The sequence below is a fragment of the Streptomyces sp. AK02-01A genome (assembly GCF_033795305.1).
Lineage (GTDB): Bacteria > Actinomycetota > Actinomycetes > Streptomycetales > Streptomycetaceae > Streptomyces.
Map to the genome: position 1 here is coordinate 1 of NZ_JARBAE010000024.1, position 55991 is coordinate 55991.

60 protein-coding genes are annotated in these 55991 nt (G+C 69.4%); 31 read left to right on the top strand and 29 right to left on the bottom strand.

What is annotated here, in order from left to right:
• Positions 1–144: 144 nt before the first annotated feature.
• From PV679_RS21680 to PV679_RS21690, 3 genes are all read right to left on the bottom strand, one after another.
• Positions 145–831 carry a sortase domain-bontaining protein gene (locus PV679_RS21680; protein ID WP_319682004.1) on the bottom strand — a complete coding sequence of 229 codons (687 nt, stop codon included), beginning with the start codon at positions 829–831 and terminating at the stop codon, positions 145–147.
• Positions 832–833: 2 nt separating this feature from the next.
• On the bottom strand, positions 834–1469 hold the full coding sequence (locus PV679_RS21685; RefSeq protein WP_319682005.1) for a hypothetical protein: 636 nt from the start codon (positions 1467–1469) through the stop codon (positions 834–836).
• A gap of 133 nt (positions 1470–1602) precedes the next feature.
• Positions 1603–3201: an FAD-binding oxidoreductase gene (locus PV679_RS21690; protein ID WP_319682006.1), complete on the bottom strand. Its 1599-nt coding sequence runs from the start codon at positions 3199–3201 to the stop codon at positions 1603–1605.
• 564 nt (positions 3202–3765) lie between these two features.
• Between PV679_RS21690 and PV679_RS21695 the strand changes: the two genes are divergently transcribed.
• Positions 3766–4593: a hypothetical protein gene (locus PV679_RS21695; RefSeq protein WP_319682007.1), complete on the top strand. Its 828-nt coding sequence runs from the start codon at positions 3766–3768 to the stop codon at positions 4591–4593.
• Between the two features lie 248 nt (positions 4594–4841).
• Positions 4842–5048 carry a hypothetical protein gene (locus tag PV679_RS21700; RefSeq protein ID WP_319682008.1) on the top strand — a complete coding sequence of 69 codons (207 nt, stop codon included), beginning with the start codon at positions 4842–4844 and terminating at the stop codon, positions 5046–5048.
• A gap of 64 nt (positions 5049–5112) precedes the next feature.
• Here the strand turns inward: PV679_RS21700 and PV679_RS21705 are convergent, their stop codons facing one another.
• The gene (locus PV679_RS21705; RefSeq protein WP_319682009.1) at positions 5113–5466 is read right to left on the bottom strand and encodes a metal-sensitive transcriptional regulator; all 354 of its coding nucleotides are present in this window, start codon (positions 5464–5466) and stop codon (positions 5113–5115) included.
• A gap of 199 nt (positions 5467–5665) precedes the next feature.
• Here PV679_RS21705 and PV679_RS21710 point away from each other — a divergent pair, with 199 nt between their 5' ends.
• Positions 5666–6286 carry a DUF47 domain-containing protein gene (locus PV679_RS21710; protein WP_319682010.1) on the top strand — a complete coding sequence of 207 codons (621 nt, stop codon included), beginning with the start codon at positions 5666–5668 and terminating at the stop codon, positions 6284–6286.
• Between the two features lie 5 nt (positions 6287–6291).
• The gene (locus PV679_RS21715) at positions 6292–7290 is read left to right on the top strand and encodes an inorganic phosphate transporter (protein ID WP_319682011.1); all 999 of its coding nucleotides are present in this window, start codon (positions 6292–6294) and stop codon (positions 7288–7290) included.
• Positions 7291–7572: 282 nt separating this feature from the next.
• On the opposite strand, the gene pstB is transcribed toward PV679_RS21715, so the two are convergent.
• The 8 genes from pstB to mshD form a co-directional block, all read right to left on the bottom strand.
• On the bottom strand, positions 7573–8349 hold the full coding sequence (gene pstB / locus PV679_RS21720; protein ID WP_319682012.1) for a phosphate ABC transporter ATP-binding protein PstB: 777 nt from the start codon (positions 8347–8349) through the stop codon (positions 7573–7575).
• A 53-nt stretch (positions 8350–8402) separates the two neighbouring features.
• Complete coding sequence (pstA, locus tag PV679_RS21725) at positions 8403–9482, bottom strand: phosphate ABC transporter permease PstA (protein WP_319682013.1); 1080 nt, start codon at positions 9480–9482, stop codon at positions 8403–8405.
• Complete coding sequence (gene pstC, locus PV679_RS21730) at positions 9479–10468, bottom strand: phosphate ABC transporter permease subunit PstC (protein WP_319682014.1); 990 nt, start codon at positions 10466–10468, stop codon at positions 9479–9481. The genes pstA and pstC overlap by 4 nt, the downstream gene beginning before the upstream one ends.
• A gap of 113 nt (positions 10469–10581) precedes the next feature.
• Positions 10582–11715 carry a phosphate ABC transporter substrate-binding protein PstS gene (gene pstS, locus PV679_RS21735; RefSeq protein ID WP_319682015.1) on the bottom strand — a complete coding sequence of 378 codons (1134 nt, stop codon included), beginning with the start codon at positions 11713–11715 and terminating at the stop codon, positions 10582–10584.
• A 566-nt stretch (positions 11716–12281) separates the two neighbouring features.
• Positions 12282–12743, bottom strand: a complete 462-nt coding sequence (locus PV679_RS21740; protein WP_319682016.1) for an NUDIX hydrolase — start codon at positions 12741–12743, stop codon at positions 12282–12284.
• Positions 12740–13756: a CHAD domain-containing protein gene (locus PV679_RS21745; RefSeq protein WP_319682017.1), complete on the bottom strand. Its 1017-nt coding sequence runs from the start codon at positions 13754–13756 to the stop codon at positions 12740–12742. The genes PV679_RS21740 and PV679_RS21745 overlap by 4 nt, the downstream gene beginning before the upstream one ends.
• Positions 13743–15971 (bottom strand): RNA degradosome polyphosphate kinase, encoded by a 2229-nt coding sequence (locus tag PV679_RS21750; protein ID WP_319682018.1) that lies wholly within the window; start codon positions 15969–15971, stop codon positions 13743–13745. The genes PV679_RS21745 and PV679_RS21750 overlap by 14 nt, the downstream gene beginning before the upstream one ends.
• A gap of 305 nt (positions 15972–16276) precedes the next feature.
• Positions 16277–17197, bottom strand: a complete 921-nt coding sequence (mshD, locus tag PV679_RS21755; protein WP_319682019.1) for a mycothiol synthase — start codon at positions 17195–17197, stop codon at positions 16277–16279.
• Between the two features lie 234 nt (positions 17198–17431).
• On the opposite strand from mshD, the gene PV679_RS21760 reads away from it, so the two are divergent.
• From PV679_RS21760 to PV679_RS21770, 3 genes are all read left to right on the top strand, one after another.
• A complete protein-coding gene (locus PV679_RS21760) occupies positions 17432–19246 on the top strand; it encodes a bifunctional metallophosphatase/5'-nucleotidase (protein WP_319682020.1) in 1815 nt (604 codons plus the stop codon).
• 963 nt (positions 19247–20209) lie between these two features.
• Positions 20210–20956 carry an IPT/TIG domain-containing protein gene (locus tag PV679_RS21765; protein WP_319682021.1) on the top strand — a complete coding sequence of 249 codons (747 nt, stop codon included), beginning with the start codon at positions 20210–20212 and terminating at the stop codon, positions 20954–20956.
• Between the two features lie 214 nt (positions 20957–21170).
• Positions 21171–22415 (top strand): IPT/TIG domain-containing protein, encoded by a 1245-nt coding sequence (locus tag PV679_RS21770; protein WP_319682022.1) that lies wholly within the window; start codon positions 21171–21173, stop codon positions 22413–22415.
• 175 nt (positions 22416–22590) lie between these two features.
• Here the strand turns inward: PV679_RS21770 and PV679_RS21775 are convergent, their stop codons facing one another.
• The 4 genes from PV679_RS21775 to PV679_RS21790 form a co-directional block, all read right to left on the bottom strand.
• Positions 22591–23832 carry an ice-binding family protein gene (locus PV679_RS21775; RefSeq protein ID WP_319682023.1) on the bottom strand — a complete coding sequence of 414 codons (1242 nt, stop codon included), beginning with the start codon at positions 23830–23832 and terminating at the stop codon, positions 22591–22593.
• A 570-nt stretch (positions 23833–24402) separates the two neighbouring features.
• Positions 24403–25107, bottom strand: coding sequence for a hypothetical protein (locus PV679_RS21780; protein ID WP_319682024.1), 705 nt, complete (start codon positions 25105–25107; stop codon positions 24403–24405).
• On the bottom strand, positions 25104–25628 hold the full coding sequence (locus PV679_RS21785) for a SigE family RNA polymerase sigma factor (RefSeq protein WP_319682025.1): 525 nt from the start codon (positions 25626–25628) through the stop codon (positions 25104–25106). Before PV679_RS21785 ends, PV679_RS21780 begins: the two co-directional genes overlap by 4 nt.
• Positions 25629–25714: 86 nt before the next feature.
• A complete protein-coding gene (locus PV679_RS21790; protein WP_319682026.1) occupies positions 25715–26278 on the bottom strand; it encodes a hypothetical protein in 564 nt (187 codons plus the stop codon).
• A gap of 250 nt (positions 26279–26528) precedes the next feature.
• Between PV679_RS21790 and PV679_RS21795 the strand changes: the two genes are divergently transcribed.
• Positions 26529–26729 (top strand): DUF397 domain-containing protein, encoded by a 201-nt coding sequence (locus PV679_RS21795; RefSeq protein WP_319682027.1) that lies wholly within the window; start codon positions 26529–26531, stop codon positions 26727–26729.
• A 193-nt stretch (positions 26730–26922) separates the two neighbouring features.
• Here the strand turns inward: PV679_RS21795 and PV679_RS21800 are convergent, their stop codons facing one another.
• The gene (locus tag PV679_RS21800) at positions 26923–27294 is read right to left on the bottom strand and encodes a hypothetical protein (protein WP_319682028.1); all 372 of its coding nucleotides are present in this window, start codon (positions 27292–27294) and stop codon (positions 26923–26925) included.
• 66 nt (positions 27295–27360) lie between these two features.
• Here PV679_RS21800 and PV679_RS21805 point away from each other — a divergent pair, with 66 nt between their 5' ends.
• Complete coding sequence (locus PV679_RS21805; RefSeq protein ID WP_319682029.1) at positions 27361–27540, top strand: hypothetical protein; 180 nt, start codon at positions 27361–27363, stop codon at positions 27538–27540.
• A gap of 88 nt (positions 27541–27628) precedes the next feature.
• Here the strand turns inward: PV679_RS21805 and PV679_RS21810 are convergent, their stop codons facing one another.
• Positions 27629–27961, bottom strand: a complete 333-nt coding sequence (locus tag PV679_RS21810) for a PCC domain-containing protein (protein ID WP_319682030.1) — start codon at positions 27959–27961, stop codon at positions 27629–27631.
• A gap of 577 nt (positions 27962–28538) precedes the next feature.
• Positions 28539–28988, bottom strand: a complete 450-nt coding sequence (locus tag PV679_RS21815) for an ATP-binding protein (protein ID WP_319682031.1) — start codon at positions 28986–28988, stop codon at positions 28539–28541.
• Between the two features lie 245 nt (positions 28989–29233).
• Between PV679_RS21815 and PV679_RS21820 the strand changes: the two genes are divergently transcribed.
• From PV679_RS21820 to PV679_RS21835, 4 genes are all read left to right on the top strand, one after another.
• Complete coding sequence (locus PV679_RS21820; RefSeq protein WP_319682032.1) at positions 29234–30082, top strand: helix-turn-helix transcriptional regulator; 849 nt, start codon at positions 29234–29236, stop codon at positions 30080–30082.
• Positions 30083–30092: 10 nt separating this feature from the next.
• Positions 30093–30293 carry a DUF397 domain-containing protein gene (locus tag PV679_RS21825; RefSeq protein ID WP_319682033.1) on the top strand — a complete coding sequence of 67 codons (201 nt, stop codon included), beginning with the start codon at positions 30093–30095 and terminating at the stop codon, positions 30291–30293.
• A gap of 287 nt (positions 30294–30580) precedes the next feature.
• Positions 30581–31012, top strand: a complete 432-nt coding sequence (locus PV679_RS21830) for a hypothetical protein (RefSeq protein WP_319682034.1) — start codon at positions 30581–30583, stop codon at positions 31010–31012.
• A gap of 49 nt (positions 31013–31061) precedes the next feature.
• Positions 31062–31949 (top strand): phosphatidylinositol-specific phospholipase C, encoded by an 888-nt coding sequence (locus tag PV679_RS21835; RefSeq protein WP_319682035.1) that lies wholly within the window; start codon positions 31062–31064, stop codon positions 31947–31949.
• A 146-nt stretch (positions 31950–32095) separates the two neighbouring features.
• Here PV679_RS21835 and PV679_RS21840 read toward each other — a convergent pair whose 3' ends face one another.
• Positions 32096–32533, bottom strand: a complete 438-nt coding sequence (locus PV679_RS21840; protein WP_319682036.1) for a helix-turn-helix domain-containing protein — start codon at positions 32531–32533, stop codon at positions 32096–32098.
• Positions 32534–32683: 150 nt separating this feature from the next.
• Between PV679_RS21840 and PV679_RS21845 the strand changes: the two genes are divergently transcribed.
• On the top strand, positions 32684–33337 hold the full coding sequence (locus PV679_RS21845) for an FMN-dependent NADH-azoreductase (RefSeq protein WP_319682037.1): 654 nt from the start codon (positions 32684–32686) through the stop codon (positions 33335–33337).
• Between the two features lie 25 nt (positions 33338–33362).
• Here the strand turns inward: PV679_RS21845 and PV679_RS21850 are convergent, their stop codons facing one another.
• From PV679_RS21850 to PV679_RS21870, 5 genes are all read right to left on the bottom strand, one after another.
• Positions 33363–34772 carry a sensor histidine kinase gene (locus PV679_RS21850; RefSeq protein ID WP_416069774.1) on the bottom strand — a complete coding sequence of 470 codons (1410 nt, stop codon included), beginning with the start codon at positions 34770–34772 and terminating at the stop codon, positions 33363–33365.
• Positions 34772–35536 carry a response regulator transcription factor gene (locus PV679_RS21855; protein ID WP_319682039.1) on the bottom strand — a complete coding sequence of 255 codons (765 nt, stop codon included), beginning with the start codon at positions 35534–35536 and terminating at the stop codon, positions 34772–34774. Before PV679_RS21855 ends, PV679_RS21850 begins: the two co-directional genes overlap by 1 nt.
• Positions 35537–35715: 179 nt before the next feature.
• Entirely contained in the window at positions 35716–36768 is a 1053-nt protein-coding gene (locus PV679_RS21860; RefSeq protein ID WP_319682040.1) for a S1C family serine protease, read from the bottom strand.
• Between the two features lie 170 nt (positions 36769–36938).
• A complete protein-coding gene (locus tag PV679_RS21865) occupies positions 36939–37961 on the bottom strand; it encodes a LacI family DNA-binding transcriptional regulator (protein ID WP_319682041.1) in 1023 nt (340 codons plus the stop codon).
• A gap of 24 nt (positions 37962–37985) precedes the next feature.
• On the bottom strand, positions 37986–38816 hold the full coding sequence (locus PV679_RS21870; RefSeq protein WP_319682042.1) for a response regulator transcription factor: 831 nt from the start codon (positions 38814–38816) through the stop codon (positions 37986–37988).
• A 332-nt stretch (positions 38817–39148) separates the two neighbouring features.
• Here PV679_RS21870 and PV679_RS21875 point away from each other — a divergent pair, with 332 nt between their 5' ends.
• From PV679_RS21875 to PV679_RS21905, 7 genes are all read left to right on the top strand, one after another.
• Entirely contained in the window at positions 39149–40021 is an 873-nt protein-coding gene (locus PV679_RS21875) for an alpha/beta hydrolase (RefSeq protein ID WP_319682043.1), read from the top strand.
• 103 nt (positions 40022–40124) lie between these two features.
• Positions 40125–40379, top strand: coding sequence for a MoaD/ThiS family protein (locus PV679_RS21880; protein WP_319682044.1), 255 nt, complete (start codon positions 40125–40127; stop codon positions 40377–40379).
• Positions 40380–40389: 10 nt separating this feature from the next.
• Positions 40390–41670, top strand: a complete 1281-nt coding sequence (locus tag PV679_RS21885) for a hypothetical protein (protein WP_319682045.1) — start codon at positions 40390–40392, stop codon at positions 41668–41670.
• A 134-nt stretch (positions 41671–41804) separates the two neighbouring features.
• A complete protein-coding gene (locus PV679_RS21890; RefSeq protein WP_319682046.1) occupies positions 41805–42554 on the top strand; it encodes a DUF2993 domain-containing protein in 750 nt (249 codons plus the stop codon).
• Positions 42555–43074: 520 nt separating this feature from the next.
• A complete protein-coding gene (locus tag PV679_RS21895; RefSeq protein WP_319682047.1) occupies positions 43075–43914 on the top strand; it encodes a sulfurtransferase in 840 nt (279 codons plus the stop codon).
• Positions 43915–43943: 29 nt separating this feature from the next.
• Positions 43944–44231 carry a DUF1416 domain-containing protein gene (locus PV679_RS21900; protein WP_014047432.1) on the top strand — a complete coding sequence of 96 codons (288 nt, stop codon included), beginning with the start codon at positions 43944–43946 and terminating at the stop codon, positions 44229–44231.
• 166 nt (positions 44232–44397) lie between these two features.
• Positions 44398–44688 (top strand): DUF3099 domain-containing protein, encoded by a 291-nt coding sequence (locus PV679_RS21905; RefSeq protein ID WP_319682048.1) that lies wholly within the window; start codon positions 44398–44400, stop codon positions 44686–44688.
• A gap of 104 nt (positions 44689–44792) precedes the next feature.
• Here the strand turns inward: PV679_RS21905 and PV679_RS21910 are convergent, their stop codons facing one another.
• Entirely contained in the window at positions 44793–45161 is a 369-nt protein-coding gene (locus PV679_RS21910) for a DsrE family protein (RefSeq protein WP_319682049.1), read from the bottom strand.
• 107 nt (positions 45162–45268) lie between these two features.
• Between PV679_RS21910 and PV679_RS21915 the strand changes: the two genes are divergently transcribed.
• From PV679_RS21915 to PV679_RS21940, 6 genes are all read left to right on the top strand, one after another.
• The gene (locus PV679_RS21915) at positions 45269–46075 is read left to right on the top strand and encodes a hypothetical protein (protein WP_319682050.1); all 807 of its coding nucleotides are present in this window, start codon (positions 45269–45271) and stop codon (positions 46073–46075) included.
• Complete coding sequence (locus tag PV679_RS21920; protein ID WP_319682051.1) at positions 46072–46992, top strand: hypothetical protein; 921 nt, start codon at positions 46072–46074, stop codon at positions 46990–46992. The genes PV679_RS21915 and PV679_RS21920 overlap by 4 nt, the downstream gene beginning before the upstream one ends.
• Complete coding sequence (locus PV679_RS21925) at positions 46989–47972, top strand: hypothetical protein (protein WP_319682052.1); 984 nt, start codon at positions 46989–46991, stop codon at positions 47970–47972. Before PV679_RS21920 ends, PV679_RS21925 begins: the two co-directional genes overlap by 4 nt.
• A 271-nt stretch (positions 47973–48243) precedes the next feature.
• Positions 48244–48816: an FABP family protein gene (locus PV679_RS21930; RefSeq protein WP_319682053.1), complete on the top strand. Its 573-nt coding sequence runs from the start codon at positions 48244–48246 to the stop codon at positions 48814–48816.
• A 120-nt stretch (positions 48817–48936) separates the two neighbouring features.
• Positions 48937–49374 carry a Fur family transcriptional regulator gene (locus PV679_RS21935; protein WP_319682054.1) on the top strand — a complete coding sequence of 146 codons (438 nt, stop codon included), beginning with the start codon at positions 48937–48939 and terminating at the stop codon, positions 49372–49374.
• Between the two features lie 10 nt (positions 49375–49384).
• A complete protein-coding gene (locus tag PV679_RS21940) occupies positions 49385–50350 on the top strand; it encodes a glycine cleavage T C-terminal barrel domain-containing protein (RefSeq protein ID WP_319682055.1) in 966 nt (321 codons plus the stop codon).
• 90 nt (positions 50351–50440) lie between these two features.
• Here PV679_RS21940 and dtd read toward each other — a convergent pair whose 3' ends face one another.
• Positions 50441–50878, bottom strand: a complete 438-nt coding sequence (gene dtd, locus PV679_RS21945) for a D-aminoacyl-tRNA deacylase (RefSeq protein ID WP_319682056.1) — start codon at positions 50876–50878, stop codon at positions 50441–50443.
• Between the two features lie 166 nt (positions 50879–51044).
• Here dtd and PV679_RS21950 point away from each other — a divergent pair, with 166 nt between their 5' ends.
• The 4 genes from PV679_RS21950 to PV679_RS21965 all read left to right on the top strand — a co-directional run bounded on the left by PV679_RS21950 (position 51045) and on the right by PV679_RS21965 (position 54955).
• Positions 51045–51725: an ABC transporter substrate-binding protein gene (locus PV679_RS21950; RefSeq protein ID WP_319682057.1), complete on the top strand. Its 681-nt coding sequence runs from the start codon at positions 51045–51047 to the stop codon at positions 51723–51725.
• 61 nt (positions 51726–51786) lie between these two features.
• Positions 51787–52743, top strand: a complete 957-nt coding sequence (locus PV679_RS21955) for an asparaginase (protein ID WP_319682110.1) — start codon at positions 51787–51789, stop codon at positions 52741–52743.
• A 71-nt stretch (positions 52744–52814) separates the two neighbouring features.
• Complete coding sequence (locus tag PV679_RS21960; protein WP_319682058.1) at positions 52815–54056, top strand: GNAT family N-acetyltransferase; 1242 nt, start codon at positions 52815–52817, stop codon at positions 54054–54056.
• A gap of 239 nt (positions 54057–54295) precedes the next feature.
• The gene (locus tag PV679_RS21965) at positions 54296–54955 is read left to right on the top strand and encodes a TetR family transcriptional regulator (RefSeq protein WP_319682059.1); all 660 of its coding nucleotides are present in this window, start codon (positions 54296–54298) and stop codon (positions 54953–54955) included.
• 61 nt (positions 54956–55016) lie between these two features.
• Here PV679_RS21965 and PV679_RS21970 read toward each other — a convergent pair whose 3' ends face one another.
• A complete protein-coding gene (locus PV679_RS21970; RefSeq protein ID WP_319682060.1) occupies positions 55017–55433 on the bottom strand; it encodes a VOC family protein in 417 nt (138 codons plus the stop codon).
• A gap of 10 nt (positions 55434–55443) precedes the next feature.
• Positions 55444–55863 carry a helix-turn-helix transcriptional regulator gene (locus PV679_RS21975; RefSeq protein ID WP_319682061.1) on the bottom strand — a complete coding sequence of 140 codons (420 nt, stop codon included), beginning with the start codon at positions 55861–55863 and terminating at the stop codon, positions 55444–55446.
• Between the last annotated feature and the right edge of the window lie 128 nt (positions 55864–55991).

Consider the following 55991-nt stretch of genomic DNA (forward strand, 5'->3'; position numbering starts at 1 on the left):
CGAGTACGTCCAGTACACGGATGATCCTCCGCCTTGGGATCGCACGCACCAGACGTCGCAGGCCCCGCCCTCCGGGCGGACGGCGCCATGTGTCAGACAGGGCCTGGGCCGCTCCCAGATCCAGCCCGATGCAAACGAAAGACGCTAGCCCGTAACCGCCTGGTCGCGGTCAGGCTGCGGGATCGCGACGGCGCTGACGACGACATTCGAGTCCCAGTGGCCTCGCTCGTCGATCAGGCCGCCGCAGGTGATCAGCCGTAGCTGCGGAGTGGACACCGGACCGTAGACCCTTTCCGTCGGGAAGGCCTTGGTCGGATACGTGTCGACGGCCGTCACCAGGAACGGAAGCTGTCTGCCGTCTCCCAGCTCCGTCAGGACCCGGTCGCCCGGGTGCAGCCGGCCCAGTTTGGCGAAGACCGCGTTGCGGATGCCGGGCCGGCCGGGCCTGATCTCGGTGCTGTTCGGGTTGGTGGGAGCGTCCCGGTGGCCGACCAGTACGGCCGGGCCGCGCTCGCCGGGGCGCGGACCCAGGGCGTACCAGCCGACCTTCATCGCGTTGCGGAAACCGGGAGCGTCCAGTGCGCCCTTCTGATCGAGCCCGAGCGCCATGACGTCCGCGTCGATGCCGAGCCTCGGGATGCGCAGCCGTGCGGGTGCGGTGGGCGGGTCCGTGACATGGACGGCGCGGGGTTCGGCGGCGGTCGCCGGAGGTGCGGACCGCCGCGGGAACGCGTGCAGCAGTACGGCGGCCACCAGGCCGAGGGCCGCCACCGTCAGGAGCGCTCTGATCGCCCGGTCCGCCGTGACCACGAGTCCCGCCGTTCTGGCCATGGTCAGTGCCGGCCACCCGTGGCGCGGCGCTGGAGGCGGCGTACCACGAGGATCGTGCCGGCCGCTGCCGACGCTGTGACGCTGATGACGAGAGCGAGTTCGGTCGCTCCGGAGGGCTCCGACGAATCGGTGGCGTTCATGTGGTCGGCGCCTCCTCGCGCCGCGCCGGACGGAGTGATCTGCAAGGTGCCCGCGGACGGCAGGCCGGCGCCGGTCTCGCCGGTGCCGTTCGTCGCTGTCGCGGTGACGGTCGCGGTGGCCGTCGCGACCACGCCGTTCATCGTCGATGTCGCGGTCACGGTCGCCGTGACCACGTCGGGCGCGGCAGGCGCTCTTGTCCCTGATGCCATCGCGTCGGCCGAGGCCCGCGCGGAGGCGGACGCCAGCGCGGACGCGGTGCCACCGGCGGAGTCGGAGGCGCTCGCGGCAGGCGTCGGCTGTGCCTTCGCGGGCGACAGCGGTTCGCCGTTCCGGCCGGCCGGTGCGCGGTCCGCCGAGGTGCTGACGGGCGTCAGCCGGTTCGGCCCGGCCGGCTTGTCCACCGACGTGGCGGCGGTGGAGGCGAGCGTGAGCAGAACGGCGGCCGTGCTGAGCGCCGCGGCTATCCGGGGTCCGTTTCGATGGATGGGTCCGTGCATGTGTCCGTGCATGGTCCGTCCTCGCGAGTCGGGTGTGTCCCCCTCTTATTCCTATGTACAGAGGATCGCCGGGCGGCCCGTACGGCCACTTCGGTGGGCCGTTCGAGCTACGGGCCGGCCGGGAACGCGAGGGTCAGAGCGCCTGCGGGAAGTCGAACAGGCGCTCGGGGTCGTACTGCCTCTTCAGCCGGGTCAGCCGGTCCGCGGCGGCGCCGTAGTACGCCGTGCGCCAGTCCGTCAGCGTCGGATCGATGTAGTTCTGGTAGGCCGCGCCCGACGCGTGCCGGCGCATCGCGCCATGGGTGCTTTTCAGCCATGCCTGCTGGGTTTGGCCCTGGGTTCCGGGCTGCCAGGAGGCGATGTACTGCGTCAGTATCCGCGAGCGCCGGTGGACGAAGGACGTGGCGAGCGGATCCACCCGGTTGATCGCCCCGCCGAGCGCGGTGAGCGCGATGGAACCGCTGCCTCCGCCTTGGGAGGACGGGATCCGGGTGAAGTCCTCGGTGGCGGAGACCAGGGCGCGCAGACCGGCGGGCGAGAGGTCGCGGTCGAAGAAGTCCGAGGCCGCGGAGTACGTCTCACGCTGGAGGGCGCCCTGTTCACCGCGGCCCGGAGTGGTGCCGGGCAGCCGGCACTGTTCGGCGGTGAAGCCCGAGCAGCCCGCGTACACCAGCATCGCCTCCTCGTATCCGCGCGGCCGCAGCGCCACGGAGCTCGCCGGACCGGGACCGCCGGGACCGTCGGCGAGGCGGTCGAGGGCGTTCTTGAGGTCGGACTCGCTGCCGAGGGTGAAGGCGGAGAGGGAGACGGTGGGCGTGGCCCCGCCCGGACCGGCCGAGAGATGGAGGGACGACCAGATCTCGTCGGGCTGGTCCGGGCCCCACTTCTGCCAGGCGGCGAGCAGGGTCTCGGCCTTCGACCAGGGCCAGTTCACAAAGGCGGAGACGGTCGCGGGCGCGGGATGCGTGCGGAAGCGGAGTTCGGTGACGACACCGAAGTTGCCGTTTCCCGCGCCGCGCAGCGCCCAGAAGAGGTCCGTGTTCTGCTCGGCGTCGGCGGTCAGCCGTTTGCCGTCGGCCGTGATGAGAGTGGCGGAGGTGAGGCTGTCGCAGGTGAGACCGTAGGCACGGGAGGCGACGCCGTGTCCGCCGCCGAGAGTGAGGCCGGACACACCGACGGTGGGACAGGATCCGGCGGGGATCGTACGACCGCGGTCCGCGAGAGTCCGGTAGACGTCGGAGAGCCTGGCGCCGGCGCCGACGGTGCCGTCGGAGGCGGCGTGGTCGAGCGAGTCGAGTTTCGATATGTCGATGACCAGACGGCCGTTGCCGCTGGACCAGCCCGCGTAGGAGTGGCCGCCGCTGCGGATGGAGACCGGCGTCCGGTGGGTACGGGCGAAGGCCAGGCACTCCTTGATGTCGTCCTCGCCGGAGACATAGGCGACCGCCGCGGGCTTCAGGCTGTCGAAGCGGGTGTTGTAGAGCAGCCGGGCCGTCTCGTACGCGGCGTCGTCCGGCCGTACGAGATCTCCGTCGAGCCCCTTCGCGAGCGCGCTCCAACTGGGCGCTCCGGCGGAGGCGCTCGCCGTCGGAGCGCCGCTGGAGGCCGTGGCGCCGCGACGGGTGGGAGCAGGTCCGCCCTTTCCGTTGTCCGTGGCACCGCCGGAACAGGCGGTCGCGGCGGCGGCTGTGACGGCGGCCGCCGCGGCGGTGAGCAGTGTGCGCCGTTCCATGTGGCGACCTCCTGAGGGACGACCCGGTGACGCGCGGGCGCCGTCTCCGATGAGGAAGAGGTCGCGGACGCACGGATTTCCGTGGTGCGGGTGGTGCGGGTGGTGCGGATGATGCGGGTGGTGCTTGTGCACTCCCTCGCGTCTACCCGGGAACCGTAGGCAGCACCGGGCCAGGCTCATGCCAAGGCTTCGTCAGCTCTTCGTCATGTCTTGGGCAAGGCTTGGACATGGCTTCACCAGGTCCGCGTCAGTGCGGCGGCGCGTGGGAGGCCGCGTCCGTACGGGCGAGGTCGCGTGATCTGCGGGCGGGTCCCGACCAGCCGCAGGTGCAGCGGGCCAGACAGAAAGAACCACGTTCGACGGTGGAAGTGGTGTGGGACAAAGCGGGAGGAGGCGACGCGGCGGCGGGGGGACCAGAGATCTCTGACTCGCTCACAGGTCCACCGTACCGGCGTGGCGGCGCGCCGTGATCGAGACCGGCGTGACGGGCTGCGCGGGCCGTCGTTATGCGGGACGGGTGGGGCTTCGGACAAGCGGCGGTCGGGCGTTGGGGGTTGGCAGGCGATGGTGGTGCGGCAGCACAGACACAGGGGCGCGGCGCTCGCCGTCGTGGCCGTGGCGGGGGTCGTGGCCGCGGCCGCCGGATGCTCCGGAGGCGTCGGTGCCATGGCCGACGCCCGGTCCGGCGGCGATCCCGGAGCGGTGCGGAAGGCGGCCGACGTGTTGCTCGCCGAAGGGAGTTCGAAGGCCCGTACGTCCATGGAGATGGCCGCGGGCGGGACCCGGGTCACCATCCGGGGCGAAGGCGGATACGACTTCGGCAAGCGGATGGGACAGCTCAGGGTCGTCCTGCCCAAGGATCCCGCGGGTGCGAGCGAGCACCGTCCGATCACCGAACTGCTGTCGCCCGCGGCGCTGTACATGAAGAACCGAGGGGCCGGAGTGCCCGCCGACAAATGGGTCAGGATCGATTCGACCTCGCTGGAGGACGGGAATCTGGTCACCGGCGGAGCGACCGATCCGCTGACCGCCGCCGAACTGCTGCGTGGCGCCCGGAATGTGATGTTTGTCGGAGAGCAGGATCTGGCCGGTGTCCGGGTGTGGCACTACCGGGGAGTGACGACCATCGGTCGGGCCGCGAAGGCCGCGCCGCCGTACGCGCGCGGCGCGCTGGCGGCGGCGGCGCGCGGATTCGCCGAGGACACCGTGCCGTTCGACGCCTATCTGGACGAGGCCGGCCGGTTGCGCAAGGTCAGGCACCAGTTCAGCTATGTCAACCAGGGGCGTACCGTCGCTGTGGCGTCGACGACACTGCTGTACGCGTTCGGTGCACCGGTCGTGATCACACTGCCGCCGCGCGACGACATCTTCGCCGGCCGGCTCAAGACGTGACGAGCTCAAGACGTGACGAGCTCAAGATGTGGCGAGATTGAGGCGTGACGAGATCAAGGCGTGACGAGATCGAGGCGTGGCGAGATCAAGACGTGACCCGGCGGGCCTGGAGGGATCAAGGCGGGACCCGGCAAGATCAAATCAAGCCGTAAGCCAGGAGGACCAAGGCGGAAATGGTCCGGACGTGCCATGCGCGGTGTGTATCACGCTCCCTACGCTAGGAAGCCGACACTGGCAGGAAGAGGTGATTGCACGTGGCTCCGTTGCGTACGCCGACCGTTCAGGACCACGTGGCCCTGGCCGAGATCGAGTTGTGCGGCGATCTGATGATCGCCGCGTCCGCCGCGGACGGCGAGCGGCTCAGTCCGGACCGGATCGATGAAGTGCTGAACGTCACGGCCGAGCGTCCCGCTCCGGCCCGGCTCCCTCGACGGACGGGCTGCTGCCGGGAATGACGGTGCCCCGGTCCGTACCGGAAGCCGGCCCGTGCCATGAGCCCGGGCCGTCGTCCCGGACGTGTCAGGTGCGGAGCAGACGGGCGATCGCCTTGGTCGCTTCCTCCACCTTCGCGTCGATTTCGTCACCGCCCTTGACCGCCGCGTCGGCGACGCAGTGGCGGAGGTGCTCCTCCAGGAGCTGGAGCGCGAAGGACTGAAGGGCCTTGGTGGAGGCGGAGACCTGGGTCAGTATGTCGATGCAGTAGACGTCCTCGTCGACCATCCGCTGGAGCCCGCGGATCTGGCCCTCGATCCGGCGCAGCCGCTTGAGGTGCTCGTCCTTCTGCTTGTGGTAGCCGTGGATTCCCCGGTCGTGATCAGTCATGACGGAGGGCGCCTCGCTTGTCGCCGCGCCGGCCGTCTCCGTGGTCGTCATCGCGTCCTCCTGCTGTGCTGCCCGAAGCGGGGTCATATACCCGGCATGGGTATATCGTACCCCTCTGTGATTCATGGAGCAGAGGCTCTGTGCTCACCACCTTGCCCTATGGGCGACACTGGGGACTTGCCGGTTACCGTGGCCGGATGGTGCACCTAGCATCAGCCTGACCGAAACCTATGTACCCCGAGGACCACCCGTGCGATTTCGTCTGACCCCCAGGGAGACGAGCTTCTATGACATGTTCGCCGCATCCGCGGACAACATCGTCACGGGCTCCAAGCTCCTGATGGAACTGCTCGGGGCGGATTCCTCCGCCAGGGCCGAGATCGCGGAGCGGATGCGGGCAGCGGAGCACGCAGGTGACGACGCCACGCACGCGATCTTCCATCAGCTCAACTCCTCCTTCATCACGCCCTTCGACCGCGAGGACATCTACAACCTCGCCTCCTCGCTCGACGACATCATGGACTTCATGGAGGAGGCGGTCGATCTGGTCGTCCTCTACAACGTCGAGGAGCTGCCCAAGGGTGTCGAGCAGCAGATCGAGGTGCTGGCCAGGGCGGCCGAGCTGACCGCGGAGGCCATGCCGCACCTGCGCACGATGGACAACCTCACCGAGTACTGGATCGAGGTCAACCGGCTGGAGAACCAGGCCGACCAGATCCACCGCAAACTGCTGGCCCATCTTTTCAACGGCAAGTACGACGCGATGGAGGTGCTCAAGCTCAAGCAGATCGTCGATGTGCTTGAAGAGGCCGCCGACGCGTTCGAGCACGTCGCGAATACGGTGGAGACCATCGCGGTCAAGGAGTCCTGAACCTCGTGGACACCTTCGCACTTGTCGTGACCATTGGTGTCGCGCTCGGCTTCACGTACACCAACGGCTTTCACGACTCCGCGAACGCCATCGCGACCTCGGTCTCCACCCGGGCACTGACGCCCCGGGCCGCTCTGGCGATGGCGGCGGTGATGAATCTCGCGGGCGCGTTCCTGGGACAGGGCGTCGCCAAGACCGTCAGTGAGGGACTGATCGCCACGCCGACCGGGGGGCGCGGGATGGGTATCCTCTTCGCCGCGCTGGTCGGTGCGATCGTCTGGAATCTGGTCACCTGGTACTACGGTCTTCCGTCCTCCTCGTCCCACGCGCTGTTCGGCGGGATGGTGGGCGCGGCGCTCGCCGGCGGGACCGATGTGATCTGGTCCGGAGTGCTGGAGAAGATCGTCATTCCGATGTTCGTCTCACCGGTCGTCGGTCTGATCGTCGGCTATCTGGTGATGGTGGCGATCATGTGGATATTCAGGAAGTCCAACCCGCACAAGGCCAAGCGCGGTTTCCGGATAGCCCAGACCGTCTCGGCGGCGGGAATGGCACTCGGCCATGGCCTCCAGGACGCGCAGAAGACGATGGGTGTGGTGGTGCTGGCGCTGGTCATCGCCGATGTGGAGGACTCCAGCGACGCGATCCCGGTCTGGGTGAAGATCGTCTGCGCGCTGATGCTGTCCCTCGGTACGTACGCGGGCGGCTGGCGCATTATGCGGACGCTGGGCCGCAAGATCATTGAGCTGGACCCGCCGCAGGGCTTCGCGGCGGAGACGACCGGCGCGTCGATCATGTTCGGCTCGGCGTTCCTGTTCCACGCGCCGATCTCGACGACGCATGTCATTACCTCGGCGATCATGGGCGCCGGAGCGACCAAGCGGGTCAACGCGGTGCGATGGGGCGTCGCGAAGAACATCATCCTCGGCTGGTTCATCACGATGCCGGCCGCCGCGCTGGTCGCCGCGCTGAGTTTCTGGATCGTGAATCTGGCCTTCGGCTGACCGGCCGGCCGGAGGTCTCCGGCGAGCCTGGACGGGACCGTGAAGACGACCGGTCTCCAGCGCACTCGGACCAGCCGTACTCATCACACGTACCGCGCCGGCTGAGCCGTGCCCGTACGCGTATCCGCGCCGGACGCGAAAAGCCGGACGCCAAGAGTCCGGACGCGAAAAGCCGGAAAAAAATGGGCCCGCCCCCTGGGAGAGGGGGCGGGCCCATCGCCTTGCGGTGGCACCGCCATGCAGCACCGCAGGACGGCTCGGTCGGCCGAGGGCCTTCGCGGTTTAGCCGAAGCGGCCGGAGATGTAGTCCTCGGTCGCCTGGACGGACGGGTTGGCGAAGATCCGCTCGGTCTCGTCGATCTCGATGAGCTTGCCGGGCTGGCCGACGGCGGAGAGGTTGAAGAAGGCCGTACGGTCCGAGACGCGCGCCGCCTGCTGCATGTTGTGCGTCACGATGACGATCGTGAACCGTTCCTTCAGCTCGCCGATCAGATCCTCGATGGCGAGGGTGGAGATCGGGTCGAGCGCCGAGCACGGCTCGTCCATCAGCAGCACATCCGGCTCGACCGCGATGGCGCGGGCGATGCACAGGCGCTGCTGCTGGCCGCCGGAGAGACCGGAACCGGGCTTGTTCAGGCGGTCCTTGACCTCGTTCCAGAGGTTGGCGCCCTTGAGGGACTTCTCGACGACGTCCGACAGCTCGCTCTTGCGGACCTTGCCGTTGAGCCGCAGGCCCGCCGCGACATTGTCGAAGATCGACATGGTCGGGAAGGGATTGGGACGCTGGAAGACCATGCCGACCGTACGGCGCACGGCGACCGGGTCGACGTTGGAGCCGTAGAGGTTCTCGTCGTCCAGGAGGACCTTGCCCTCCACGCGGCCACCGGGAGTGACCTCGTGCATACGGTTGAGCGTGCGGAGGAAGGTGGACTTGCCGCAGCCGGACGGGCCGATGAAGGCGGTCACGGAGCGGGGCTCCACGGTCATCGAGATGTCGTCGATCGCCCGGTGGGAGCCGTAGTAGGCGGAGAGTCCGCTGACGTCGATTCGCTTGGCCATCTGAATCACTGCTTCTTTCGTGGCCCCGCGCGGCGGAGCCGGATATCGAGGCCTCAGCGGCCGGTCTTCGGGGCCTTCCAGCGGGCGATGCCGCGGGCTACGAGATTGAGGATCATGACGAAGGCGATCAGCACCAGAGCGGCGGCCCAGGCGCGGTCGATCGACGCCACTTCGCCGGTCTTGTACTGCTCGAAGATGTAGAAGGGAAGCGACGACTGAGGACCGCTGAAGGGGTTCCCGTTGATGAACGGGCCGCCGAAGACCAGCAGGATGATCGGCGCGGTCTCACCGGCGACACGCGCGACGGCGAGCATCACACCGGTCGTGATACCGCCGATCGCGGTCGGCAGGACCACCTTGAGAATCATGCGCCACTTCGGTACACCCAGCGCGAGTGCGGCCTCGCGCAGCTCGTTCGGTACGAGCTTCAGCATCTCTTCGGTGGAGCGGACCACGACCGGGATCATCAGGATCGTCAGAGCGAGCGAGCCCATCAGACCGGATCCCTCGATCGAGGCGAGCAGCATGATCGACAGGATGAACAGACCGGCGACGATGGACGGGATACCGGTCATGACGTCCACGAAGAACGTCACGGCCCTGGCCAGCGCGCCCTTGCCGTACTCCACCAGATAGACGGCGGTCAGCAGCCCGATCGGTACGGAGATGACGGTGGCGATACCGACCTGCTCCAGCGTGCCGACCAGCGCGTGGTAGACACCGCCGCCCGGCTGTGTGCTCAGGACACTGGCCATCGAGTGGCTCAGGAAGTACGGGTCGAGAACCTTCACACCGCGACTGATGGTGGTGAAGAGCAGCGAGAACAGCGGGATGACCGCGAGGACGAAACACACCCAGACGATGCTGGTGGCGAGGCGGTCCTTGGCCTGTCGTTTGTTCTCGACCACCGAGGTGACGATGTACGAGACGGCGACGAAGGCGATGACGGCGATCAGGCCCCACTGGACCTTGGACTCCAGACCGGCGGCGGCACCGATGCCCACGCCGAGAAGGATGCCCACGGCGGCGAAGCCGGCCGGGGCCCAGCTCGGCAGGCTGCGCTGGCTGAGGCTTTCCTTCCCGCCCACGGGCGGCACCGGAGCCGGCTTGTTCTGTATGGCTGCGTGGCTCATGCGTTGGCCCCCGAGTACTCCTTGCGGCGCGCGATGATCAGGCGGGCCGCGCCGTTCACCAGCAGGGTGAGGACGAAGAGCACCAGACCGGAGGCGATCAGGGCGTCGCGCCCGAGCTCATTGGCCTCGTCGAACTTCGCCGCGATGTTCTGGGCGAACGTGCCGCCGCCCGGGTCGAGCAGATGGAGCGAGATCAGATAGTTCGGCGAGAGGACCGTGGCGACGGCCATCGTCTCGCCGAGCGCGCGGCCGAGTCCCAGCATCGACGCGGAGATGACACCGGAGCGGCCGAAAGGCAGGACGGACAGCCGGATGACTTCCCAGCGGGTGGCGCCCAGCGCGAGGGCCGCCTCCTCGTTCATCCGCGGGACCTGGAGGAAGACCTCACGGCTGACGCTGGTCACGATCGGCAGGATCATGATCGCCAGCAGGATGCCGACGGTCAGCATGTTGCGGGCCACGCCGGGCTGCGTCTGGTCGAAGATGTACGTCCACGAGAAGTAGTGGTCGAGCCAGAGGTTCAGGCCGTCGAGATACGGCACCAGGACGACGGCGCCCCAGATGCCGTAGATGATGCTCGGCACGGCCGCCAGCAGATCCACGACATAGGCGATGGGCGCGGCCAGTCGCCGCGGCGCGTAGTGCGAGATGAACAGCGCGATACCGACGGCGATCGGGACCGCGATGATCATCGCGATGACCGAGCTGACGAGCGTGCCGACGAGCAGAACCGCGATGCCGAAGACAGGCGGCGTCGCGGCAGGGTTCCAGTCGAAGGTGGTGAGGAAGTTGCCTTCGTCCTTGGAGATGGCGATGGCGGTGCGGTAGGTCAGGAACCCCGCGATCAACGCCATGATGACGAGCAGCAGAATGCCCGAGCCCCTGGAGAGGCCCGAGAAGATCTTGTCGCCCGCGCGGCCTGTGGAGCCCGACGGGCGGCGGACAGGCGGGGCGGGAGGATGGTCGATCGGTGTCGTGGAAGCCATGGTCTTTCCGGTCTGTGTGAGGGAGCGGAGACTCCCCTGGCGGCGGTGCACCGGATGGGTGGACGGCCGCCGGCCCGGAGGATCACGCCGGGCCGGCGGCCGTCACTGAGGGACTACGAGAGGGAGGCGACCGTCTCGCGGACCTTGGCGTTGATCTCGGCCGGGATCGGCGCGTAGCCGGCCTCGGAGAGAACCTTCTGGCCCTCGTCGCTGGACGTGTAGGTCAGGAAGGACTTGACCGTGGCGAGCGTCTCGGGCTTGTTGCCCGTGTCGCAGGCGATCTCGTACGTCACCAGGACGATCGGGTAGGCACCGTCGGCCTTGGTGGTGTAGTCGAGGTCGAGCGCCAGGTCCTTGCCGGTGCCCTTGACCTTGGCGGCGGCGATGGCCTTGGACGCGTTCTCCGACGTCGCCTCGACCGGGGCGCTGGCGCCCGTGTTGATCTGGACGGTGGAGATCTGCTGCGAGGTGGCGTAGGAGAGCTCGAAGTAACCGATCGAGCCGTCGACCTGCTTCACCTGCGTGGCCACACCGGCGGAGCCGGAGGCAGCCTGGCCACCGGGGGCCGGCCACTTCTTCTCGGCCTCGTACTTCCAGTCGGACGTGGCGGTGGCGCCCAGGTACTTGCCGAGGTTCTGCGTGGTGCCGGAGTCCTCGGAGCGGTGGAACGCCTGGATCGGCTTGTTCGGGAGCTTGACGCCCGGGTTGAGCTTCGAGATCGCCTGGTCGTTCCAGTTCTTGATCTTCGTGTCGAAGATCTTGGCGAGCGTGGGAGCGTCGAGGACGAGGCTGTCCACGCCCTCCAGGTGGTAACCGATCGCGATCGGTCCGCCGACCATGGGCAGGTTGATGCCCTGGCCGCCCTCACAGATCTTCTTGGAGTCGGCGACCTCTTCGGGCTTGAGCGCCGAGTCGGAGCCGGCCACGCTCACGGTGCCCTGGTTGAAGGCGATGATGCCCTCGCCGGAGGAGGAGGACTTGTAGTTGACCGCCACGCCGGAGCAGGTGGCCATGTAGTTCTTGATCCAGAGGTCCATGGCGTTCTTCTGCGCGCTGGAACCGGAGGCCAGGAGCTGACCCTTGGCGCCGTCACATATGGCGTTCGCGGCGGCGCTGGTCGGCTTCGTCGAGGCGCCGGTGTCGCCGCTGTTGTCGTCCGAACCGCACGCCGTGAGAACCAGGGCGCCGGAGACGGCGAGGGCACCGAGCGCGGTGGCGCGCAGCCCGTTCTTGCGCTGAAGCTTCACTTCGGGTGTTTCCTTCCAGGAGCCGCCGGCCTGAGTGTTTTCTACGGCGGCGTGCGTCGGGGTGGTTGGTGTGGCGCTGAGCCGGTCACCGTGTAAGTCCGAAATTAGGCAGATCAGGTGAAGGCGTCGACGGGGGCGAGTGAACGGAAGGTGAACCATGGCATACGGCCTGGTGCGGCACGCAAAAGCTCACCCAGATGGGGTAGCGGCCTTACTTTTGGGGCTCGGTTCGCCTCCGGGGCGCTGGAAGACCCCGTCGACAGTCGACCGTGCTCGGCCGTTCGTTCCTCACGGCCTCCGCGCGCTCTCCTTTTCGACGGGGCCGCGCCCCTTCGGCTCACTCGCCACGCGGTCGGCAGCAGCAAACCCACACGGCCGAGCAGGAGCCGCAGAATCGCCCGCCTCCTGCCGACCGCCGGCGAGTGAGCCGAAGGGCGCGCCGCTGTCGTAAGGGAGAGCGCGCGGAGGTTCGTGAGGTACGAACGAACCGAGCACGGTCGACCGTCGGCAGTGGCATGAGGCGCCCGGAGGCGAACCGAGCCCAAAAAAAGAAAGCTCCTCTCCTCCTACAGCGCGCGCAACAGCGCGTCCACCAGGACGCGGTCCCTCGGCTGCGTCAGGCGTTCGCGGGCCGCCGCAGGCGGGAGCCAGACGATGCGGTCGACCTCGTCGTTCGGCGTGAAGGCGCCGTCGGTCGCCTCGGCCGCCCAGTAGGTGGCCTCCTTGGGACGGCCCTGGGCCAGATAGTGGACGGTGCCGAGCCGTGGGCCGGGCGCGCAGTGGTGGCCCGTCTCCTCCAGCACCTCACGCAGGGCGCCGGCCAGGACGTCCTCCGTGCGCTTGAGCTTGCCCTTCGGATGCGACCAGTCGTCGTACTTGGGCCGGTGCACCAGACAGATCTCCGGGCCGCCGTCCTCGTCCTCCGAGTGGCGCCAGAGCACACAGCCCGCCGCGACCACGACGTCTTTCCCGCCGTCCGCCGGCACGCTCTCTCCTCCGTCGCCGTTTCCGTTCACTGCCGTGTTCATGGGGCGGTCGCCGCCACCTGCTGCCACACCTGCTGGAAGGCGAAGCGTGCTGCCTCGACCTCATGGCGCTGGTCGGCGTGGAGTACGCCCAGGGCGTAGGCGGTCGCCGGAGCGATGCGTGGTGTGCGGGCCGCGTTCGCCGCGGCGGCGGCCGCCTCGGCCGCGTCGCGGTGCCGGTCCAGGGCCGTCAGCGCGCCCAGCAGTACCGGATCCGGTGCGCCGCCGGCGCACCACACCTCCTGCGCGTACCGGTGCAGCCGCAGCAGTTGCCGTACCTGATGCCAGGGCGCGTCCTGCGCCTCGCCGTCCGAGGCGGTGGCCAGTCCATGGACCAGGGCCTCCGCGTTGTACGGATGTGCGGCGCGCGCCAGCGGCAGGCGGGCCACGCCGTCCAGGAGCTGTCGTTCGGTGCCTTCGCCGGGTCCGGCCAGCACCTCGACGGCCGGCGCCGACGCCATCGGTGCCAGCGGTACCTCGGAGGCCAGCACGGCCACGCCGTCCGCGACCGCGTGGAAGCGGGACGAGCCGAGCGCCTGGAGCGCCGCAGAGTGCGCGCGGGTCCGCGCGAGAGTGAGCTGGCGCTCCAGCAGGGCTCCGGCGCGCGACGCTCCGACGGTGAGCGCGCCCGGTGGCTGACCGCCCGGGGCGGTTTCCGTTCCGGGCGCGGGTATGGGCGAGGCGCCGGAGAGCCGTGCCAGCGCGCCGAGCAGCCGGTGCAGCCTGGCCGTGCAGGCGTGTTCCTGGGCGAGCGTGCCGGACAGCCAGCCCAGCTCCGTACGGAGCTGGTCGGCCCAGACCGGGTCGAGCAGCGGCCGGAACGTGTGCAGGCCGCCGCCTATTCTGCGCGCCGCCGCGCGCAGAGCACGCGCGGCGGCCTCGGCCGCCGCGGTGTCCGAGCCGCTCTCGCTGTACATCCGCAGGCTGCGCAGGAAATCGCCGGCGCGGGAGTGCAGATACCCGGCCAGGACCTCACCCGCTGTCAGCCGGTCGGTGTCCACTTCATGGTGCTGCACGCCGGCGCCTCCGGGCGTCTATGAGCATTTCCTGTATGTTCCGCAGCGGCTGACCCTCCGCATCCGTGGCATGCCGGGTCCAGTTGCCGTCCGCGCCGAGGTGCCAGGAAGAGGTGGTGTCGGACATCCCGGTCTCCAGCAGCCGGGTGAGTGCCGCGCGGTGGGCCGGGTCGGTGACCCGGACCAGTGCTTCGATACGGCGGTCGAGATTGCGGTGCATCATGTCGGCGCTGCCGAGCCAGACCTCGGGCTCTCCGCCGTTGCCGAAGGCGAAGACCCGGGAGTGTTCAAGGAAGCGGCCCAGGATCGAGCGGACCCGGATGTTCTCGGAGAGACCGGCGACTCCTGGCCGTACGGCACAGATGCCGCGGACCCAGATGTCGACCGGCACTCCGGCCTGGGAAGCCCGGTAGCAGGCGTCGATGACCGCTTCGTCGACCATCGAGTTGACCTTGATACGGACATAGGCGGGACGGCCCGCGCGGTGGTGCGCGGTTTCCTTGTTGATACGGGAGATGAGTCCGTCGCGCAGGGACTTCGGAGCGACCAGCAGCCGGCGGTAGGTCTCCCGGCGCGAGTAGCCGGAGAGCCGGTTGAACAGGTCCGAGAGGTCCGCGCCGACCTGCGGGTCCGCGGTGAGCAGACCGAGGTCCTCGTAGAGCCGTGCCGTCTTCGGATGGTAGTTGCCGGTGCCGACATGGCTGTAGCGGCGCAGATTCTCTCCCTCCTGCCGGACCACCAGGGAGAGCTTGCAGTGGGTCTTCAGACCGACCAGGCCGTACACCACATGGCAGCCGGCCTCTTCGAGCTTGCGCGCCCACTTGATGTTGGCCTGCTCGTCGAAGCGGGCCTTGATCTCGACGAGGACGAGGACCTGCTTGCCGGATTCCGCGGCGTCGATCAGCGCGTCGACTATCGGAGAGTCGCCGGACGTCCGGTACAGCGTCTGCTTGATGGCGAGCACGTCCGGGTCGGCGGCGGCCTGCTCCAGGAAGGCCTGGACGGAGGTCGAGAACGAGTCGTACGGATGGTGCAGCAGGACGTCCCGCTCGCGCAGGGCCGCGAAGATGTCCGGTGCGGAGGCGGACTCCACCTCGGCGAGGTCGCGGTGCGTGCCGGCGATGAACTTCGGATACTTCAGCTCGGGCCGGTCCAGCGCCGAGATCCCGAAGAGGGCCGTGAGATCCAGCGGTCCCGGCAGCGGATAGACCTCGGAGTCGGACACCTTCAGCTCGCGGACCAGCAGGTCGAGGACGTACGGGTCGATGGACTCCTCGACCTCCAGGCGGACCGGCGGCCCGAAGCGGCGCCGCATGAGCTCCTTCTCCAGCGCCTTGAGGAGGTTCTCGGCGTCGTCCTCCTCCACCTCCAGGTCCTCGTTGCGCGTGACCCGGAACATGTGGTGCGCCAGGACCTCCATCCCGGGGAAGAGCTCCTCCAGGTGGGCGGCGATGACATCCTCCAGCGGTACGTACCGCTGGAGTGAGGCCTCCAGGAAGCGGGACAGCAGCGGCGGCACCTTGACCCGCGCGAAGTGGCGGTGGCCGCTGACCGGATTGCGGACGACGACCGCGAGGTTCAGCGAGAGGCCCGAGATGTACGGGAAGGGATGCGCCGGGTCCACGGCGAGCGGCGTGAGGACCGGGAAGATCTGCTGGCGGAAGAGCGTGAAGAGGCGGGCCTGCTCCTTCTCGGTCAGCTCGGGCCAGCGGATGATGTGTATGCCCTCGTCGGCGAGCGCCGGTGCGATGTCCTGCTGGTAGCAGGCGGCGTGCCGGGCCATGAGCTCGCGGGAGCGGGTCCAGATCAGGTCGAGGACCTCGCGGGGCTGGAGGCCGGACGCGGACCGGGTGGCGACGCCGGTGGCGATGCGCCGCTTGAGGCCGGCGACCCTGACCATGAAGAACTCGTCCAGGTTGGACGCGAAGATGGCGAGGAAGTTAGCCCGTTCGAGAAGCGGTGTCGCGGGATCCTCGGCGAGTTCGAGGACGCGTTCGTTGAAGGCGAGCCAGCTCCGCTCGCGGTCGAGGAACCGCCCGTGCGGCAGTTTCGCGTCGTCGGGTCCGCCTTCCTCCTCGTAGGCGTCGAGGTCGGCGTCGAGATCTGGTTCGAGGTCGGACCCGCCCGAGGCGACGGTGTGCGGCCGGTGGGCGGCTATGAAACCGACGGACGGCTGGGAATGCTGTGCCGGGACCTCGGCGGGCTGCTGGCTCATATCCCCATTCTTCCGCGCTGAGGGCATTACAGGCGCGTCGGAGAGAGCAGGGGTGAGGTAGATCCTGCCGTTCGGAGTGGGGGGCACCGCGGGCTGCATTCACCGAGCGTCGCAAGAGCGTCTGAATGGCCGGTAACGGCGACATGACGTGAAGGAAAGCGGGGCGGGGCTCCCCGGGGCCGCCCGCCGTCCCGGTCCGGCGTCCGCGACGCTGACCTGGGAACGTACAGACGCCGGCCGAACGTTCCCGCGAGGTCCGTCGGCCGGCGGCAGGTGTCCGCGCGGAGGCTTCCGGCGCTGCGGCGTCAGGACTCCGTGCGGTACATCAGGTCCACCTCATGGGTGGCGAAGCCCAGCCGCTCGTACACCGTCACCGCCGCCGTGTTGTCCGCGTCGACATAGAGCATCGCGGTCGGCAGCGCCTCGGACGCGAGATGGCGCAGACCGATCGCGGTGAGCGCCTTGCCGAGACCGCCGCCCTGCGCGTCCGGCCTGATGCCGACGACATACACCTCGCCGAGATGCTCCTCGGCGTGCACCTTGGTCCAGTGGAAACCGATCAGTTCGCCGTCGCGCTCGGCGAGGAAGAAGCCCTTCGGGTCGAACCACGGCTCGGCCTTGCGGTCGTCCAGGTCCCGCTGGGTCAGCGTGCCCTGCTCCGGATGGTGGGCGAAGGCGGCGGAGTTGACGGCGAGCCAGGCGGCGTCGTCCTGTCCCGGCACGAAGGTACGGACGGTGACCCCGGCGGGCAGCACCGGCTCGGCGATGGTGAGCGGACTCAACGGGAGGCGCAGTTGCCGCAGTTCACGGAACAGGGTCAGCCCGAGCACCTGCGCGAGATGGCGCGCCGCCGACTTGCCGCCGTGTGCCCACACCCGCAGCCGCTTCCCGGACGCGGCCAGCAGCGCGACGCCGAGCGCCCGGCCGTGGCCACAGCCTCGGCGGCCCGGGCGGACGACCAGCTCCGCCGCCGGAGCCTCGATCGGGTCGGTGTCCTCAAGCTGGCCGTATCCGACGAGCTCGTCGTCGACGGTCAGCAGGAAATGGCGGACGCCCTCCCGGTGTCCGCCGCGCAACTGGAGCCGGCCCTGTTCGGAGACGGCCTGGACGCCGTCCGACACGACCGCTTCCGCGAGCAGGCCGAGGACGGCGTCGGCCTGCTCGGTGGTGAGCGCGTCGAGGGTCTGGATCTGCCGGCCGGTGTCGCGGGCTGCTGCGTCAGTCATGCGTCGAGGGTACGGCGAGAGCCCCGTACCGGCGGAGTACGGGTGGCGGTGTGGCCGACACGCCCGAGACGTCCCGTCCCACCGCGGAGGGGCCAACGGCAACCAGCTCGTAACCCACACCCCCTGTCGAGCTACGCGCGTTGACTCTAGGCTGCGCCTCGCAGTCTTCACAGACTCCGGGGCTTCCGGGCGCCGGATTTCTCACGACCTCACGCTGAACTCACAAGGGGACCGATGTCAGCGACACCGCAGAAGAACCGCGCGGCCCGGCGGTTGCTCGCCGCAGCCGCCGGTCTGGCCACCGTGGGCGCGCTCGCCGCCGCGATGCCGGCCGCCGCCCATGACCGCGGCCACGGGCCCGGCCACGGCCACCAGAAGCCGAGCACCGTGGACGTCCAACTGCTGTCCTTCAACGACCTGCACGGAAACCTGGAGCCGCCCGCCGGCTCCTCCGGGACCGTCAACGAGAAGCAGGCCGACGGCACGACCAAGGCGATCCCGGCCGGTGGCGTCGAGTACCTGGCGTCCTCGCTGCGCACCGCGCGCAAGGGCAACCCGTACTCCGTCACGGCGGCGGCCGGTGACCTGGTGGGCGCGAGCCCGCTGCTGTCCGGTCTCTTCCACGACGAGCCGACCATCGAGGCGCTCAACAAGATGGACCTCGATGTGACGTCCGTCGGCAACCACGAGTTCGACGAGGGCGCCGTCGAGCTCGCCCGGCTGCAGAACGGCGGCTGCCATCCGACCGCGGGCTGCTACGAGCGCGGGAAGAAGTTCAAGGGCGCCGACTTCCCGTATCTCGCCGCCAATGTGACGTCCGAGAAGTCCGGCAAGCCGGTCCTCAAGCCGTACACGGTCTGGAAGAAGAACGGCGTCAAGATCGGCTTCATCGGCGTGACCCTGGAGGGCACGCCGAACATCGTGACCGCCGAGGGCGTCAAGGGACTCAAGTTCCACGACGAGATCGAGACGGTCAACAAGTACGCCAAGGAGCTGGACCGGCAGGGCGTCAAGTCGATCGTCGCGCTGATCCACGAGGGCGGTCTGCCCGCCTCCTCCGCGTACAACTACGACTGTGACAGCCCGGCCGTCGGCGGCGGTGTCTCCGGCCCGATCGTCGACATCGCGAAGGGCATCTCGCCGAAGGTCGACGCGCTGGTCACGGGCCACACGCACAACGCGTACGTCTGCACGATCCCGGACCCGGCCGGCAAGCCGCGTCTGGTCACGTCGGCGGCGTCGTTCGGCAGGCTGTACACGGACACCACGCTCACCTACGACCGCCGGACCAACGACATCGTGCGTACGGGCGTGGAGTCGGCGAATCACATCGTCAGCCGCGAGCAGCCGAAGGCCGCGGACATGACCTCGCTGATCACGCGCTGGAACACGCTGGCCGCGCCGGTCGCCAACACCGCGCAGGGCTTCATCTCCGCGGACATCAACGGCCGCGGCGCGACGACGCCGGAGTTGCCGCTCGGCGATGTGATCGCGGACGCGCAGCTCGCGGGCATGGCGCCGGCCGACAAGGGCGGCGCGCAGGTCGCCTTCATGAATCCGGGCGGCATCCGGTCGGACCTGGTCTACCAGGCGTCCGGCGCCGAGGGCGACGGCGTGGTGACCTACGGCGAGTCCTTCACGGTGCAGCCGTTCACCAACATGATGAACGCGGTGGACCTGACGGGCGCCCAGCTCATCACCGCGCTCCAGCAGCAGGTCAGCGGAGCGAACGAGGCATCTCCGAAGATCCTCCAGATCTCGCACAACCTCGCCTACACCCTGGACATGACGAAGACGGGCGCGGCCCGCGTCGTCACGGACTCGGTGCGGCTGAACGGTGAGGCGATCGACCCGGCGAAGACGTACCGGGTCGCGATGAACGAGTTCCTGGCCGGCGGCGGCGACGGCTTCGCGGCTCTGGGCCAGGGCACCAACAAGCTGGTGGGTCCGTCGGACCTGGACCTGTTCAACGCCTACCTGGCGGCGAACTCCTCGGCGACGGCCCCGCTGGCCCCGCCGGCGGCGAACAGGATCACGGTCGTCAGGTAGCACCGCTGGTGGCGCTGGTACCGCTGGTACCGCGACCGGCGCCGCGCCGGTGCGCCGCGCGGACGAGACGAGTGGACGAGGGGCGGCGGGCCATGTGCCCGCTGCCCTTCGGCATGTCCGGAGTGGCCCACGCGCCGTGACACGCGCCCGGTTGGTCCATGGGGCGTTCGAAAAAACACGGGGCGGATCGGGCCCCCTCCGTCACGCCTTTCTACGCGCGTGCGCTGCTCCGTTCGGGTGACCGCGTGTCAAGTTGCTTGCGCCATATTCGCTTGGTATGGGTGACTGATGTCTCCGAACCGGTGGGCCGCCCATCCCTCTCCGGGGGAGCGCGGCACCGGCTTTTCGCCGACAGTCCTTGCATGACGGACCTTGACAGCGTTTTCGCCGTCCGGTCGCGATGGGCGCCCCCGAAGGGGATCTGGACCCACCCCAGCAGATGCCATGGTCCGGCAGACGCTGGTGTGGCGACCTTCCGCCTTACGTAATGGAGCAGTACGCGAGCCATCCGCGTACACCGAGTCGAGGCCACGCGAGTGGCCAGGGGACTCTACGACACATGGTGCGGCGTTGCCGCCGTGGTCGAGTCAGTACTCGTCACATGAACACCGCAGCCATGTCGAGCCGCTGGATGGCAGTCAATTCGTCACCGTGAGCAGGCGACTCCGGCTCGGCCGGAGCTGCTTCCGCTGCGGGCCGGCCACGGCGTCAGGAACCGGCGGCTCGCCACACGGCTCAGCAACTTCAGGCACCAGCGCGGCGACGGCCGGCGACGGTGCCCCTCCAGAGGCGACTTCCACAGGCTGCCCGGTGCGCCGGCCAAGCGCGCCCACGGGGCCGGTGGAAGAGGAGGTGAGCGAGCGGACCGACCGAGCACCGGCACCGCCCGGAGGTCCCTTCACAGCTACGACCGGAATCAACAACCCCATTCATGAGAGCAGTTCACACAGAAGGAGTGCGACCATGCCTATCACCCCGAACCAGGGATCCACCGGAGGCGGCACGCTCGTCACCATCACGGGAACCAACCTCGGCGGCACCACCGCCGTGAACTTCGGTTCCAACCCGGCCACCGCCGTCACCAACGTCTCGCCCACCCAGGTAACCGCCGTCTCGCCCTCGGGCACCGGCACGGTCGGCCTGACAGTGGTCACCCCGGGCGGGACCAGCAATCCGGTGCCGTTCTTCTACGTTGGCGCGCCGTTCAAGTCCGGCCTGAGCCAGAGCTCCGGCGCCACCGCCGGTGGTAACACCATCACCATCAGCGGTACGGGCCTGTCCACCGCGACCGGCGTGGCGTTCGGCGCCAACACCGTGGTCCCGACGGTCCTGTCCGACAGCCAGATCACCGCTGTCGTCCCGGCGGGCGCGGCGCCCGGACCGGTCGGGGTCAGCGTGACCACCGCCGGTGGCGCCAACAACGGTCTGTCCTACACATACATCGACGATCCCACCATCGCGACCATCGCGCCGGCCACCGGACCGACGTCCGGTGGTACCGCCGTGACCATCACGGGCACCAACCTGGCCTCGACGAACCAGGTCACCTTCGACGCTGTGCCGGCGCCGTTCTCGGTCATCAACGCCACGACCGTCTCCGCCGTCACGCCGCCCGGAATCGCCGGAGCGGTCGACGTCACTCTCTCCAACCCGGCGGGCACCGCGACCGACGTGGGTGCCTTCACCTACGCGGCCGGCCCCGGCATCTGACCGACGCCGGTATCCATCGCGCACCGCGTGATCGTCCGTCCGGCCGGGGAGTTCCGCTTCCCGGCCGGACGGGCCACGCAGTCTTCCTCGCTGTCCGGCCGGAGCTCCGGGCGGCAATCCGACACAGGAACCCCCCGATAGGAGAACGGCTGTGGAGACACCCGACAGCCCATCGTCCCGAACAGCCCAGCCATCGGCGGTCCTGGCCGCCCCTGTGATCAACGTAAGCAGCCCCGTCTCCGGCGTTGCCGGGACCACGGTCACGCTGACCGGCAGCGGTTTCACCGGCGCGACCGCAGTGAATTTTGGCGCCACACCGGCCACGTCCTTCACCATCGTCTCTCCGACCCGGATCACCGCCGTCGCTCCGCCCGGCTCCGGGTCCGTGCTGATCACGGTGACCACGGCCGAGGGCACCAGTAACGGCATCGGCTTTGTCTACAACGCGGTCGCTCCGGTGCTCACCAGCGTGGTGCCCAACCAGGGGCCGGTCGCCGGCGGGACCACGGTCACACTGACCGGCACCGGCTTCACCGGCGCGACCGCGGTCCGCTTCGGTACGACGCTCGCGCCGTTCCTCATCGTCTCGGCGACTCAGATCACGGCGGTCGCTCCGGCCGGCGTCGCGGGCACGGTCCCGGTCACGGTCACCACCGCCGGCGGCACCAGCGCCGGAGTCTCCTACACGTATGTCGGCGCGCCGTCGGTCACCAGCGTGGTGCCCAGCCAGGGGCCTCTCGCGGGCGGAAACACCGTCACGCTGACCGGCAGCGGTTTCACCGGTGTGACCGCGGTGCGCTTCGGCGCCAACGCGGCGTTCTCGTTCACCGTTGTCACGCCGACCCAGATCACCGCCGTCGTCCCGACCGGCGTGGCCGGTCCGGTCCAGGTCACGGTCACCGGGGCCGGCGGTACGAGCACGAACGCCGTCTTCTACTTCTATGTGGGCGCGCCGGTCCTCACCGCCGTCACTCCCGCCGCCGGGCCTCTCGTGGGCGGCAACACCGTGTCGGTGACCGGCTCGAATCTTCTGGGCGCCACGGCGGTCAGCTTCGGCGCCACTCCGGCGACCTCGTTCACCGTCGTCTCCGCCACGGAGATCAGCGCGGTCGTCCCGGCCGGAGCCGCCGGCACGGTCGGCGTCGGCGTCACCACACCCGGTGGTACGAGCAACACCGTCCCGTACCTCTACGCCGGTGTCCCGACGCTCACCAGCGTGGTCCCGAACCAGGGCCCGCTCGGTGGCGGCAACACCGTCACTCTTACCGGCACCAACTTGACGGGCACCACGGCGGTCCAGTTCGGGGCCGTGTTCGTCGGCTTCACCGTGGTCTCCGACACCCAGCTGACCGCCACCGCGCCGCCCGGCGCGGCCGGTGCGGTCAATGTCACCGCCGTCACCCCCGGCGGCACCAGTACCGGTGTCCCCTACACCCGGCTCGCGCCGCCCGGGATCTGAGCTGACGCGGTGACATGTTCCCGGTCCGGCGAGGCGCCTTCGCGGACCGGGAAACAACGAGCGGCGCGTGACGGAATCGATGACGATCCGTCGCGCGCCGCTCACCCCACCCGCTCGTACGGTGCGTACGAGCGGACATCACGCTCCGGCCCGCGCGGGCCGGAGCGACTTTTTCTCAGCCCAGGTAGCTGTGGGCACCGTACGGGTTCGGCCGGTGGCCGTATCCCTGGTGCTTGCCGTAGCCGGGCTTCTTGCCGTAGCCGTAGTGCTGGCCGTAGCCGGGCTTCTTGCCGTAGCCGTAGTGCTTGCCGTAGCCGGGCTTCTTGCCGTAGCCGTAGCTCTGGCCGTAGCCCGGCTTCTTGCCGTAGCCGTAGTTGGGCTTCGAGCCGTAGCCCTGGTGGTGGCCGTAGCCGGGCTTGTGGTGGTGCTTGGGGGGCTTGTGGTGGTGGTGCTTGCCGGGCTTGTGGTGGCCGCCGTTGCCGCCGGTGGTCGTGGTGGCACCGGTGGTGCCCGCGACGAGTCCGCCGGAGATGTTGCCGGCCGTGCCGCCGGTGGTGAGGCCGCCGAGCACGCCGCCCAGGATGCCGCCGCTGGTGGTGCCGCCGGTCGTCACACCGGATGTGGTCCCCGACGTGGTGGCGCCGGTCGTGGTGGTGGCACCGGTCGTGGTGGTGGCGCCGCCGCAGATCGGACGGGTGATCGTGTTGGTGTCCAGCGTCACCGAGCCGTTACGGGCCAGCGCGCGGCCGTTGATGGTCGCTCCCGTGGTCGCGCTGATCGAGGTCAGCGCGAGGATGCTGCCGACGAACGAGGAGCTGGTGCCCAGCGTCGCGGAACTCCCGATCTGCCAGAAGACGTTGCACGGCGAGGCGCCGTTGACCAGGAGCACCTGGCTGGCGGAGGCCGTCGTCAGCGTCGATCCGATCTGGAACACCCAGACGGCGTTCGGGTCGCCCGCGGCGTCCAGCGTGAGCGTGCCGGTGATGCCGATGGAGGACGCCGCGTTGTAGACGCCCGGGGCCAGCGTGAGGCCACCGAGGTCTCCGGCGATGTTGGCGTCCGGGGCCTGGCCGGCGGCGTTGTTGTACGCCGTGGTGAGGTCGGTCTGCGCCTGCAGGGCCACCGCGTCCGCGGAGTGGATGGTTCCGTTGACCAGACCGGGCGGGAAGCCGGTGATCGCGGTGCCGGGGCTCACTCCGAGGTCTCCGGTGATCACCGAAGGTCCGGTGTTGGTGACCGACTGGCCGCCGAGAACCGCGAAGCTGGTCGCCGTGCCGAGCGGAACCGCTGTCGCGATGGCGCTTGCCCTTGTCGATGTCGTCGCCACCACCACGGCGGCGAGGAGCACGGTGAATACGGCCGCGAACCAGGCCGACAACGCGCGCCGTTGCGGCGCGCCAGGAATGTAAAGAGTCATCGAGGAACTAGCTCCCGTGGGATAGACGCGTGGTGACGGTTCCTGGCCGGAGTGAATCCCCTGGTTTCCGCCGTGCGGCATATTACGCAGATTTTTACCTCGGTAGTCGGACGCATTTGAGTGATTCTAAGAATTCCGCTATTCGTGAGAGTGACTAGCAAAGCGGATATTATGAATAATCACTGAGGTGGCGTCTCTCGGTTCCTGAGCACCGGAAACCTCAGGTGGGATGTAGTGCGCCCGGCCGTCGCGCGGTGCTCGGCGGGCGTCTCGGCGCGGACCGTCGCGCGGTCAGAACCGGCGAATGTCTCTCGTCCGGGATTCAGTGAATTTCCCGGGCCCTGAACCGCCGATGCCTTCGGTCAAGGCCGGGGTCGGCATACCGCCGGCGAAAGAAACGACCCGGAGATTTCATATTCCCTGTGCGCCCTGACAATTGAGACCGCCATGGGTCAATGGTGCGCCGAGGACGGTCTTATGGGAATGGTGGAAGACAATTGTCCGCCTGGTCAACCGCGTTGCGGAAGGCGCTGACGGCCCGGCACGCGCCGTGAGCCGGGCGGGAAGCCCTCAGCCGAGCGCCAGGGTGGCCAGGGTGCGTCCGGCGGCGTCGTAGACGGTGATGCTGCGGAAGAAGGCGTCGGGAAACTCCGGGGCGTCGGGCAGTGCGCTGGTGGCGTACCAGACACCCCAGTCCGGATGACCGGCCAGCCGCACCATGGTGGCGGTGAGCGTGCCGTGCTGGGTGACGACCTTGACGGCGGCCGCCTTGTCGGTGCCGTAGTAGAGCCCGGACAGGAAGTAGCGGTCGCCGACCGCTTCGCTCTGGAAGGCCACGTCGGGACTGCTGGTGTCGAGGTTGCCGTCGGTGACGCTCCGGAACTGCTCCGCCATCTCCGGCGTGGACCAGTGCTTTCCTTCCTCGGTCAGCCACAGCTCCGCGCCCGGCAGCACGCGAACCCGCTCGCCCGGCGCGACCACCCGCACCGCTCTGGCGGTGGCGGTGGGCGACGGAGGCGCGGGCGGAGGCGCCGGTGTGGCGGTGGCGGCCGGTCGTACGACCGTCGCGGGCGCGGGCCCGATGAGGTGGAGAGCGACGGCGGCCGACGGAGCGAGCAGCAGGGCGCAGCCGACGGCCAGTCCGGCCGCGCGGCGCCGCCGCCGGACCCGGCTCGCCTTCTCGATCGCGGCCAGTGGGACGGGAGAAGGCACGATGTCGTAGGCGGCGTCGGTGAACACCTCACGCAGCCGCTCGAAGTCGGACCGGGAAGTCATCGGCGGTCTCCGGAGGCGGATGTGTCGGAGGCGAACGCGGGATGGGCGCGCAGGGCCTGGAGGCCGCGCCTGGCGTGGGTCTTGACCGTGCCCAGTGAGCAGTTCAGGACGGTGGCGATGTCCTGCTCGCTCAGGTCGTCCCAGTAGCGGAGGACCATCACGGCCCGTTGGCGGGCCGACAGAGTGGCCAGCGCCTGCGCGAGAGCGGTGCGGCGCTCGACGGCCTCGGCGTGCCCGCCGTGCACGCGGTGCACCGTCTCGGGAAGTAACGGCATCAGCAGATGAGCGACGCGCTTCTTGCGGATCCGGCTGAGGTTGTTGTTGATCAGCGCCCGGCGTACGTACACGTCGATCTCGTCACGCGGAATGCGCCGCCACCGGGCGTAGACCTTGGTCAGCGTGTTCTGCACCAGGTCCTCGGCCTCGTGGAAGTCGCCGGTGAGCATGTGCGCGGTGCGTACGAGGCGGGGCCAGGCCGTGGCGGCGAACTCGGCGAAGTCGCCTTGGCTCTCGTGCGTCACAGCCGGCGGATCCTTTGAGTGGGAGACGTACGTCGGAGGAGGAGACGGGTGAGGGCCCGGCACCGCCGGGCCCTCACCGCCGGAGATCAGCCGAGAGGCAGGGAGGTGATGGCGCGGCCGGCGGCGTCGTAGGCCGTGACGCTGCGGAAGAAGGTGTCGGGAAACTGCTGTGAGTCCGGAAGCGCGCTCGTCGCGTACCAGACGCCCCAGCCGGGCCGGCCGGGCAGTTGGACCAGCTTGGCGGTGACGGTGCCGTACGCGGTGACGACCTTGACGGCGGCGGTTCTGTGAGTGCCGTAGTAGAGGCCGGACAGGAAGTAGCGGTCGCCGACCGGTTCGGCCTGGAAGCTGACGCCGGGCCGGCTGGTGTCGATGTTGCCGTCGACGACGCTGCGGAACTGCTCGCCGATCTCCGGCGTCGACCAGTACTTGCCTTCAGGCGTCAGCCAGACGTCCACGCCGGGCATGGCCCGTACGCGCTCGCCCGGCGCGACCACGCGCACCGCCGAGGCCGAGTGGAAAGCCTTGGCGACGCCGGCCGCCTCGGCCACCGGGGCCTTCGCCGGAGCGCTCGCGTACGCCGTGGCCGGCGCCGCCAGGATCGCGGCGGCGACCGCCGTGGCCGCCACGTACTTCGTTATCCGTGTCATGGACGTAAGACTCCTTGCGGATCTGGGTGAACAGGTCTCGCTGTACGGGATGGAGGCGCCTCTCCACTCTCTAGAACCCCGTCCGTCCGGGTCCTGGATGACACAGGCCGATGCCTTTTTCCTGTCCTTCGCTCCCAACTCGTCTGCGGACAGCAGCCGTTCGACGACCAATTCAGCCGAAGCGACACCGCTGGACGCCGACGAGTTGAAAGAATCGACCCACACACACGAGGGAAGCGAGGCACGTGGCATGACCGACCACATCGTTTGGCAGAAGTCGTCGTTCTCCGGAGCCGACGACAACCAGAACTGCGTCGAGCTGGCCCGCGCCGACGGACAGATCATGATGCGTGAGAGCGACGCTCCGGACATGGTCGTCACCACGAGTCCCGAGAAGCTGCGCGCCTTCCTCCTGGGGGTCAAGGCCGGCGAGTTCGACCATCTGATCTGACGGGAGCACTCGCCGTACGGACAGTGGCATCGGCAGGTGGAGGCAGAGGGAGCTCCCTGGCGTATTCGTGCCAGTAGGCAGCTATGTCGCTGGTCTGCTTCACCACCTGGGCCGGCTCAGGCGGGCTCGGCCAGAACTGAAGCAGATACCTGTCCAGTTGAGGCTCATCGGGCGCTCTTGTGTCCGCCGCCTTTCACGCGTCCATCGCGACGGCGCAGTACCGGGCCCGGTAGTCGACCTGTTCGAGACCGAGCTCCCAACTGGTTTCCCCTGCCCACTGGATGAGCAACGTCCGTGACGACTCGGGTCTGAACGGGACTTCGACGACCTCTTCCCACAAGGGATCAACCTGCGGCCGGACGTCATGCAGCTCGACCGTGAATCCGACGCTGCCTGTGTGCAGGCCGGTGATGAGCCACAGCGCTCCTTCCGTGGCGGCGCCGCACAGTCCGGCGTCCTGGCCGGCGAAGGACTCCGAGAGTCCGGGGCCGGGGCCTTCGTGGTCACTTTCCACATAGATCTGGCTGTAGGAGACATACACCTGACCGCTGACCAAAGTCTTCACAATCCCGCCGTCCTTCCGCAGTGCCGGGCGGGCGCTGCCGCCGATCGCAAGCTCTGACGAGTGAGCATGGCGCACCGCACTGACAGTCCTCATCGTGGTGATCGGTCGCCACGGCTCTGTCCCGGCATTGGGACTGGGCTGATCGCGAAGCGGCGCCGGCCGCACACCACGGTCGCCAAGGCCGCCCGGCGGGCCGACCCGGACGCCGTCGACCTCGACGACGATGACGACGGCCAGGAGAAGTGAGCCCGGCCCGGACAGTGATCGGCCCCGGCGCCCCACAAGGGAAGGACGGCGCCGGGGCCGAGTGCGGACACCTCTGACGCCGGGCCTGTCAGTGGGCGGGGATGACGTAGGCGCGTGCGAAGTGGGTGCCGATGTGGGCCTCGTGGAGGTGTCCGGCGATGGCGCGGTCGCCTTCGACGCCCATGACGACGTGGAGGTGGACGAAGCCGTTGCGGATCTCGCCGGTGCCGGTCATCTCGCCGGGCAGGTCGTATGTGGTGATGGTGTCTTTGAGCGCGTCGCCTTCGGGCATGGTGGAGACGGTGAAGGAGTCGGCGGCCCCGACCAGGGAGACGATCGCCGCGTCGGTGATGCCGGAGTCGGCGGCCTGGCGGTTCAGCTCGTCGACGAGCTCTCCCTGGGAGACTTCAAAGACGATCACGCGGGACTCCGTCCGATCATGGGGCTCAGCTCCCGCAGCATGACCGAGGAGCACCAGCGAGCGCCAGAGTCCTGGGGGTTGAGGGACTCTCTCGCGAAGCGGGCGGCGAGGAAGTCCGCACGGTGCCCGTATGAGGCGGGCTGGGAGGCGATCCGGCCTGCGGTTGTCCAGTCGACGGCGCAGACGCGGGAGGTGACGGCCGTCAGGTAGAGGTGGCGGACCTCTTCGTCGTGGGCCAGGACGCGGGCGACGTCGTCGGCTTGGCCCTGGCCGGGCAGCCTGGCGAGAGTATGGCCGGGAAGAGCAGGAACAGTTCGGCCAGCAGCCGCAGTGCGTCACCGCTGACCTGTCCGGGCTTCGGGTCGAGGAGGGGTCTCGGTCACCGGGATGGTGACGAGAACAGGGTCGCGGTGGCAGTAACAGGTGTAGGTGCGCTCATCCACCGCATCTGGTGGCGCTTGAGGCCCGGTGTGGTCCGGGCCCGGCGTCGAGGCGTGGAGAAGTCCCACCGCCAGTACGACGAGACTGAGGACGAGCGCCACAAAACCCCATGCGGCGCCGTCGGTTGCCGGAGCCGTCACGCGGTCTGCTCGCTCTCGGCCAGCGTGAACCACACGGCTTTGGACTCCGGCGAGCAGCCGCCGAAGATGGTCCAGCCCCAGTCGACGGCGAGGCTGTCCAGCAGTAACAGACCACGGCCATGGGTCTGTTCAGCGCCTCCTGCGCCCGGTACGGGCAGGCCGAAGGGTGTGTCGTCCCTGACGTGCACCATCACGAGCAGTTGGCCGACCGTGACGTCCAGCCGGATGCGGCGTGTGCGGGTGTGGCGGTGGACGTTGGTGACCACCTCCGACGTGCAGAGACGTGCGTCGTCGGCCAGCGCCGAGTGGGCTGTGCGGCGCAGGAGTAAGCCGACGAAGTCGCGTGCGATCTTGGGAGCGCTCTCCGTGTTCGGCACGGCGAGCCGATAGATTTCGGGGCTCGGTGGCGGTGGTACGGGGAGTGCTGGGGCGTTGGCGGAGGTCATGCGTCATCTCCCAGGGTGGTCGGTTGCGCCGCTTCATGCGCGTGTCCGTGTCCCTGGCCGTCACCGGATCCTCAACGGGCGGGCGAGTGGCTGCACTTCGGACCTACTTGGCGGCGTGTGCGCCCTCCGGACGTTAGGGCACAACAGTGGGACGGCGCAACAATGGGACGGGCGTCGCATTCATCCGAGTAGACCCATGGCACTGTGGGGCGTCACACTCTGAAGCACTGGAAGAGGGAGGGCTCATGCCGCCAAGGGCTTACCCGACCGCCCGGCAGAAGCGGTTGGGAACCGAGCTGCGAAAGTTGCGTGAACGGGCTGGAATGTCCGGCAGTGAGGTTGCGGCATTCCTGGGCGGTGAGCGGGCTCAGGTCAGTCATCTGGAGTCAGGTCGGTACGGCGTCAGTGCGGAGCGGGTCCGTCGAATCGCCGCCCACTGCTCGGCGACGAACAAGCATCTTGTCGACGCGCTTGCGAGCATGGCTGAGGAGCGCGGAAAAGGCTGGTGGGAGGATTATCGCGGCATTCTGTCGCCGGGCTTTCTCGACCTGGCGGAGCTGGAGCATCATGCTGCATATCTGCGCACAGTGCGGATGCTAGTTGTGCCCGGCTTGCTCCAAACGGAGGCGTACGCCCGCGAATTGATCGCGAGTGGCGTGTCCAATGTTCCGGCCTCTGAGATCAACGTGCGCGTAGAGCACCGCATGAGGCGTCGTGAAATTTTTGACCGTCCGAACCCGCCGAAGTTCGAGGCGATCATTCACGAAGCCGCACTTCGCATGAGGTATGGCCCTGCCGAGGTCGTTCGGGCACAGCTCGAATTCCTTTGCGAGGTCGCGCTGTGGCCGAGTATCACCATCCGCGTCGTTCCTTTCGATGCGCAGATCACGGGATCGGTTCATTCGATGCTCTATGCGGGTGCCTCGCTCCCCGAACTGGATACCGTCCAAATTGACAGCGCGTTCGACGGCGGATTTCTCGATGCCGAAGCGCAACTCGCAAGGTACCGGGCACTGCTTGACTCGGTGGAAGCGATTTCGCTGGATGCCGACGAGTCAAGTAAATTCATCCAACACATCGCACAGGAAATGTGAGTCACGTGGCATGACCGACCACATCGTTTGGCAGAAGTCCTCTTACTCCGGAGCCGACAACAATCAGGACTGTGTTGAGCTGGCCGTCGTCAACGAGCAGATCATGATGCGCGAGAGCGAAGATCCAGACACCGTCGTCACTACGAGTCGCGAGAAGCTGCGAGCCTTCCTGCTCGGGGTCAAGGCTGGAGAGTTCGACCACCTGATCTGACGGAAGTGCTCCAACTGCGCCCCTCATCTCCGCAGGTGGGGGGCGTTTGGCGTATGACGGCGCAACTTTGGGACGTCCCACTGTTGCGACATGGCTTCTTGTGGCGATACCGTTACTACGCGTCGCCGTCCGGGGCGATTCCTCGGCAGGATCACGCCCTGACCGGCGCAACTCTCCCTACCCCGTGCCCATTTGGGAGAGTCCAAGAAGGGTTGGTCCCTGTCTGTAGCTCGTCATGCCGGCGACAGGCAGGGGCCAACCTGACACCGCGCCAGGAGGCCACCGCCATGCGCGACTCCGCTCCCGCATCCCGCGTATCCCGCGCGTTCTGGTGCGAGCAGGTCACCTACACCTCGATGGACGCCGACGCCATCGCCGTCGTGTCGCGCTACTCCGCCGCCAGCCCCGCCGAGGCGGTCCGGAGCGTCCGAGTCGCCGTACGGGCGCTCGCGTTCGCGCTTCCGCCCATCGAGCGTCACCGCGCGCTGAGTTGGGCCGAAGGTGGCGGCTGTGTCGGCGCCATCGCCGCGCTGCACCGAGGCGAGCCCTGCGGGTTCTCTCTCAGCCGTCGCACCGACTGGATCGAGTGGTCCGTCCGGCCCTTTCTCGTCTTCGACGTGAACGACAAGGCCCTGCTTTCCGTCCTGCCGGCATCCTCGGGCGAAACCCTCGCGTGTGCCGCCGACTCGCCTTCCGGACGTGACGTGTCCCGGTCATAATTCGAGGGCTGCTCCCACTGACCCCACGGCCGACGGAGGCACCCCCCACATGACCACATCCACCGGCACGCGCCGCGCCTTTCTCACCGGCGCTCTCGCCGTCTCCGCCACCGCGCTCATCGGCGCGGGCTCCGCCGTCGCGGCCCCGCCTCGCGCACTCGCCGTACAGGACTGGATGTCCGGCTTCGCCGACTCCACTCCGGTACGGCAGTTGACCATCCCGGGCACCCACAATTCCGGCGCCCGGGTCGGCGGACTCTGGGTGGCGTGCCAGGAAACCAGCGTCGCGGACCAGCTCGACAGCGGTATCCGCTTCCTCGATGTCCGCTGCCGGGCGTTCGACAACGCCTTTCCCATCCATCACGCCGCGTACTACCAGAACCTCAACTTCGACGATGTGCTCGGCGCCTGCCGGGACTTCCTCGGTGCGCATCCCTCCGAGACCGTCCTGATGCGGGTGAAGCAGGAGTACTCCACGGAGAGCGACGCCGAGTTCCGGCGGATCTTCGACACCTATCTCGACGGCAAGGGCTGGCGTTCGCTCTTCCGGCTCGACTCGACTCTGCCGACGCTCGGTGAGGCGCGCGGCCGGATCGTCCTGCTCGCGGACAACGCCGGGCTGCCCGGCGTGCGTTACGGCGACTCCGCGCTGTTCGACATCCAGGACGACTACCAGGCGGAGCCTTTCGCCAAGTATCCGCAGATCGAGGCGCAGTTCCGCAAGGCGGCCCAGCAGCCCGGAAAGATGTACATCAACTACGTCAGCACGGCCGCGCTGCTTCCGCCGCGCTGGAACTCCGACCGGCTCAACCCGCAGGTCCACACCTTCCTCGACGGCGCCGAGGCGAGCGGCTGGCGCGGCCTCGGGATCGTGCCGCTGGACTTTCCGGCCACGCGCGCCGGACTGGTCGAATCGCTGATCCGGCACAACGGCTGACGAGGCGGGCGGCCCGGTGGCGGCCGGGCCGCCCGCGTACCGCCGGATCGCGAAGGTGGCGGACTGTCAGCTCCGCCGTCGTCAGACCACCGGAGGGACGGCCGACAGGCGACCGCGCGGGAGGTCCTGGCGTGCCGAACGGCTGATCATGTGTTCGCCGCGGCCGAGTCGTCGAAGGCGTTCTGGTGGCCGCGGATCTCGGAGTGGTGGTCCGCGGACCAGGCGGCCAGCTCCAGGACCGTGGACAGGAGCGAGCTGCCCAGGCCCGTCAGCGAGTACTCGACGCGAGGCGGGACCTCCGCGTACGCGGTGCGGTTCACGAGCCCGCTGCGCCGGAGGTGCTTGAGAGTGAGCGTGAGCATGCGCTGGGAGATGCCGGGGATTCTGGCCGCGAGATCGGAGTAGCGGGTCGAGCCGTCGGCGAGCGTGCCGATGATCAGCACGCTCCATTTGTCGCCGACCAGATCAAGGATCTCGCGGATGAAGTCCGCGTCCTGGCCGTCCCAGTGTGCGCAAGGACCGGGCACGCCCCGCACGCTCGCCCGCACATCGCGGCGAGCCGCTCCGATTTTGCTCGTGCTCATGAGTGTCGCCTCTCCGCAGCGCACATTCATGTGTGTCCTCACACATGAATGTGCCTTTTGTGACCGTCCTCATTCTAATCAATAGTGGGGCTACGAACATCCGGTAAGTAATACGGACCTCGGCCACCCATCGCTACGGAAAGTGCCATCATGTCCTACCTTCTGCGGATAGACTCCTCCGCCTCCGGCGACGCCTCCTTCTCCCGGCAGGTCGCCGACACATTCTCGGCGGCCTGGGACGGCGAGATCGTCCATCGGGACCTCGCCCTCGACCCGATCGGCCATCTCGACGCCGCCGGCATCGCCGCCCGTACCATCCCCGCGGCCGAGCACACGGCCGACCAGAAAGCCGCGGCGGCCGTGCAGGACGCACTCGTCGAGGAGTTCCTCGGCGCGAGCGCCTATCTGTTCGCCGTCCCGATGTACAACCTGTCGATGCCCTCGGTGTTCAAGGCGTGGCTGGACCACATCATGATCGTCGGCAGGACCATGGGCCTCGGCGACGCCGTTCCCACCGCCGGGCGCCCCGCCGTCGTCGTCTCGGCCCGTGGCGGCGGCTACGGCCCCGGCGCCCCGCACCACGGCAAGGACTTCGTCGTCCCGGCCCTGGAGGTCATCCTCGGCGACCCGGCACTGATGGCCCTGGACGTCCGCGCGATCACGCCCGAGCTGACCTACGCGCCCGTGATGGAACCGCTGCGGCATCTGGTGCCGCTGCACGTGAGCTCACTGGAGAACGCGCACGCACTGGCGCGCCGCTACGCCGAGGAACTCTCCCCGGCCGCTGCCGCCCGCACCGCCTGACCTGTACAGCCGCTCCGGTGTCAGCTCAGTACGTCTCCGGCGGCGGCGTCGGCGCTCCCGGGATACGGATCCATGCCACCGTGCCGCCGTCCTCCGCCGGACGGAGCGCGATCTCGCCGCCGGTCTGCTGGACGGTGCGGGCCACGATCGACAGTCCGAGACCGGAGCCCGGCAGCGCGCGCGCCGACGGCGAACGCCAGAAGCGTTCGAAGACATACGGCAGCTCCTCGGCCGGGATTCCCGGGCCGTGATCGCGCACCGTCAGCTCTCCGGCCGCGCTCAGCGCGACCTCCACCGAGCCGCCCGCCGGACTGAACTTCACCGCGTTGTCCAGGACATTGACCAGCGCGCGCTCCAGCGCGGCCGGCTCGGCCCGTACGTACCAGGGACGCAGATCCGCGCGGATGGTCAGCTCGGGACCGCGCAGCCGGGCCCGTTCCAGCGCGCTCTCCACGATCTGGTGGAGCGCGACGACCTGGAGCGGGCCCGGATCGGCGGCGTCCGGGCGGGACAGCTCCTGAAGATCGCCGATCAGCGAGGCCAGTTCGGTCATCTGCGCCTTCACGGACGCCATGAGCGCCTTGCGGTCGTCCGGCGGGATGGCCCGGCCCGTCTCCTCGCTGCGCGCCAGCAGCTCGATATTGGTACGGAGCGAGGTCAGCGGTGTCCGCAGCTCGTGGCCCGCGTCGGCGATCAACTGCGACTGCCGGTCCCGGGAGGAGGCGAGCGCGGCGGTCATGGAGTTGAAGGAGCGGGACAGCCGCGCGATCTCGTCCTCGCCTTCGACCGGGATACGGACGGTGAGGTCCTCCGTCCTGGCGACATGCTCGACCGCGTGGGTCAGTCCGTCGACGGGCCGGAGCGCCTCTCTGGCGACCCAGAGGCCGGCCGCGCCCGCTCCGATGACACCGATACCGGCGACGGCCGCGAGCAGCAGGGCCAGCGTGTTCAGCGAGGTGTCGATCTCGGCGAGCGGACGCGACACGGAGACGGCGGCCTCGGCGCCGGGCCCGAGCGGCACGCGCTGTGTCCTGACGCGGACGGCGGCGCCGCTGTCGGTGGTGCTGTTGTGCAGGCTGTCCTGTTCGGTGCCACGCGCGACCGCCACATCCTGCGGCTGGACCTTCACCGGCTCCGAGTACGGGAACACACAGCGCCTGCCGTCGCCGCTCACCACCTGGACATAGGCGAAGGCGGTGGTGGTGATGCCGTCGGGGCTGGTGCCCGTGGCGCAGTTGGTCAGCGCTTCCCGTACGGCGGCGGGCTGGGCCGAGGTGTTCTGGAGCGACTTGTCCAGCTCGCTCTCCAACTGGGCGCGCGTCAGCAGCCAGCAGGCGACGGCCGCGGCGGCGACCGCCACGGCCACGGCCGTGGCGACCAGCAACGCGAGACGCGACCGGATCGGCAGCGCCCGGAAGCGGCGTACGGGAGAGATCACTCCGGACCGCCGCCGGTCCCGGCCGCGCTCGCACCGCCGCTTCCGGAGTCGGCGCGCAGCGCGTATCCGACGCCTCGCACGGTGTGGACCAGCCGGGGCTCGCCGCCGCTCTCCGTCTTCCGGCGCAGATACATCACGTACACATCCAGTGAGTTGGAGCTCGGCTCGAAGTCGAATCCCCAGACGGCCTTGAGGATCTGCTCCCGGGTGAGCACCTGCCTGGGATGCGCCAGGAACATCTCCAGCAGAGTGAATTCGGTACGGGTCAGCTCCACGCGCCGGTTGCCTCGGGAGACTTCGCGGGTCGTCAGGTCCATCCGCAGATCGGCGAAGGCGAGCACGTCGTCCCGGGCCGGATCGCCCGGTTCCGTCGCGTACGAGCTGCGGCGCAGCAGCGCGCGGATCCGCGCGAAGAGCTCGTCCAGCTCGAAGGGCTTGACGAGGTAGTCGTCGGCGCCGGAGTCCAGGCCGGTGACCCGGTCACCGACCGTGTCGCGGGCGGTCAGCATCAGGATCGGCACCTTCGAGCCGCCGGCCCGCAGGCGGCGGGCCGCGGTCAGACCGTCCATACGTGGCATCTGGATGTCGAGGACGATCAGATCCGGACCGTAGGCGGCGGCCTTGGTGAGAGCGTCGACGCCGTCGACGGCGACCTCTGTCCCGTAGCCGTCGAAGGCGAGGCTCCGCTGGAGCGCCTCGCGGACGGCGGGCTCGTCGTCGACGATCAGGATGCGTTGCGGATCGCCCTCGGCGGGACTCATGTCGCTTCTACCTCGTCAGCTCGGTGGGACGGATGACCGGTGCTATCAGCGTCGCACGGCCGGCCGCGGCGCCGCGCTTCCCGTCGGCGCCGCGCTTCCCGTCCGGCCGGTGCGCTGCGGCCCGGCCGCGATCATGGACGAGCGCGTGCTGTGCGCGGTCGGTCGCGGTCCGTGCCGGATCAGACGGCGCTGTTGGTGCCGCCGGAGCGCAGTGCGGAGAGGTCGGCCTTGACGGTGTTGACCGGGATGGCGAACCCGAGACCGACACTGCCGACACTGCCCGCGCCGGAGTCGCCGCCGGACGTTGCCGAACTCGGCGCGTACATCGCGGAGTTGATGCCGATGATCTGGCCGTTCATATTGATCAGCGCACCGCCGGAGTTGCCCGGGTTGAGCGAGGCGTCGGTCTGGAGCGCCTTGTACGTGGTCTTCGAGGACCCGGTGTCGCCGTTGAACTGGCGCCCGCCGAACTCGAACGGCCAGCCGCCGTCGCCCTGCTGTTGCTGCTGCTGTCCCTGGTCCTGCTCCTTGGCCACGGTGACATCGCGGTCGAGGGCCGAGATGATGCCGCTGGTGACGGTGCCGGTCAGGCCCTCGGGAGAGCCGATGGCCACGGCCTGGTCGCCGACCCTCACCTGGTCGGAGTCGCCGAGCGTGGCCGTCTTCAGGCCGCTCGCGCCGTCCAGCTTGACGAGCGCGAGGTCCTTGTCGGCGTCGGTGCCGAGGACCTGTGCGTCATAGGTCTTGCCGCTGCTGAGCTGGACCTTTATCGACGAGGCACCGGCGATCACATGGTTGTTGGTGATGATCTGGCCGTCGGAGGTGATGATCACGCCGGAGCCGGTGGACTGGCCGCCGCTGGATGCCGCGTTGATCTCGACGATGCTCGGCGAGACGGCCTGCGCGACACCGGCGACGGTGCCGGAGCTGCTCTGCGAGACGGTCGTCCCGCTGATGGTGGTGGAGCTGCCGCCGGTGGCGCTGTCGGTGTACTGGCCGACCAGCGTGGCCGTACCGCCGCCGACGACGGCGGCGGCGATCGCCACGGCCGCGAGCAGCGCGAGCGGGCCCTTGGCCCGGCGCGCCGGTGCGGCGCCGCCATGGCCGTGATGGGCCGGAGGAAGGATGGGACCGTACGCGGGCGGCGGCGGATAGGCCGGGCCCGTGGACCATCCGGAGTGCTGGTGCTGTCCGCTGCCTTCGTCGCCGCTCGGGCGGTTGTAGTCCGTCATGGGAATGACTGTCGGACCCGTAGATGAGAACCGGCTGAGGACGCTCTGAGAAGCCCGACAGAAGCGTGTATGCCCGATATAAAGGTCCCGGTTCTCCTGCCGGCGGCCCGGTCCTCTTTGCTGCCGGCGGCCCGGTCCTCGCCCGGGGCCGCCGGTGCGGCGCGCGCTCGCTACTCGCAGCCGCAGGAGCGGCGCACGACCAGCGCGGATGGGAACTGCTTCACGCGTTCCCGCCGGGATCCCGCCACCCGCAGTCCGTCGTCCAGCACCAGGTCCACCGCGGCCCGCGCCATCGCCGGACGGTCGGAGGAGATCGTCGTCAGCGGCGGGTCCGTGAGCCCGGCCTCCTTGACGTCGTCGAACCCGGCCACGGCCAGCTCACCGGGGACGTCCAGGCGCAGCTCGCGCGCGGCCCGCAGCACGCCGATCGCCTGGTCGTCGGTGGAGCAGAAGATCGCCGGCGGTCTGTCGGGACCGGCGAGCAGCTCCAGCGCGACCCGGTAGGCGTCGTAGCGGTTGTACGGCGCCTGAAAGAGGCGGCCCTCCACGGACCGCCCGGATTCCAGCATGGCCCGGCGCCAGCCCTCGACATGGTCGGCCACCGGGTCGCCGACGGCGGGCGTGGACTCGACTCCGCCGAGGCAGGCCACATAGGGATGGCCGTGCTCCAGCAGATGCCGGGTGGCGAGCTGGGCGCCGCCGATGTCGTCGGTGACGACCGCCACGTCGTCGATCGCCTCGGGACGCTCGTGCAGCAGCACGACCCGCGCGTCCCACGCCTCGATCTCGGCCGCGGCGCGCTCGCTCGGGCCCTGGCTGACCAGGATCAGCCCCGAGACACGCATCCCGAGGAAGGCCCGCAGATAGTGGACCTCGCGCTCGTCGCGGTAGTCGGAGTTGCCGACGAGGACCATTTTCCCGCGCTCGGCGGCGGCCTGTTCGACCGCGTGCGCCATCTCGGCGAAGAACGGCTGCCGGGCGTCCGGTACCACCATCCCTATGAGGTCGGTCCGCCGCGAGGCCATCGCCTGGGCGACCCGGTCGGGCCGGTAGCCCAGCTCCTTGATCGCGGCGAGTACCCGCTCGCGCGTGGCCGGGGCGACCGGCCGGGGTCCGTTGTTGATGACATAGCTGACGACCGCGGTCGAAGTCCCCGCCAGTCGTGCGACATCGTCCCGCGTCACCTTGGCCACGCGCGGCAGTCTACGCGTGATGACCTACCGCTTGGCAGGCCGTACCGCACCTTCCCTGGCCTCTTCGAGTCCGGCGTCCGGCGCGTGCTGCTGAGGTCCTTCCGCGGCCTTCTCGTGCCGGGGCTCCGTCGGCGCCGGCTCGGCCGCGGTCTTCGCCTTGGCCTCCTCGGAACCGCGTTCCGGCTTCTCCGGTGCGACAAAGCGGTAGCCGACGTTGCGCACCGTCCCGATGAGGGACTCGTGCTCGGGGCCGAGCTTGGCGCGCAGCCGCCGTACATGGACGTCGACCGTCCGCGTACCGCCGAAGTAGTCGTATCCCCAGACCTCCTGGAGGAGCTGCGCACGGGTGAACACCCGGCCCGGATGCTGGGCGAGATACTTCAGCAGCTCGAACTCCTTGAAGGTCAGGTCGAGGACCCGGCCCTTGAGTTTCGCGCTGTAGGTCGCCTCGTCGACCGACAGATCGCCGTTGCGGATCTCCATCGGAGAGTCGTCGGCCGAGATCTGCTGGCGGCCCATCGCGAGCCGCAGCCGGGCCTCGACCTCGGCCGGACCTGCCGTGTCGAGCAGCACGTCGTCGATGCCCCAGTCCGCGGTGACGGCGGCGAGGCCGCCCTCCGTCACAACGAGTATCAGCGGGCAGCCCGGTCCGGTGGACCGCAGGAGCTGGCAGAGCGAGCGCACCTGTGGAAGGTCGCGCCGGCCGTCGATCAGGATGACATCGGCACCAGGGGTGTCGACAAGAGCGGGCCCTTCGGCCGGCGCCACCCGCACGTTGTGGAGCAGAAGTCCGAGGGCGGGAAGCACCTCCGTCGAGGGCTGGAGGGCATTGGTCAGGAGCAGCAGAGAGCTCATCGCCGACCACCTGCCTGGGTCGGGCTGTTGCCATACACGGTTCGCTTGCCCATTACGTCGGTTCCTCCTCGGTCCCTGCGAGGACGTATGCGGCACTGCTTGTACTGCTTACTGCTTGTACTGCATTTGTACTACTTGTTGCGTTTGTGGTGCTTGTCCCGCGATGCTGCCGGGTCGGCCCCGCGTCCCCGGGGCCGGGTTTTCCTTCTGTGCCTTCTGTTCCTTCTGTGTATGAGTTCCGTTTACGTCATCTGTCTGTAACAACGCACGGGAAACACAAAAGGACCCGGGGGCTACATTGCCCGGATCCTGTTCCGAGCAGAATAACCCACATGCGCTCCGTGTCCGAGGGTCAAGCCCGCAGATCATCCGTTTCCGACCGCTCTCCGGGTGCTCGGCGAGCGGTGCTCAGGACCGCCGACGGCGTCTCCATCGAGGCGGTGTACGAGTCGTGTACGGCAGGTTTCGCGGAGGATCACGGGCCGGCCGGCGGGACCGCGATCGTGATCGCCCACGGCTTCACCGGATCGGTGGACCGGCCGGCTGTACGACGGGCCGCTCGGGTGTTCGCGCAGCGTGCCGCCGTGGTCACCTTCTCGTTCCGTGGCCATGGAAACTCCGGCGGCCGCTCCACGGTCGGTGACCGCGAGGTCCTCGATCTGGCGGCGGCGGTGGAATGGGCGCGCTCGCTCGGCCATTCGAGAGTGGTGACCGTGGGCTTCTCGATGGGCGGCTCGGTCGTCCTGCGACACGCGGCGTTGCACAGGGGGCGCACGGAGGCGCGGACGGACGCTGTGGCCGCTGTGAGCGCGCCCGCGCGCTGGTACTACCGAGGTACGGCTCCGATGCGGCGCCTGCACTGGGTGGTGACCCGTCCCGCCGGACGGCTCGTCGGCCGCTACGGCCTCCGGACCCGTATCCATGACCGGGACTGGGATCCGGTGCCGCTGTCACCGGTCGAGTCGGTCCCGCTGATAGCGCCGACGCCGCTGCTCGTCGTGCACGGCGACCGCGACCCGTACTTCCCGCTGGACCATCCGCGCATGCTGGCCGCCGCCGGACCGGCGGAGCTGTGGCTGGAGCCGGGCATGGGCCACGCGGAGAACGCCGCCGACGAGGCGCTGCTGGCACGTCTCGGAGACTGGCTGGTGAACGCGGTGCGTCCGCCCGGTGCCGAGAGGCCCGAAGCGGCCCGGGAGGCGTAGGGCCGCTCGTTCGGACCTGCCGGGCTCGCGGGCCCGGCAGGCGTGGCCCGTCTTCGGCCGGTGCGGGCCGTCGTCCACAATGGAGCCGGCGAAAGGAGCACCGATGGCAGCGGGCACGATCCGCTACTGGGCCGCGGCCAAGGCCGCGGCGGGTATCGCGGAAGAGCCGTACGCGGCGGACAACCTGGCCGAGGCACTCGACGCGGCGCGGCTGAGGCATCCGGGTGAGCTGGTCCGTGTACTCCAGAGGTGTTCCTTCTTGGTCGACGGTGACCCCGTGGGGACCCGTGGCCATGAGACCGTACGGCTTGCCGAGGGCGGCACGGTCGAGGTGCTCCCGCCGTTCGCAGGAGGGTGAACCGCACAACATGAGCAACGATCAGCAGCATCCGTACGGTCAGGATCAGCCGCATTCGTACGGTCAGTACGGAGACGGCCAGTACGGAGACGGCCAGTACGGAGACGGCCAGTACGGAGACCAGGGCGCGTACGACCAGTACGGCCATCCGCGCCAGCCGTCCCACGGCGCGCACCAGGACCAGGACGCGTCCCGGGGCTGGGCCGAGCCGCGTCAGCCCGCGCCGGGCCACGCGGACGCGGCGGCCGCGCAGACCTGGGAGGGCCAGACCTGGGACACCCAGTTCCAGCCGCAGGTCGGCCGGCAGCAGGGCCAGGGACACCAGGCGCCGTACCAGCCGCAGCAGCGGACGTATCAGTCGCAGCAGCAGCAGCAGTCGGCCGCCGCCGACACCGCGTATCTGCCGCCGCAGGGCGGGTATCCGCTGCCGCCGGAGGCGTCCGCCGCCGCGCCCGCGCCGCACGAGTCCGCCGCACCGGCCGCCGCGCCTTCCGGCGACGGCTACAACGCGCCCACCACCATGGGCAACGCCAGGATCACCGACGCGCAGCGCGCCCGCGCCGAGGGCCGGTCGCCGATCATCCCGCCGGGCATGCAGCCGGCCGGGCTGACCGCGCTGCTCGGGCTGCTGCTGGCGGCGGGCGCGGCCGTCGGCCCGTACGCGCTGCTCGTCCCGCTCGTCCTGCTCCAGGCCGTCACCGCGGCCGGCTGGTTCCGGCTGAACGGCATGTGGCCGGCCAGACAGGGCATCGCGCTCGCCTTCCTGGGCGGAGTGACCGCCGATGTCGTCCTGCTCGCCGTCGGCAAGGAGAACGCGCCGGCCGCGATCATCGGCACGCTCGGTGTGTGGGTGCTGCTCACCGTGGTCCTGCAACTGCGCAGCCGCGCGGGCGCCGACGAGCGGATGCAGGGCCTGATGGCCACTCTCGCCTCGGCGGCGCTCGCCATCATCGCCACCGGGCATCTCGCCGCCGTGCCGGACGCGGTCGTGGTCGGAGCGCTGGCGGTCGCGGCGACGACGGTCGTCCGCGCGCTGCCGCTGCCCGGTGTCGTCTCCGTCGTGGTCGCGCTGCTGGTCGCGGCGGGCGCCGGGCTCGTGGCCGGCGGTCTGACGGACCTGGGCTCGGGCGCCGCGCTGCTGGGACTCGGCGCCGGTGTCTGCGCGCTGGTCGGGCTGCGGGCCGCGAGCTACGACTATCCGTCCCGCTTCGTGCATATGACGGCAGGAGTGGCGCTGCCTCTGACGGCCGCCGCGCCGGTGGTCTATCTGCTGGGCCGCGTGCTGTTCTGAGCGGCGCTCCGGCGGAGGCCGGGAACCGTACACCTCCGCCGGACGTCGGTCACTCCGGCAGGAGCCATCTCCCGACTGGCGTTACGCTCACGATCGTCAGGGGGCCGAAACGACCCAGTGGGGGATACCGAGCAATGCGCGCACTGCGAATTCTGCTGATACTCGTCATCGTCTTCGGCGGGCTGTTCGTCGCCGCGGACCGCGCGGCGGTGTACTTCGCCGAGGGACAGGTGGCCGACAAGATCAAGTCGAGCCAGGGGCTGAGCACCGATCCCAAGGTCTCCATCAAGGGCTTTCCCTTCCTGACCCAGATCCTCGGCTCCTCGCTGGACGAGGTCGACATCTCTCTCGACGGCGTCAGCGCCAGCGCGGACGGCCACAATGTCGAGGTGACCGACGTCCAGGCCGAGCTCAAGGACGTCACGATCAACAGCAGCTTCTCGTCCGCGACCGCCGCGCGGGCCAACGGCTCGGCGCACATCTCGTACGCCGATCTGGCCAAGTCGGCGCCGAAGGGCGCGACCGTCGGTTACGCGGGAGCCGAGCGGGCCGCCAAGGGCCAGGTCAAGCTCTCCGGCTCGCTGACGGATGTGCTGGAAGGCGCGGGCATAGAGGTCCCCGACACGGTCAGGGCGCTGCTGAACGGCCAGAACGTCACCGCGTACAGCACGGTGTCGCTGGAGAGCGGCAACACGGTCCGGCTGCGGGCCGAGTCCCTGCCGCAGCTCGCGGTGCCGGGTCTGAACGACCAGGTGCGGGACGTGGTCAACTACGACCTGAAGATCGACGGGATACCGTCGACGATCAAGCTCGACAAGGTCGTCGCCGCCGAGGACGGTCTGCGCTTCTCCGGTACGGGCACGAATATCTCGGTCGCGGGCTGAGCGCCAGGTGCCTGAGCGCCAGGTGTCCGAGTCGCCGGGTGTCTGAGCGGCGGTGCCCGAGCCGCCGGATGACTGAGCCGCCGGACGGCTGAGCGCGGTGGACAGCCGGATGGTGAGACGCCGGTGTCCGGTCCGCAGATGGAAAGCACGCGAGAAGGCAGGGCCGACCGGTGTCCGGCCGGCCGGCCCGGCCTTCGTCTCGCCTTTTGGACGATCGCGTCTCATCATGCGAAGCACCGGTGACATGGCCGCCTGAACGTCCCTACGATCGACGTATGCAGTGCTTTATCAGCGGTCTCCGGCAGCGGGGACAAGCGGATCTCACGAAGCGGCGGGCAGTCGACCTGTGCCGCGTCTCCGCCATGCTCTGTCGCACTGTCTGAGCGGGACGTCCGCGTCCCGTTTTCCAGGTCCTTCGAGTAGCTCGGGGCCACTCCGCGCCGTACGCAGGCCTCCCCGCCCCGTGCCCGGAAGCCCTCCCCGTATCACCTCGCCGCACACTGCCCCGGAGGAGAAAAGCATGAGCCGCAGCGACGTCCTGGTAGACGCCGACTGGGTCGAGGCCCACATCGACGACCCGAAGGTTGTCATCGTCGAGGTCGACGAGGACACCTCCGCCTACGACAAGAACCACATCAAGAACGCCGTCAGGATCGACTGGAAGGCCGACCTCCAGGACCCGGTCCGCCGCGACTTCGTCGACCAGGAGGGCTTCGAGAAGCTCCTGTCGGCCAAGGGCATCGCCAACGACGACACCGTCGTCCTGTACGGCGGCAACAACAACTGGTTCGCCTCCTACGCTTACTGGTACTTCAAGCTGTACGGCCACGACTCCGTCAAGCTCCTCGACGGCGGTCGCAAGAAGTGGGAGCTGGACTCCCGCGATCTGGTCGAGGCCGTCCCGGAGCGCGCCGCCACCTCGTACAAGGCCAAGCCCCAGGACACCTCGATCCGTGCCTTCCGTGACGACGCGGTCGCCGCGATCGGCACGCAGAACCTGGTCGACGTGCGCTCGCCCGACGAGTTCAGCGGCAAGCTGCTCGCTCCGGCGCACCTCCCGCAGGAGCAGTCGCAGCGTCCGGGCCACATCCCGACCGCCCGCAACATCCCGTGGTCGAAGAACGCCAACGACGACGGCACCTTCAAGTCGGACGACGAGCTCAAGGAGCTGTACACCGACGAGCAGGTCGACCTGGCGAAGGACACCATCGCGTACTGCCGCATCGGCGAGCGGTCCGCGCTGACCTGGTTCGTGCTGCACGAGCTGCTCGGTGTCGAGAACGTCAGGAACTACGACGGCTCGTGGACCGAGTACGGCTCGCTCATCGGTGTGCCGATCGAGCTCGGCGCCAACAAGTAAATCCGCCCCGACCCGGAGGACTGAACAGTATGTGTGGAGCACAGGCCGGCGGCCCCGACGCCTCGACGATCAAGCCCGGTGAAACCACCATCCAGGGTTCCGTGACCCGTGACGGCGAGCCCGTCACCGGTTACGTGCGTCTGCTGGACTCGACCGGCGAGTTCACCGCCGAGGTCCCGACCTCGGCGACCGGGCAGTTCCGCTTCTACGCGGCCGAGGGCACCTGGACGCTGCGCGCGCTCGTCCCCGGCGGCACCGCGGACCGTACGGTCGTCGCGCAGACCGGTGGTCTCTCCGAGGTCGCGATCGCGGTCTGAGTTCGTCTCAACCGGCCGGAGGGCCGCACCCCAGGGAGTTGGACGCTCACTGGAACGGGTGCGGCCCTCCGAGCCGCTCCGGTGGCGGCCGACGCACGCGGGAGGCCCGGCCCGGAGCCTTCGCTCGTGAGGTTCTCTCCGAGCGGTTCGGTCGTACGCTGGAAGCATGTACACGCGACGGCGTCGTTGGTACTTCCTGTTGATGGGCGGGTGCCTGGCCATCTTCATCTCGGCCTGGGCCTTCGTCAGGCTCTGGTCGGTCCCGGCCGCTGTCGGACTCTGTGTCGTCGCCATGATCATCCCGCCGATCGCGGCGATGGTCGGAAACGCGCGCGGCAAGGACGACCGCTGGTGGGACGACCCGACCGGAGACCCCAAGTCGGACGAGTGGTGGGACGAACTGGACGGCAAGAAGCGCGACAAGCCACCGTCCGGCGGGCGCAGACAGGACCTGTAGACGCGCACGGGATTCATTGAGCGGGCGCGCGGCATCACCGCCCGGCCCGACTCGCTCAGCGCGCGGTCGGTGGACGAACGCGCGAGGGATGGCCGCGCGCCGGATCAGTAGACGAGTGCCTGCACGCCGTCGGCCATGATCTCGCTGACGAAGACCTGCGCGCCGGCGATCCGTACTCCTTCCAGCACATCCTTCTCCGCGATGTCGCGCCGCGCCGCGCACTGCGTGCACAGCGTGATCCGGCCGCCGGCCTGGATCGACTCGATCAGATCCGGCAGCGGCGCGGAGTGCGGCAGCTCGAACTCCGCGGCCCGTCCGGGCAGCGCGAACCACGCGGACTCACCCGTCAGCCAGAGCGAGACCTCCACTCCGCTGGCCACGGCGACCGCGGCCACCGTGAAGGCCTGAGAGCAGCGTTCCGGGGCGTCGGACCCGGCGGTCACTTTGATCACGAGCTTCTTCGCCGATTGCATATGCCGAACTGTAATCCGCCGCCGTACAACCCCACCTCGCGTTCATGGGTCAGGTCTGTGCGCGGATAACGGAATCCGCGCCTCAGGTCTCGTGGGGGGACCCTCTTTTGGAATCATTGCCAGCTCCGGAGCCGGTGGGCTTTCCGGAGCCTCAGCCTGCTCCGGCCCGGCCGACGCGGCCGCCGCGCCGACGCGGCCGTACGATCCTGCTGATCGCCGCCGCCGCGGTGCTCGGTGTCGTCGGCGGAGTCGCCGTCGGTTACACGGTGCAGGCCGACCGCGCGCCGACCCCGCTCGCGGCGCTCTCCCAGCCGGGCCTGGCGTATCCCGCCAAGTCTCTTCCGAAGGGCAAGGAAGCGGATCCGCTGTCCGCCAAGGAGGACAACCGGGTCAGGACGGACGGCGATCTGCACAAGCTGCTGCTCACCAAGCCCTCCGGCGCGCGTGACGGCGCCGCGTACGGGGTCGGCGACGGCTGGCTCTCGCTCAGCGGCTACGCCCTCGACTTCGAGAGCGAGGACTACATGTTCGAGGAGCTGGCCTCCGCGGACCTGCGCCGGATCGCGGTCACGAGCTGGGAGCAGGACGAGTACCGCGTGACGAACATCGTGCTCGTGCAGTTCCAGGACGGCTCGACCATGGGCGCCGTCGACCACGGCGAGGGCCAGCAGGCATATATGCCCGACCCGGAGGAAGGCGCGGGGAACTCCGGCGACCCCATCAAGGGCAGCGGCAACGGCCGCTACTACGTGTACAAGCCCCGTCCGGAGACCGCGCGATACCTGGCGTCCTACCGGGCCCGCGCCGTCGCGCAACGCGGCAACATCATGATCGAGATCAACATCCTGGACACCAAGCCGATCAGCAAGAAGGACATCCGGACGCTGGCCGAGCGGCAACTGGAGCGCCTGTGACCGACGACCGGAACACCCAGACGTCCCAGGAGCCGGCGGCCGAGCCCGCTCCGGTTGAGCCGCCGGTTGAGCCGCCGGTCCCGGTCGAACCGCCTGCCGAGCCTCAGGCCCCGGTCGAGCCGGTGCTCCCGGCCGAGCCGGTGGCCGGTACGGACGGCGCTCCCGCGTCTCCGGCAGCGCCGTCCCGGCGCACGCTCGCGCGGCGGCTCGTCGGGACCGTACTGCCCGCCGTTCTTGTCCTCGGAGCCGCGGGCGGCGGGATCGCGTACACCAAGAACACCGTCGACCGGGCCGACAAGACCGCACCCACCACCGTCTGGAAGAAGACGGCCGCCAAGCCGGACCCGGACCCGGCCGGTGACATCGGCAAGGGCCGGACCGACACCGACCTCAGCCGGAAACTGCTGCCCGTGCCCGACGGCTTCCGCCTCGGTCCCGACATCGGAGAGTTCGGCAACGACGACGAGCTGACCGCCAAGCAGGCGACGACGCTCATGAAGTCGATCGGTGAAGGGCTCTCCGGCAAGATACGGCGAGAGCTCAACAAGGAGATCGACAAGCTCGGTGTCAAGGGCCTCGCCTCGCGCTCGTACACCGCGGATTCGAACGATCTCGTCGCCGAGATCTACGTCATGCGGATCACGGACCGCGAAGCCGTCCACAACTGGTACAAGAGCCAGTCGCAGCGTCCCGGCACGCGCAAGGGCCCGGCCGTCGAGGGCCACAAGAAGGCCGCCTGCTTCCTGGCTCCCAAGAACACCAAGACCGACCTCGACGGGATGGAGTGCGTGGCGTACGACGGCGAACTGACCGTCCACATCGTCGCGTACGGCACGAAGCCGCTCGACACGTCCGCCGTGGCCGATCTGATGAAGGATCAGCTCGGCCACATCGCATCCCCGGGGAAGTACATATGACCGAGCAGGCAGCCACTCCGGCGGAGTCCGCGCCCGAGCCGGTCTCCGGCCCGGTGGCCACTTCCGCCGCCACGGACGCGCCCGCGCCCGCCGCCGAAGCCACGGCCGCGCCCGCCGCCTCCGTACCGCCGCTGCCGGACCGGCCGCCGGTGCCACCGGCCGCCGGCCTCTCGTGGCCGGAACCAGGCGCCCTTCCCGACGGGCCTCCGCGACCGCCCGGGCCGCCCCGCCGGGTGCTGCGCGCGGTCGCGCGCTGGACCGCCGCCGTGCTGGTCTGCGGTGGCCTCGGCACCGGCGTCGCCTTCTCCATCACCGGCATGGAGCGCACCGACGTCCCCGGCCTCGCCACACGGAGCGACGGCCGCTGGGACTATCCGCGGCTCACCCTGCCCGCGCTGCCGGCCGGTTCTCCGCGCCCGTTCAACGAGGCCAACACGGCGGAGATCCACCACGCCGATCTGCGCGATCTGCTGCTGCCCGCTCCGGCCGGGGCCACCGCCGACAAGAAGCTGACCGGCGGCTGGGTGAGCACCGAGCAGTATCTGTCCGAGTACGCGCCGGAGAAGCGCGCCGATCTCGGGACGGGGCTGCGCGACTACGCCGTACGGCATATCGCGGCGCGCGGCTGGACGATGCCCGACGGCACCAGCTCACGCGTCTATCTGCTGCGTTTCGACTCGGTCGCGTTCGCGGAGGGCTTCAAGGACCGGCAGGTGCTCGCCGGGCTGGTCGCCGGTGTGCCGCTGGCCGCCGCGCCCACCACCGAGCTGGACGAAGAGTGGTCCGACACCGCCGGAGCCGTGGAGGACACCACGAGCTATGTGTACGCGGAGCCCAAGCCGTACGGCGATACGCAGGTCCGCCAGGCGTATGTGCTGGCCGGTGACACCCTCGCGCTGGTCGTCCAGGAGCGGAAGGGCGGCGCCGCCGGTGTGCCGTTCCACCAGACGCTGATCCTGCAGAACCAGCTCCTCGGCTGAGCGGGCAGCACCTCATCGAGAGGGCCGGGTTCCCACCCATTAGGCTGGGGCCCGGCCCTTCCCGTCCGCATCACTCATCCGAGGAGCCTCCGTGCTTGAGGACTTTTTCACTGCCCTGCTGGTCCTCGTCTGTGTCGGCGTGCTCGCCTTCGCCGCTCTGACCGTGAAGAAGCTGTACCAGGGCCAGCGCTGACCCTGTCGCGCCCGCGCACCGGCGTCCGGCCCTCGCCCGCGCCTGCCCTCTCACCACTACAGATCGCCTGAGCTGCTCATGATCGAGATTCCGTCCGACCTGCACCCGGACCTTGTTCCGCTCGTCTTCCTCCTCGGCGACTGGGAAGGCGTCGGCGTCTTTGACTTTCCCGGCGAGGAGAAGGCCAATTTCGGCCAGGAAGTCACCTTCAGCCATGACGGCAGGGACTTCGTCGAGTACGTGTCCCACACCTGGGCACTGGACGCCGAGGGCAAGAAGGTCCGGCCGATCGAGTCCGAGTCGGGCTTCTGGCGGATCGACAAGGACCGCAAGGTCGAGGTCGTGATGGTCCGTGACCAGGGTGTCGTGGAGGTCTGGTACGGCGAGCTGGCCGACCAGAAGCCGCAGATCGACCTGGTCACCGACGCGGTGGCGCGTACGGCGGCCTCCGGCCCGTACAGCGGTGGCAAGCGGCTCTACGGCTATGTGAAGGGCGACCTGATGTGGGTGGGCGAGAAGTCCACGCCCGACGTCCCGCTGCGGCCGTACATGTCCGCGCACCTCAAGAAGGTCGTCTCGCCGGACCAGGTCGCGGCCTGGGCCAAGGACCTCGGTGACCTGCCGGACGACGGCATCGCCTTCTTCAAGTAGGCCCCGCGCCTTCCTCGGGCAGGCCCCGCCGGCCGCTGCCGCACCAGGCCCGACCTGCCCCGATCGGCGCACTGGCGCGGATCGGTCCCCGGCCGGGACGGGCCTGCCTACACTGGGTCCGTGGTGAGCACCGACTGGAAGAGCGATCTGCGGCAGCGCGGCTACCGGCTGACCCCGCAGCGCCAGCTTGTCCTGGAAGCCGTCGACTCGCTCGAACACGCGACTCCGGACGACATCCTCGGTGAGGTGCGCAGAACCGCCTCCGGTGTGAACATCTCCACCGTCTACCGGACGCTGGAGCTGCTGGAGGAGCTGGGACTCGTCTCGCACGCGCATCTCGGGCACGGCGCTCCGACGTACCACCTGGCCGACCGCCACCATCACATCCACATGGTCTGCCGGGACTGTACGAACGTCATCGAGGCCGATACCGAGGTCGCCGCGGAGTTCACCGACAAGCTCCGCGAGACCTTCGGCTTCACGACGGACATGAAGCACTTCGCGATCTTCGGCCGCTGCCGCAACTGCACGGCCCGCGCCGCGAACGGCGAGTCGTAGGCTAATCAGTATGAAGAGTCCCTTGCTGGCCCTGCCCGGAGCCGTCGCCGCCGAAGGCCAGGACGAAGGTGTCGCCGCGCACTACGGCGATCTGTTCCGCGAACAGCGCACGCTGGCCGACGGCACCGGTCTCGTCGACCTCTCGCACCGCGCCGTCGTCACCGTCACCGGCGACGACCGGCTGAGCTGGCTGCATCTGCTGCTCACCCAGCATGTCAGCGAGCTGCCGCCGGGCCGCGCGACCGAGGCGCTGGTCCTCTCGGCGAACGGCCACATCGAGCACGCGCTCTATCTCGTGGACGACGGCACGACGGTCTGGGCGCATGTCGAGCCCGGCACCCAGGAGGCGCTCATCGCCTATCTGGAGTCGATGAAGTTCTTCTACCAGGTCGAGGTCGCGGACCGTACGGACGAATTCGCGGTGGTCCACCTGCCCGCCGGTTCCATCGCCGAGGCCCCGCAAGGCGCCGTCGTACGGGAGACACCGTACGGCCGGGACGTCTTCCTGCCGCGCGCCGGCCTGGAGTCCTACGCGGCGGCGCACGGGCCGCTGGCCGGGATCCTCGCGTACGAGGCGCTGCGCATCGAGAGCCACCGGCCGCGTCTCGGCTTCGAGACCGACCACCGGACCATCCCGCACGAGCTGGGCTGGATCGGCAGCGCGGTCCATCTGCAGAAGGGCTGCTACCGGGGCCAGGAGACCGTGGCCCGGGTGCAGAACCTGGGCAAGCCGCCGCGCCGGCTGGTCTTCCTGCACCTGGACGGCAGCGACGTCCATCTGCCGGGCCACGGCACTCCGGTACGCCTCGCGGCGGACGGAGCCGACGGGCGGCAGCTCGGCTTCATCACCACCTCGGCCCGCCACCATGAGCTCGGCCCGATCGCTCTGGCCCTGGTCAAGCGCAATGTGCCGGTGGACGCGGAGCTGATGGCGGGAGACACGGCGGCGGCGCAGGAAGCGGTCGTGGAAGCCTGAGCCGCTTCCCGGCAGCCGCGTGCCGGGCCGGTCGGGTGGCGGGCCGGTCGAGTGGCGTCGAGCGCGCCGGAGACCGGCGCGCTTCCGGCGTCACATGTCGAGCACCACCGTGAACGGGCCGTGATTCGTGAGCGAGACGCGCATGTCCGCTCCGAACCGGCCCGTCTCCACCCGCGCTCCCAGCTCACGCAGCCGCGCCACCACCTCGTCGACCAGCGGTTCGGCCACCGCGCCCGGCGCCGCCGCGTTCCAGGTGGGCCGGCGACCCTTGCGGGCGTCCCCGTAGAGAGTGAACTGCGAAATCACCAGGAGCGGGGCGTTCACATCGGAACAGGACTTCTCGCCCTCCAGGATCCGCAGCGACCAGAGCTTGCGGGCAAGCTGGGCCGCCTTCTCCTTTGTGTCCTCATGGGTGACTCCCACCAGCACACACAGTCCTTCGCCGACGATCTCGCCGACGGTTTCCGTTCCGGACTCCGTCACGACGACGACGCTCGCGCCGTCGACCCTCTGCACCACTGCACGCATACGGGCCAACCTATCGGGGGCCGAACGGGTGCAGATTGCACGCATGCCCGGTGGCCGGAGTGGCACCATGCACGGAGGCGGTGCGTTCGCGTACCGGTCGAGGGATGGGGGTTCCCAGCGGAGCGAGGGACGGGTCTCCCCAGCGGAGTGAGGGGAAGTACGCGCGATGAGTACATCAGGCGCCGGGCAGTCGCCCGGTCCCGTACCGACGACCCGGACCACCACCGGGACCGGCAGCGGTCCCGCCGCCGTCGGCACCAGCTTGGGCACAGGCCCTCCCGGCGCGGGCCCGGGCAGCGGCTCCGGAGCGCCGGGACTGCGGCCGCCCGTGCAGCGGACCGCCGTCGAGGGCACGCTGCCCGCGCCCCGGCCGTACGACTTCAGGATCCTGCGACTGCCGGAGCTGCGCGCGCTGCGCCGTGACTCCCAGCGCGACGAGGCCGATCTCAGCTATCTGCGCCGGCTGCTCCAGGGCCGGATCGACATCCTGCGGGCCGAGCTGGCCCGCCGTACCGCGCCGGAGACTCCCGTGGTCGACCGGCTCTCCGAGATTCTCACCGACAGCCCTTCGCGGCACCGTTCGTCCGCGCGTCATGTGACGCTCTCCACGCCGCGCAGCGCGGAGTACCGGCAACTGGCCGCCGAGACGCTCGCCGAGGTGGAGCTCTCCGATCTGGAGGCGCGCACGGACGAGGAGCTGCTCTCGGCGATGGGACGGCTGGTCGGCAATGAGCAGCAGCTCTCGCGCCGCCGTCACCAACTGCAACGGACCGCTGACGATTGCAGTGCGGAGATCGCCCGCAGGTACCGTGAGGGAGAAGCACAAGTAGACGACCTGCTCACGTAATGCCGCTGATGCTCATGCCGCTGATGCCTTCCGGAGCGGGTCCGGCCCCGGAAGGCTGATGATGAGCAGCGCCACCGCCATATCCCCGGTTCTCGCGGAAGCCGTGCGATCCGGTTTTGTCGAGAGCCGGCACCGAGGTTCGCTGGTGCTGCTCGCCGCCGACGGCAGTGTGGAACTGGAGGTCGGCGATCCGGCCGCGCCGGTCTTTCCTCGCTCCAGCAACAAGCCGATGCAGGCCGCCGCGGTGCTGCGGGCCGGACTCGAACTGTCGGGTCAGCGGCTGGCCCTGGCGTCCGCGAGCCACTCCGGCGAGGGTTTCCATCTCGCTCTCGTACGGGAGATGCTCGCCGAGTACGGACTGACGGACGCCGATCTCGGGACGCCGCCGGATCTTCCGCTGGACCCGGTCGAGGCGGAGTCCTATCTCGCCTCCGGCGGAGTGCGCGACCGCGTCGTCATGAACTGCTCGGGCAAGCACACGGCGATGCTGGCGGCCTGCGCTCTGAACGGCTGGCCGACGGACAGCTATCTGGATCCGGGCCATCCGCTCCAGCGGCTCGTCCGTACGGTGGTCGAGGAGGCGGCGGGAGAGCGGGTCTCGGCCGTCGGTACCGACGGCTGCGGCGCGCCACTGATGGCGCTCAGCCTCACCGGACTGGCCCGTGCCTTCCGCCACTTCGTGCTGGCCGCGCCGGGCACGGCGGAGCGCCGGGTGGCGGACGCGATGCGTGCCCACCCCGAGTTTGTCGCGGGCACGCGCAGGCCCGACACCTGGCTGATGCGGGAGGTGCCCGGCACGCTGTCCAAGATGGGCGCGGAGGCGGTGCAGGCGGTGGCTCTGCCGGACGGCCGCGCGCTGGCTTTCAAGATCGACGACGGCGGGACACGGGCGCTCGGTCCGGTGCTGGCGCGCGCGCTCGGCCTGCTGGGCGTGGACGCCGAGGTGGTGGGCCGGATCGGACGGGCGCCGCTGCTGGGCGGCGGCGGTGAGGTCGGCGGGGTCCGCGCGGCGTTCTGAGCGTCCGCACGCCCGAGCGCCGGTGAAAAACCCGGCTGCGGGAGGAGAGGCGCGCCGTTTAGCGTGTGAGCATGAATCTTGAGGTCCGTCATGTCACCGCGTCCGAGTTTCCCGACTGGACACGCGCCCTGGACACCGGATTTCTGCGTCCGCCGGTCATGGCGGACGAGGTGGTGGCCGGGCGGCTCGCCAGTACCGATCTGGCCCGTACGCAGGGCGCGTTCGACAATGGACGCTGTGTGGCGACGTTCCGGTCCTTCACTCAGGAGCTCACGGTGGTCGGCGGCGCCGTGCTGACGGCGGACGCGATCTCCAATGTCACCGTCTCGCCCACACACCGGCGGCGCGGACTGCTCAGCCGGATGATGGCCGCCGATCTGACGGCCGCGCGGGAGCGCGGTGACGCCGTGGCCACGCTGATCGCCGCCGAGTATCCGATCTACGGCCGGTACGGCTTCGGTCCGGCCACCTCGATCACCGAGTGGTCGGTCGATGTACCGCGCGCGGGTCTCGATCCGCGCTGGGCGAGCCCGGCGGACGGCGGCCGGATCGACCTGGTCGACGGCGCGGACATACGCAAACTCGGGCCGGAGTTCCACGACCGCTTCCGGGCGCTCCAGCCCGGCGCGACCGATCGCGACGAGCGCTGGTGGCAGCTCAACACCGGCCAGGCGCCCAGCGGTCACGCCTGGACCGAGCCCTTCTACGCCGTCTACCGCTCGGCGGCCGGTGAGGTCGAGGGCCTGGCCGTCTACACCGCCGACAGCACCTGGGGCGACGGCAAGCAGCCGCTCAACACCGCGTCGGTGCGGCGGCTGACCGCGCTGACCCCGGCGGCGGAGCGCGCGCTGTGGCGGTTCATCTGCTCGATCGACTGGATCACCACGGTCAGGACCGGATACCGCGCGCCGGACGATCTGCTGCCGTACTTCCTTCCCGACCCGCGCGCCGCGCGGATCGTGACCCACGCCGACTATCTGTGGCTGCGGATCCTCGATGTCGTACGCGCCCTTGAGGCCCGTACGTACGCCGTGGCGGGCAGCCTGGTCCTGGAGATCCACGACGACGGCGGGCCGGCGGCCGGCCGCTTCCGGCTGGACGCCTCTCCGGCCGGGGCCGACTGCGCTCCGACCACGGAGTCGCCCGATATCGCGCTGGGAGCACGGGAATTGGCCGCGCTGTACCTGGGAGACGCATCGGCGGTACGGCTCGCGGCGCTGGGTGTCCTGACCGAGGAGCGGCCCGGCGCGGCGGCGGTCGCGGAGTCGCTCTTCCGTACGGCGCGGCGGCCCTGGTGCCCGGACGTCTTCTGACGCCCGGCCCGCTGTCCGGCGCCGGCCAGGACGGATTTACGAAACTGCCCTTGAGGGCTGTCCCGTAAGCCCAGGCGGGCGCGCGACGTCGGCTACGGCACCTCGCCGCGTTGTCGGAACGCCCCCATACGCCCAGTATGGGGACGCTCCTCCGCCTTGCGACGCACCGCATCCGGCGCCGCGCGCTGATCCACCAGGGATTACGGGACAGCCCTTGGCGCTGCGTACGCTTTATGGTCATGAACGGCGACGACGGTAACGAGGACCGCGGCAACGGCCACGGCCATGACTCCGGCCTCGGGCTGCGGGAACGCAAGAAGCGGCAGCGGCACCGGGCCATCTCCGACGCGGCGATCACGCTCTTTCTCGCGAAGGGCTTCGACCGCGTCTCCGTCGCGGAGGTCGCGGCCGCCGCCGGGATCTCCAAGCCGACCCTCTTCCGGTACTTTCCCGCCAAGGAGGATCTGGCGCTGCACCGGTTCGCCGACCATGAGGACGAGGCGGCCCGGGTGGTGTCGGGACGGCCCGGCGATGTCCGTCCGCTGGACGCCCTGCGGCGGCATTTCCTGGCCGGTCTCGACCAGCGCGATCCGGTGACCGGGCTCAATGACGACGACGGTGTGCTCGTCTATCACCGGCTGCTGTACGGGACGCCGAGCCTGGTCGCGCGGCTGTACGCGTATCAGCGGCGCTCCGAGGAGGCGCTGGCCGCGGCCCTCGGCGGCGGTATCGAGGGTGCGCTCGGAGCCGGGCAGATCATCGCCGTACTGCGGATTCTCGCGCAGGAGAACTGGCGTCGGGTCGCCGCCGGGGAGGAGGCCGCGGAGGTCTATCCCGACGCGGTGGCCGCCGCGGAGCTGGCGTTCGGACGGCTGCGCGACGGGCTCGGCCTCTGGTGAGGCTCGGGCACCGCCGGCGCGTGGGCCTCCGGGGCCCGTCAGGTCACGGCCGGTCGGCGGACTACTGACCGCGGGGCTGGGTGAAGCGCAGCAGATTGCCGGAAGGGTCGCGGAAGGCGCAGTCGCGGACGCCGTAGGGCTGGTCGACCGGCTCCTGGATCACCTCGCCGCCTGCGGCCTGGATGTGCTCGAAGGTGGCGTCGCAGTCATCGGTCGCGAAGATGACGCCGCGCATCAGGCCCTTGGCCATCAGCTCCGCTATCGCCTGTTTGTCGGCGGGTGAGGCGTTCGGGTTCGCGACGGGCGGTTCGAGGACGATGTTCACGTCCGGCTGGGACGGCGAGCCGACCGTCACCCAGCGCATCCCCTCGAATCCGACGTCATTGCGTACCTCAAGACCGAGAATGTCGCGGTAGAAGGCGAGGGCCTTGTCGTGGTCGTCGACAGCGATGAAGCACTGCGAAAGCTTGATATCCATACCGGTCACGCTACGACCGGGCGGCTGAGGACGCTTCTCCATTCCTGACCGGCCGCGTCATGATCTTGGCGATGCAGGCCGGGATGGCCGCGCCCTGGTCGTGGCCACGGGCCCGATAGGCACTCGGGCTCTCTCCGACCAGCTCGGTGAACCGCGAGCTGAACGACCCCAGCGACGAGCATCCGACCGCGAAACAGACCTCCGTCACCGTCAGGTCACCACGGCGCAGCAGCGCCTTGGCGCGCTCGATCCGGCGTGTCATCAGATAGCTGTACGGGGTCTCTCCGAAAGCGGCGCGGAAGCTGCGGGAGAAATGCCCGGGCGACATGAGCGCGGTACGCGCCAGCGCCGGGACGTCGAGTGGCCGCGCGTATTCGCGGTCCATCAGGTCGCGGGCCTGGCGCAGCCGGACCAGGTCGGCTTGGTTCACCGGCCCAGCATCGCACGGCGTCCGACGGCGGCTGCCGGGCGTGCCCGCGTACCAGGGGCGCGCATGGCGACGGGCGCACGCTCTCGGCCCGCGCCTGCCTGCTACCGACAACTGGTAACTCTCTGTCT

Coding starts and splice junctions, on each gene's coding strand:
- PV679_RS21680 (WP_319682004.1), bottom strand. CDS start 831: ATGGCCAGAACGGCGGGACTCGTGGTCACGGCGGACCGGGCGATCAGA.
- PV679_RS21685 (WP_319682005.1), bottom strand. CDS start 1,469: ATGCACGGACCCATCCATCGAAACGGACCCCGGATAGCCGCGGCGCTC.
- PV679_RS21690 (WP_319682006.1), bottom strand. CDS start 3,201: ATGGAACGGCGCACACTGCTCACCGCCGCGGCGGCCGCCGTCACAGCC.
- PV679_RS21695 (WP_319682007.1), top strand. CDS start 3,766: ATGGTGGTGCGGCAGCACAGACACAGGGGCGCGGCGCTCGCCGTCGTG.
- PV679_RS21705 (WP_319682009.1), bottom strand. CDS start 5,466: ATGACGACCACGGAGACGGCCGGCGCGGCGACAAGCGAGGCGCCCTCC.
- pstB (WP_319682012.1), bottom strand. CDS start 8,349: ATGGCCAAGCGAATCGACGTCAGCGGACTCTCCGCCTACTACGGCTCC.
- pstA (WP_319682013.1), bottom strand. CDS start 9,482: ATGAGCCACGCAGCCATACAGAACAAGCCGGCTCCGGTGCCGCCCGTG.
- pstC (WP_319682014.1), bottom strand. CDS start 10,468: ATGGCTTCCACGACACCGATCGACCATCCTCCCGCCCCGCCTGTCCGC.
- PV679_RS21740 (WP_319682016.1), bottom strand. CDS start 12,743: ATGAACACGGCAGTGAACGGAAACGGCGACGGAGGAGAGAGCGTGCCG.
- PV679_RS21750 (WP_319682018.1), bottom strand. CDS start 15,971: ATGAGCCAGCAGCCCGCCGAGGTCCCGGCACAGCATTCCCAGCCGTCC.
- mshD (WP_319682019.1), bottom strand. CDS start 17,197: ATGACTGACGCAGCAGCCCGCGACACCGGCCGGCAGATCCAGACCCTC.
- PV679_RS21760 (WP_319682020.1), top strand. CDS start 17,432: ATGTCAGCGACACCGCAGAAGAACCGCGCGGCCCGGCGGTTGCTCGCC.
- PV679_RS21765 (WP_319682021.1), top strand. CDS start 20,210: ATGCCTATCACCCCGAACCAGGGATCCACCGGAGGCGGCACGCTCGTC.
- PV679_RS21775 (WP_319682023.1), bottom strand. CDS start 23,832: ATGACTCTTTACATTCCTGGCGCGCCGCAACGGCGCGCGTTGTCGGCC.
- PV679_RS21780 (WP_319682024.1), bottom strand. CDS start 25,107: ATGACTTCCCGGTCCGACTTCGAGCGGCTGCGTGAGGTGTTCACCGAC.
- PV679_RS21790 (WP_319682026.1), bottom strand. CDS start 26,278: ATGACACGGATAACGAAGTACGTGGCGGCCACGGCGGTCGCCGCCGCG.
- PV679_RS21795 (WP_319682027.1), top strand. CDS start 26,529: ATGACCGACCACATCGTTTGGCAGAAGTCGTCGTTCTCCGGAGCCGAC.
- PV679_RS21805 (WP_319682029.1), top strand. CDS start 27,361: ATGGCGCACCGCACTGACAGTCCTCATCGTGGTGATCGGTCGCCACGG.
- PV679_RS21815 (WP_319682031.1), bottom strand. CDS start 28,988: ATGACCTCCGCCAACGCCCCAGCACTCCCCGTACCACCGCCACCGAGC.
- PV679_RS21820 (WP_319682032.1), top strand. CDS start 29,234: ATGCCGCCAAGGGCTTACCCGACCGCCCGGCAGAAGCGGTTGGGAACC.
- PV679_RS21825 (WP_319682033.1), top strand. CDS start 30,093: ATGACCGACCACATCGTTTGGCAGAAGTCCTCTTACTCCGGAGCCGAC.
- PV679_RS21830 (WP_319682034.1), top strand. CDS start 30,581: ATGCGCGACTCCGCTCCCGCATCCCGCGTATCCCGCGCGTTCTGGTGC.
- PV679_RS21835 (WP_319682035.1), top strand. CDS start 31,062: ATGACCACATCCACCGGCACGCGCCGCGCCTTTCTCACCGGCGCTCTC.
- PV679_RS21840 (WP_319682036.1), bottom strand. CDS start 32,533: ATGAGCACGAGCAAAATCGGAGCGGCTCGCCGCGATGTGCGGGCGAGC.
- PV679_RS21845 (WP_319682037.1), top strand. CDS start 32,684: ATGTCCTACCTTCTGCGGATAGACTCCTCCGCCTCCGGCGACGCCTCC.
- PV679_RS21855 (WP_319682039.1), bottom strand. CDS start 35,536: ATGAGTCCCGCCGAGGGCGATCCGCAACGCATCCTGATCGTCGACGAC.
- PV679_RS21860 (WP_319682040.1), bottom strand. CDS start 36,768: ATGACGGACTACAACCGCCCGAGCGGCGACGAAGGCAGCGGACAGCAC.
- PV679_RS21870 (WP_319682042.1), bottom strand. CDS start 38,816: ATGAGCTCTCTGCTGCTCCTGACCAATGCCCTCCAGCCCTCGACGGAG.
- PV679_RS21875 (WP_319682043.1), top strand. CDS start 39,149: ATGCGCTCCGTGTCCGAGGGTCAAGCCCGCAGATCATCCGTTTCCGAC.
- PV679_RS21880 (WP_319682044.1), top strand. CDS start 40,125: ATGGCAGCGGGCACGATCCGCTACTGGGCCGCGGCCAAGGCCGCGGCG.
- PV679_RS21885 (WP_319682045.1), top strand. CDS start 40,390: ATGAGCAACGATCAGCAGCATCCGTACGGTCAGGATCAGCCGCATTCG.
- PV679_RS21890 (WP_319682046.1), top strand. CDS start 41,805: ATGCGCGCACTGCGAATTCTGCTGATACTCGTCATCGTCTTCGGCGGG.
- PV679_RS21895 (WP_319682047.1), top strand. CDS start 43,075: ATGAGCCGCAGCGACGTCCTGGTAGACGCCGACTGGGTCGAGGCCCAC.
- PV679_RS21900 (WP_014047432.1), top strand. CDS start 43,944: ATGTGTGGAGCACAGGCCGGCGGCCCCGACGCCTCGACGATCAAGCCC.
- PV679_RS21905 (WP_319682048.1), top strand. CDS start 44,398: ATGTACACGCGACGGCGTCGTTGGTACTTCCTGTTGATGGGCGGGTGC.
- PV679_RS21910 (WP_319682049.1), bottom strand. CDS start 45,161: ATGCAATCGGCGAAGAAGCTCGTGATCAAAGTGACCGCCGGGTCCGAC.
- PV679_RS21925 (WP_319682052.1), top strand. CDS start 46,989: ATGACCGAGCAGGCAGCCACTCCGGCGGAGTCCGCGCCCGAGCCGGTC.
- PV679_RS21930 (WP_319682053.1), top strand. CDS start 48,244: ATGATCGAGATTCCGTCCGACCTGCACCCGGACCTTGTTCCGCTCGTC.
- PV679_RS21940 (WP_319682055.1), top strand. CDS start 49,385: ATGAAGAGTCCCTTGCTGGCCCTGCCCGGAGCCGTCGCCGCCGAAGGC.
- dtd (WP_319682056.1), bottom strand. CDS start 50,878: ATGCGTGCAGTGGTGCAGAGGGTCGACGGCGCGAGCGTCGTCGTCGTG.
- PV679_RS21950 (WP_319682057.1), top strand. CDS start 51,045: ATGAGTACATCAGGCGCCGGGCAGTCGCCCGGTCCCGTACCGACGACC.
- PV679_RS21955 (WP_319682110.1), top strand. CDS start 51,787: ATGAGCAGCGCCACCGCCATATCCCCGGTTCTCGCGGAAGCCGTGCGA.
- PV679_RS21960 (WP_319682058.1), top strand. CDS start 52,815: ATGAATCTTGAGGTCCGTCATGTCACCGCGTCCGAGTTTCCCGACTGG.
- PV679_RS21965 (WP_319682059.1), top strand. CDS start 54,296: ATGAACGGCGACGACGGTAACGAGGACCGCGGCAACGGCCACGGCCAT.
- PV679_RS21970 (WP_319682060.1), bottom strand. CDS start 55,433: ATGGATATCAAGCTTTCGCAGTGCTTCATCGCTGTCGACGACCACGAC.